General features: G+C 57.2%; 54 protein-coding genes and 3 pseudogenes (1 of these 57 only partly in view). 32 read left to right on the top strand and 25 right to left on the bottom strand.

What is annotated here, in order from left to right; all coding sequences use genetic code 11:
- Positions 1 to 191: the 3' portion of a hypothetical protein gene (locus IDH44_RS16210; protein WP_190919411.1), read on the top strand. It extends 4 nt beyond the left edge of the window; 191 of the gene's 195 nt are visible here — the last part of the coding sequence; the start codon falls outside the window, past its left edge; it ends in the stop codon at positions 189 to 191.
- 96 nt (positions 192 to 287) lie between these two features.
- Here IDH44_RS16210 and IDH44_RS16205 read toward each other — a convergent pair whose 3' ends face one another.
- Positions 288 to 770 (bottom strand): glutathione peroxidase, encoded by a 483-nt coding sequence (locus tag IDH44_RS16205; protein ID WP_190919409.1) that lies wholly within the window; start codon positions 768 to 770, stop codon positions 288 to 290.
- Between the two features lie 280 nt (positions 771 to 1,050).
- Here IDH44_RS16205 and IDH44_RS16200 point away from each other — a divergent pair, with 280 nt between their 5' ends.
- The gene (locus tag IDH44_RS16200) at positions 1,051 to 1,578 is read left to right on the top strand and encodes a MarR family winged helix-turn-helix transcriptional regulator (RefSeq protein WP_190919407.1); all 528 of its coding nucleotides are present in this window, start codon (positions 1,051 to 1,053) and stop codon (positions 1,576 to 1,578) included.
- A gap of 209 nt (positions 1,579 to 1,787) precedes the next feature.
- Here IDH44_RS16200 and IDH44_RS16195 read toward each other — a convergent pair whose 3' ends face one another.
- The 3 genes from IDH44_RS16195 to IDH44_RS16185 are packed head-to-tail and all read right to left on the bottom strand — an operon-like array spanning position 1,788 to position 3,795.
- Positions 1,788 to 2,003 carry a hypothetical protein gene (locus IDH44_RS16195; RefSeq protein WP_190919405.1) on the bottom strand — a complete coding sequence of 72 codons (216 nt, stop codon included), beginning with the start codon at positions 2,001 to 2,003 and terminating at the stop codon, positions 1,788 to 1,790.
- Between the two features lie 18 nt (positions 2,004 to 2,021).
- Positions 2,022 to 2,963 carry a hypothetical protein gene (locus IDH44_RS16190; RefSeq protein ID WP_190919403.1) on the bottom strand — a complete coding sequence of 314 codons (942 nt, stop codon included), beginning with the start codon at positions 2,961 to 2,963 and terminating at the stop codon, positions 2,022 to 2,024.
- Positions 2,964 to 2,991: 28 nt separating this feature from the next.
- Positions 2,992 to 3,795 (bottom strand): polysaccharide deacetylase family protein, encoded by an 804-nt coding sequence (locus IDH44_RS16185; protein ID WP_190919401.1) that lies wholly within the window; start codon positions 3,793 to 3,795, stop codon positions 2,992 to 2,994.
- A gap of 185 nt (positions 3,796 to 3,980) precedes the next feature.
- On the opposite strand from IDH44_RS16185, the gene IDH44_RS16180 reads away from it, so the two are divergent.
- Positions 3,981 to 4,328: a YxeA family protein gene (locus tag IDH44_RS16180; RefSeq protein ID WP_190919399.1), complete on the top strand. Its 348-nt coding sequence runs from the start codon at positions 3,981 to 3,983 to the stop codon at positions 4,326 to 4,328.
- Here IDH44_RS16180 and IDH44_RS16175 read toward each other — a convergent pair.
- Positions 4,325 to 5,416, bottom strand: a complete 1,092-nt coding sequence (locus tag IDH44_RS16175; RefSeq protein ID WP_190919397.1) for a glycosyltransferase family 4 protein — start codon at positions 5,414 to 5,416, stop codon at positions 4,325 to 4,327. The two genes, IDH44_RS16180 and IDH44_RS16175, sit on opposite strands and share 4 nt — an antisense overlap.
- Entirely contained in the window at positions 5,417 to 6,625 is a 1,209-nt protein-coding gene (locus tag IDH44_RS16170; RefSeq protein WP_190919395.1) for a glycosyltransferase family 2 protein, read from the bottom strand.
- A gap of 160 nt (positions 6,626 to 6,785) precedes the next feature.
- Here IDH44_RS16170 and IDH44_RS16165 point away from each other — a divergent pair, with 160 nt between their 5' ends.
- Positions 6,786 to 7,502 (top strand): sialidase family protein, encoded by a 717-nt coding sequence (locus IDH44_RS16165; RefSeq protein ID WP_190919393.1) that lies wholly within the window; start codon positions 6,786 to 6,788, stop codon positions 7,500 to 7,502.
- A gap of 417 nt (positions 7,503 to 7,919) precedes the next feature.
- Here IDH44_RS16165 and IDH44_RS16160 read toward each other — a convergent pair whose 3' ends face one another.
- Together IDH44_RS16160 and IDH44_RS16155 are read right to left on the bottom strand one after the other, a co-directional pair.
- On the bottom strand, positions 7,920 to 8,354 hold the full coding sequence (locus IDH44_RS16160) for a hypothetical protein (RefSeq protein ID WP_190919391.1): 435 nt from the start codon (positions 8,352 to 8,354) through the stop codon (positions 7,920 to 7,922).
- 215 nt (positions 8,355 to 8,569) lie between these two features.
- Complete coding sequence (locus tag IDH44_RS16155) at positions 8,570 to 8,752, bottom strand: hypothetical protein (RefSeq protein ID WP_190919389.1); 183 nt, start codon at positions 8,750 to 8,752, stop codon at positions 8,570 to 8,572.
- A 258-nt stretch (positions 8,753 to 9,010) separates the two neighbouring features.
- On the opposite strand from IDH44_RS16155, the gene IDH44_RS16150 reads away from it, so the two are divergent.
- The 4 genes from IDH44_RS16150 to IDH44_RS16135 all read left to right on the top strand — a co-directional run bounded on the left by IDH44_RS16150 (position 9,011) and on the right by IDH44_RS16135 (position 11,390).
- Entirely contained in the window at positions 9,011 to 9,931 is a 921-nt protein-coding gene (locus tag IDH44_RS16150) for a MarR family transcriptional regulator (RefSeq protein ID WP_190919387.1), read from the top strand.
- 104 nt (positions 9,932 to 10,035) lie between these two features.
- Positions 10,036 to 10,653, top strand: a complete 618-nt coding sequence (locus IDH44_RS16145) for a pyridoxamine 5'-phosphate oxidase family protein (protein ID WP_190919385.1) — start codon at positions 10,036 to 10,038, stop codon at positions 10,651 to 10,653.
- Complete coding sequence (locus IDH44_RS16140) at positions 10,650 to 11,003, top strand: thioredoxin family protein (RefSeq protein WP_190919383.1); 354 nt, start codon at positions 10,650 to 10,652, stop codon at positions 11,001 to 11,003. Before IDH44_RS16145 ends, IDH44_RS16140 begins: the two co-directional genes overlap by 4 nt.
- Positions 11,004 to 11,030: 27 nt before the next feature.
- The gene (locus IDH44_RS16135; RefSeq protein WP_190919381.1) at positions 11,031 to 11,390 is read left to right on the top strand and encodes a Lin0512 family protein; all 360 of its coding nucleotides are present in this window, start codon (positions 11,031 to 11,033) and stop codon (positions 11,388 to 11,390) included.
- Positions 11,391 to 11,413: 23 nt separating this feature from the next.
- Here IDH44_RS16135 and IDH44_RS16130 read toward each other — a convergent pair whose 3' ends face one another.
- Entirely contained in the window at positions 11,414 to 12,145 is a 732-nt protein-coding gene (locus IDH44_RS16130) for a YqaA family protein (protein ID WP_190919379.1), read from the bottom strand.
- A 433-nt stretch (positions 12,146 to 12,578) separates the two neighbouring features.
- Between IDH44_RS16130 and IDH44_RS16125 the strand changes: the two genes are divergently transcribed.
- The 15 genes from IDH44_RS16125 to IDH44_RS16055 all read left to right on the top strand — a co-directional run bounded on the left by IDH44_RS16125 (position 12,579) and on the right by IDH44_RS16055 (position 29,594).
- A complete protein-coding gene (locus IDH44_RS16125; RefSeq protein WP_190919377.1) occupies positions 12,579 to 14,423 on the top strand; it encodes an FAD-dependent oxidoreductase in 1,845 nt (614 codons plus the stop codon).
- Between the two features lie 108 nt (positions 14,424 to 14,531).
- Complete coding sequence (locus IDH44_RS16120; RefSeq protein ID WP_190919375.1) at positions 14,532 to 15,464, top strand: manganese-dependent inorganic pyrophosphatase; 933 nt, start codon at positions 14,532 to 14,534, stop codon at positions 15,462 to 15,464.
- A 184-nt stretch (positions 15,465 to 15,648) separates the two neighbouring features.
- On the top strand, positions 15,649 to 16,806 hold the full coding sequence (locus IDH44_RS16115; protein WP_190919373.1) for a mannitol-1-phosphate 5-dehydrogenase: 1,158 nt from the start codon (positions 15,649 to 15,651) through the stop codon (positions 16,804 to 16,806).
- A 39-nt stretch (positions 16,807 to 16,845) separates the two neighbouring features.
- A complete protein-coding gene (locus tag IDH44_RS16110; protein ID WP_190919371.1) occupies positions 16,846 to 17,547 on the top strand; it encodes a response regulator transcription factor in 702 nt (233 codons plus the stop codon).
- Positions 17,544 to 18,524, top strand: a complete 981-nt coding sequence (locus IDH44_RS16105) for a sensor histidine kinase (RefSeq protein WP_190919369.1) — start codon at positions 17,544 to 17,546, stop codon at positions 18,522 to 18,524. The genes IDH44_RS16110 and IDH44_RS16105 overlap by 4 nt, the downstream gene beginning before the upstream one ends.
- 91 nt (positions 18,525 to 18,615) lie before the next feature.
- On the top strand, positions 18,616 to 19,392 hold the full coding sequence (locus tag IDH44_RS16100; protein WP_190919368.1) for an ABC transporter ATP-binding protein: 777 nt from the start codon (positions 18,616 to 18,618) through the stop codon (positions 19,390 to 19,392).
- Positions 19,367 to 21,370 (top strand): ABC transporter permease, encoded by a 2,004-nt coding sequence (locus IDH44_RS16095; protein WP_190919366.1) that lies wholly within the window; start codon positions 19,367 to 19,369, stop codon positions 21,368 to 21,370. Before IDH44_RS16100 ends, IDH44_RS16095 begins: the two co-directional genes overlap by 26 nt.
- 74 nt (positions 21,371 to 21,444) lie before the next feature.
- Positions 21,445 to 21,627 (top strand): hypothetical protein, encoded by a 183-nt coding sequence (locus IDH44_RS16090; protein WP_190919364.1) that lies wholly within the window; start codon positions 21,445 to 21,447, stop codon positions 21,625 to 21,627.
- Between the two features lie 83 nt (positions 21,628 to 21,710).
- The gene (locus IDH44_RS16085; protein ID WP_190919363.1) at positions 21,711 to 22,541 is read left to right on the top strand and encodes an undecaprenyl-diphosphate phosphatase; all 831 of its coding nucleotides are present in this window, start codon (positions 21,711 to 21,713) and stop codon (positions 22,539 to 22,541) included.
- Positions 22,542 to 22,854: 313 nt separating this feature from the next.
- Positions 22,855 to 23,790: an AEC family transporter gene (locus IDH44_RS16080; protein WP_190919361.1), complete on the top strand. Its 936-nt coding sequence runs from the start codon at positions 22,855 to 22,857 to the stop codon at positions 23,788 to 23,790.
- A gap of 31 nt (positions 23,791 to 23,821) precedes the next feature.
- Entirely contained in the window at positions 23,822 to 25,546 is a 1,725-nt protein-coding gene (locus IDH44_RS16075) for an ABC transporter ATP-binding protein (protein WP_190919360.1), read from the top strand.
- Positions 25,547 to 26,013: 467 nt separating this feature from the next.
- Positions 26,014 to 26,616, top strand: coding sequence for a nitroreductase family protein (locus IDH44_RS16070; protein ID WP_190919359.1), 603 nt, complete (start codon positions 26,014 to 26,016; stop codon positions 26,614 to 26,616).
- A 135-nt stretch (positions 26,617 to 26,751) separates the two neighbouring features.
- On the top strand, positions 26,752 to 27,354 hold the full coding sequence (locus IDH44_RS16065; protein WP_317890197.1) for an MSMEG_1061 family FMN-dependent PPOX-type flavoprotein: 603 nt from the start codon (positions 26,752 to 26,754) through the stop codon (positions 27,352 to 27,354).
- A gap of 150 nt (positions 27,355 to 27,504) precedes the next feature.
- Positions 27,505 to 28,560 (top strand): FecCD family ABC transporter permease, encoded by a 1,056-nt coding sequence (locus IDH44_RS16060; RefSeq protein WP_190919356.1) that lies wholly within the window; start codon positions 27,505 to 27,507, stop codon positions 28,558 to 28,560.
- Positions 28,560 to 29,594, top strand: a complete 1,035-nt coding sequence (locus tag IDH44_RS16055; protein WP_190919354.1) for a FecCD family ABC transporter permease — start codon at positions 28,560 to 28,562, stop codon at positions 29,592 to 29,594. Before IDH44_RS16060 ends, IDH44_RS16055 begins: the two co-directional genes overlap by 1 nt.
- Before the next feature lie 91 nt (positions 29,595 to 29,685).
- On the opposite strand, the gene IDH44_RS16050 is transcribed toward IDH44_RS16055, so the two are convergent.
- Entirely contained in the window at positions 29,686 to 30,660 is a 975-nt protein-coding gene (locus tag IDH44_RS16050; protein WP_223869740.1) for a cation diffusion facilitator family transporter, read from the bottom strand.
- Positions 30,661 to 31,059: 399 nt separating this feature from the next.
- On the opposite strand from IDH44_RS16050, the gene IDH44_RS16045 reads away from it, so the two are divergent.
- From IDH44_RS16045 to secD, 6 genes are all read left to right on the top strand, one after another.
- Positions 31,060 to 32,448, top strand: coding sequence for a hemolysin family protein (locus IDH44_RS16045; protein ID WP_223869739.1), 1,389 nt, complete (start codon positions 31,060 to 31,062; stop codon positions 32,446 to 32,448).
- A gap of 168 nt (positions 32,449 to 32,616) precedes the next feature.
- Complete coding sequence (locus IDH44_RS16040; RefSeq protein WP_190919350.1) at positions 32,617 to 34,086, top strand: spore germination protein; 1,470 nt, start codon at positions 32,617 to 32,619, stop codon at positions 34,084 to 34,086.
- Positions 34,083 to 35,162: a GerAB/ArcD/ProY family transporter gene (locus tag IDH44_RS16035; protein WP_190919348.1), complete on the top strand. Its 1,080-nt coding sequence runs from the start codon at positions 34,083 to 34,085 to the stop codon at positions 35,160 to 35,162. Before IDH44_RS16040 ends, IDH44_RS16035 begins: the two co-directional genes overlap by 4 nt.
- A complete protein-coding gene (locus IDH44_RS16030) occupies positions 35,159 to 36,265 on the top strand; it encodes a Ger(x)C family spore germination protein (protein ID WP_190919346.1) in 1,107 nt (368 codons plus the stop codon). The genes IDH44_RS16035 and IDH44_RS16030 overlap by 4 nt, the downstream gene beginning before the upstream one ends.
- A 190-nt stretch (positions 36,266 to 36,455) precedes the next feature.
- Positions 36,456 to 36,857: a hypothetical protein gene (locus tag IDH44_RS16025; protein ID WP_190919344.1), complete on the top strand. Its 402-nt coding sequence runs from the start codon at positions 36,456 to 36,458 to the stop codon at positions 36,855 to 36,857.
- A gap of 18 nt (positions 36,858 to 36,875) precedes the next feature.
- A complete protein-coding gene (secD, locus tag IDH44_RS16020; protein WP_190919342.1) occupies positions 36,876 to 39,098 on the top strand; it encodes a protein translocase subunit SecD in 2,223 nt (740 codons plus the stop codon).
- A gap of 141 nt (positions 39,099 to 39,239) precedes the next feature.
- Here secD and IDH44_RS16015 read toward each other — a convergent pair whose 3' ends face one another.
- The 3 genes from IDH44_RS16015 to IDH44_RS16005 form a co-directional block, all read right to left on the bottom strand.
- Positions 39,240 to 42,533, bottom strand: a complete 3,294-nt coding sequence (locus tag IDH44_RS16015; protein ID WP_190919340.1) for a DEAD/DEAH box helicase — start codon at positions 42,531 to 42,533, stop codon at positions 39,240 to 39,242.
- Between the two features lie 145 nt (positions 42,534 to 42,678).
- Positions 42,679 to 43,689 (bottom strand): NADPH dehydrogenase NamA, encoded by a 1,011-nt coding sequence (gene namA, locus IDH44_RS16010; protein ID WP_190919338.1) that lies wholly within the window; start codon positions 43,687 to 43,689, stop codon positions 42,679 to 42,681.
- A gap of 151 nt (positions 43,690 to 43,840) precedes the next feature.
- On the bottom strand, positions 43,841 to 45,391 hold the full coding sequence (locus IDH44_RS16005; protein WP_190919336.1) for an FAD-dependent oxidoreductase: 1,551 nt from the start codon (positions 45,389 to 45,391) through the stop codon (positions 43,841 to 43,843).
- Positions 45,392 to 45,627: 236 nt separating this feature from the next.
- On the opposite strand from IDH44_RS16005, the gene IDH44_RS16000 reads away from it, so the two are divergent.
- The 3 genes and pseudogenes from IDH44_RS16000 (at position 45,628) to IDH44_RS15995 (ending at position 47,535) form a co-directional block, all read left to right on the top strand.
- Positions 45,628 to 46,053, top strand: a complete 426-nt coding sequence (locus tag IDH44_RS16000; protein ID WP_190919334.1) for a DUF2203 domain-containing protein — start codon at positions 45,628 to 45,630, stop codon at positions 46,051 to 46,053.
- Positions 46,054 to 46,296: 243 nt separating this feature from the next.
- Positions 46,297 to 46,653 (top strand): annotated as a pseudogene (locus IDH44_RS26650) (rhamnogalacturonan lyase family protein); the annotation flags it as partial.
- A gap of 69 nt (positions 46,654 to 46,722) precedes the next feature.
- Positions 46,723 to 47,535, top strand: coding sequence for a PPK2 family polyphosphate kinase (locus tag IDH44_RS15995; RefSeq protein ID WP_190919332.1), 813 nt, complete (start codon positions 46,723 to 46,725; stop codon positions 47,533 to 47,535).
- Between the two features lie 574 nt (positions 47,536 to 48,109).
- Here IDH44_RS15995 and IDH44_RS15990 read toward each other — a convergent pair.
- The 12 genes and pseudogenes from IDH44_RS15990 to IDH44_RS27440 form a co-directional block, all read right to left on the bottom strand.
- Positions 48,110 to 48,832: a restriction endonuclease PLD domain-containing protein gene (locus tag IDH44_RS15990; RefSeq protein ID WP_190919331.1), complete on the bottom strand. Its 723-nt coding sequence runs from the start codon at positions 48,830 to 48,832 to the stop codon at positions 48,110 to 48,112.
- A 38-nt stretch (positions 48,833 to 48,870) separates the two neighbouring features.
- Complete coding sequence (locus IDH44_RS27215) at positions 48,871 to 49,728, bottom strand: PIN domain-containing protein (protein ID WP_190919329.1); 858 nt, start codon at positions 49,726 to 49,728, stop codon at positions 48,871 to 48,873.
- Positions 49,721 to 50,602, bottom strand: a complete 882-nt coding sequence (locus IDH44_RS15980) for a hypothetical protein (protein ID WP_190919328.1) — start codon at positions 50,600 to 50,602, stop codon at positions 49,721 to 49,723. The genes IDH44_RS27215 and IDH44_RS15980 overlap by 8 nt, the downstream gene beginning before the upstream one ends.
- A gap of 89 nt (positions 50,603 to 50,691) precedes the next feature.
- The gene (locus IDH44_RS15975) at positions 50,692 to 51,510 is read right to left on the bottom strand and encodes a hypothetical protein (RefSeq protein ID WP_190919326.1); all 819 of its coding nucleotides are present in this window, start codon (positions 51,508 to 51,510) and stop codon (positions 50,692 to 50,694) included.
- 164 nt (positions 51,511 to 51,674) lie between these two features.
- Positions 51,675 to 52,295: a GNAT family N-acetyltransferase gene (locus IDH44_RS15970; protein ID WP_190919324.1), complete on the bottom strand. Its 621-nt coding sequence runs from the start codon at positions 52,293 to 52,295 to the stop codon at positions 51,675 to 51,677.
- 367 nt (positions 52,296 to 52,662) lie between these two features.
- The gene (locus IDH44_RS15965; protein WP_190919322.1) at positions 52,663 to 53,271 is read right to left on the bottom strand and encodes an ExeA family protein; all 609 of its coding nucleotides are present in this window, start codon (positions 53,269 to 53,271) and stop codon (positions 52,663 to 52,665) included.
- Entirely contained in the window at positions 53,268 to 53,804 is a 537-nt protein-coding gene (locus IDH44_RS26640) for a Mu transposase C-terminal domain-containing protein (RefSeq protein WP_317890196.1), read from the bottom strand. The genes IDH44_RS15965 and IDH44_RS26640 overlap by 4 nt, the downstream gene beginning before the upstream one ends.
- 27 nt (positions 53,805 to 53,831) lie before the next feature.
- The gene (locus IDH44_RS26635) at positions 53,832 to 54,425 is read right to left on the bottom strand and encodes a DDE-type integrase/transposase/recombinase (protein WP_223869738.1); all 594 of its coding nucleotides are present in this window, start codon (positions 54,423 to 54,425) and stop codon (positions 53,832 to 53,834) included.
- Positions 54,426 to 54,526: 101 nt separating this feature from the next.
- Positions 54,527 to 54,661: pseudogene (locus tag IDH44_RS15955) on the bottom strand (ATP-binding protein); the annotation flags it as partial.
- Positions 54,662 to 55,318: 657 nt separating this feature from the next.
- Complete coding sequence (locus tag IDH44_RS15950) at positions 55,319 to 55,516, bottom strand: hypothetical protein (RefSeq protein ID WP_190919321.1); 198 nt, start codon at positions 55,514 to 55,516, stop codon at positions 55,319 to 55,321.
- A 108-nt stretch (positions 55,517 to 55,624) separates the two neighbouring features.
- Positions 55,625 to 56,590, bottom strand: coding sequence for an ATP-dependent helicase (locus IDH44_RS15945; protein ID WP_190919319.1), 966 nt, complete (start codon positions 56,588 to 56,590; stop codon positions 55,625 to 55,627).
- Positions 56,591 to 56,668: 78 nt separating this feature from the next.
- Positions 56,669 to 56,920, bottom strand: a pseudogene (locus IDH44_RS27440) (UvrD-helicase domain-containing protein); the annotation flags it as partial.
- Between the last annotated feature and the right edge of the window lie 86 nt (positions 56,921 to 57,006).

The following is a 57,006-nucleotide window of genomic DNA, read 5'->3' as shown; positions in this document are numbered from 1 at the left end:
CCAAAGCCAAGGCCGGCAATCGCTGTGCGGTGATGCGCAGCGCCATTGTCAAAGAGCTTGACGGCGCCCAAGCCGTCCTTTTGGTCGGGGAGCGCGGGCTGCAGGTCCCGATCGGCAAGCTTGCGCCCGGTCTGGAACGAGGCGATGCAGTGTTTTGGGACGGTTCCCAGTGGACCAAACGCTCATCCTAAGCCTTGCAAAACGGATTCGAATCCGAATCCGGCTCGATGAAGAAACCGGCCGCGCCGCGAGACGGCGGCAGCCGGTTTCTTTGCGCTCGAGCACGATCAATATTCCAGAAGCTTGCGCACATGCGGCTCGATGGAAGCGGGCGTGTCCTTCGGGCCAAAACGCTTGACGACACGGCCGTCTCGATCCACAAGAAATTTGGTGAAATTCCACTTAATCGATTTGGAGCCGAGGATGCCCGGCGCTTCTTGCGTCAAATGCTGAAACAGCGGATCCGCATTCGCTCCGTTCACATCGATTTTTCCGAATAACGGAAAGGTAACGCCGTGATTCAGCTCGCAAGCCTGTGCAATTTCGTCGTTGTCGCCCGGCTCCTGATTGGCGAACTGATTGCTGGGAAAACCAAGCACAGCGAGTCCTTTATCCTTGTAACTCCGATGCAGTTCCTCCAACCCCTTGAATTGCGGCGCAAAGCCGCATTTGGTCGCCGTGTTGACGATGAGCATCACGTGCCCCTCGTAGTCCGTCAAGCGTTTGCTCTCGCCGCGAATCGTTTTGACCTCGTAATCATATACCGACATTCGGAACGCCTCCTTAGGGTACACTGAATCGCAAATGGACTGAATACACAATGTATTTTTGCGTGAAGGCTGCTTGAAATAACAGCGGTATCTCCATAAAATTTATTACAATTTAATTGTATACAATTAATATTTCGTTGTCAAGCACGCTTGCAGACGATTTTGGCGTGATCATCGTGAGGTCCGACGACTGATGACTTGTGGAATGGGAATGGGTTTGCTATAATAGCGATTATTTAATTGCGCGCAATTTAATTGGGCGAGAAGAAGGAGGCACAGCATGCAACCCGATCCACACACACCCTCTTGCAACAGTCGCGATGCGCATGCGTATCACGAAGAAGCGCATGCTGAAACCGTGCTGCTCGAGCAGCAGCTTTGTTTTACGGTATACGCCGTTTCGCGCGAAATTACAAAGCTGTATCAGCCGTTGCTAAAAGCGTTGAATCTGACGTACACCCAGTATATCACCATGCTCGTGCTCTGGGAGCTGAGAGAAACGACCATGAAAGCGCTTGGAGAGCGGCTGCTGCTTGATTCGGGCACGCTGACGCCGCTGCTGAAAAAGCTGGAGACGCAAGGGCTGGTTACGCGGAGGCGGGATCGACGGGACGAGCGCAGCCTGCAGGTAGTCGTAACGGAGGCCGGTCTGGCCTTGCAGGAAAAAGCCCGGCATATCCCCGAATGTCTGCTTCAAATGGTCGGTGGAACACCTGAGGCGGCGGATGATCTGCGTCTGCGATTAAGCGCGGCTCTGGATATTCTTCGTAATCGCGAGCCTATAATTAACAACGTTAACGATGTATAATTAATGTCATTAATAAATACGGCAAATGGACTCAATAGCGCGAAGAGCGCGTCGTTCAATTAATTAATGACGTCAATGATTAATGAGAGAAAACAAGGCGAAACGGCTGACGCCGTCCTTTGCGGCGCAGTGCGTTTCGTTCCGCGAAAGTTAGACAAGGGGGATACGCGAAATCATATACTTTCTGTACTTTTAAAAACAGGCCCCGCTTAGCGGGGCCTCATCTCGAAAAATGCGCAGCGTTCGCGCGCGCGGTAGGCCAGGTCGCTCACACTGCTCTGGACCACTACCGTGGTGTCGTCAAAGCGCACGACAATCGCGCCGGCGTCGACCATCTGATCGTCCTCAAACACCCGAATCCGTATCTGCCTGGCGATCGCGGATTCGAAGTCCCGATCGGTCGACAATTGCTGGTTGTATGCCATGACGCATTGGCCTCCTTGTCATTCGGCTCGTGCAATGTACTCTTGCATGCTGCGCGATGTGCGCTGCAGTTCCGTTTCCGCCGTGCGCTGCTCGCTCTGCAGCTCGGCAGTGACGCTTCGGATCTGCGACAGCTTGGCCTCGACCTCGTCGCGCGCGTCCGAGATACGACCCTGTACGATCCAATCGGTAATGATGCCGTCGAAAAAAAAGTCGGCGAAGGTCAGCAAGCCGCCAATCTCAATCTGGACCGAGACATCCCGCTGCACGTCCAGCAGCTCGCGCTCAAAGCGGCGCAGGCTGTGCTGCGCGCTTCGCACGCAATCCCGCGCATCGTTGATCCGGCTGTGCTTGACGGCTGTCGTGATCGCGCCGCCGCCAAACATATCCCACGTTCCCCAATTGCTCGCCGATTCCAGACGTTCCGCAGCCTCGCCGAGTTTCTCCAGCACTACCTGGCCGGCTTGAACGGCTTCGCTCAGCTCTTTGAGATTGGCGCGGATCTCGATCTCGTGGTCGGACAGCTCATTCAGGCGTGCGGCCAGCTCGGGATGGTGCGTATCGATGAGCTTGCGTTTTTGTTGCATTAACCGGGTGATCTCGCCCTGAGCCCCGCGCACGCCGGCTAATCGATCCCGCAGCTCGACCTCCTCCTGGCGCAGCGACAGCAGCGCATCCTCGGCTTCCTCGAATGCGAGCTTCGCTTGCAGCGCTTCCTCCATCTCGCGCTCGAGCTTCTCTTCCTTACGACCGATCACACTGTAGAAGAGCGTGGCGAATGACATGCCGTTCAATCGTTCGACATCCTGCTGCTCCTCGTTCATCTGACGACGCAGCCGTTCGTTCTCCAGCTCCTGGAGACGAATTTGTTCTCCCAGGCTCTGCAAGCGTTCGTTCCAGTTGTGCGCTTGACGCGCTTCCAGCTTGCGCGCGGCGAGCTCTTCATTCAATTCGGCAAACATGCACTCATCCTTTCTCCGGCATAACCCCTCAACCCGACAAAGCGGTCACGGCGCCGCCTTTGGCCTCGACCGTACGGTCGCCTGCGGCGAGCCAAACGGACGCATGGGACGGATTGTACACGAAATCCATTGCAGCGGCAAATTCCAGCCGTTCGAAGGCATGGAAATACGACACGATCTCCCGGTTGGTGGCGTACCAGATCTCGTCGTGCCCGCCGATCCGGGCGCAAAATTGCTCGATCATCTCCCAATTGTCATCGCGGTCGAATTCATAGCTGTGCCCCCACACATACAGCATATAGAGATGCTGCCGCTTGTCGAGCGCCAAAAACTGCTCCGTGCGTTCGGCGAGGCGATCATTGTGATGACAGGTCGGGTGCCACGCCATCCACTCGTCCGGAATGGCAAAGGTGCCGTGACTCATCGTCGTTCGCGCGTAATCCACGCCGAGATACGGTAGCGTCTCCCGAATCCGGGCGTTGTGCGAGCCGTTGGGATAGGACAAGCCGCGGACAGGCTGCCCGGTAAGCGATTCCAGCGCTTTGCGGTCGGCCACGATCTCCTCCACCAGCTGTTCCTGCGGGCAGCGCGCGATGGTCGGATGGGTCAACGTATGAGCCGCGATTTCGTGCCCGCGATACGCCCCGACCAGCTCTTCCGTGCGCAGCCGCTTTCCCTTACCGCACAGCCCGGCGTTGATATGGAAGGTGCCCTTGAGACCGCCGGCATTCAGCAGCTCGAGCAGCCTGCGGTCGGCTGCGACGCCGTCGTCGTAGCTCAAGGTAACGACCTTGTGCCTGCCCTCCGGAAAAGTCAACAATACATTTGCCATGATGGCGCTCATCTCCTTTAGTGGCATTATACCTCAATCGGACGCGTCGCTTAAAGAGCCGGGGCGCTTGGCATAAGCATTTGCTTACACAATCGTAAGAAAATTTTAAGGAAAATCGAAGGCGCCGGTAAATGTGTGCCGGTACACTGAGAGTAGCGAAGGACGCGAAAGAAAGGATGAACATCATGCGCAAGGGATTCGGATTCATGATGACGCTTGTCATTGCCGCCATGGTGATGATGGCGCTGCCCAAAACCTTGTCCGACCGGATCAATCCGCTCGTACAAGTACAGGAAATATACGCGATGGTCGATCAGCTCGGCATGGAAGCGGACGGAGGCGGGTACCTGTACCGGTTGAACGGTTACACGCCTTCGGGGGACAAAGCTACGGTCGTCCTCGAGGTGCAGGGTCAGCTCGACCGACGCGCGCTCGTCCGAATGGAGGCAAAGGGCGCCTATGTCGCGTCATGGACCGTAGTGGACGTCGAAGAGCTGCCTGCATCCGCGCGTACCCGTTTGCATCAAGGTTAAAAGCGGTTTTTTTGCTTTTGTCCTTTTTCCAAACGCTTGATCATCGCGCAAAAGTGACTGGCGTATTTTTCAGCGGAAAAACGAGCCTTGATATACATTTCGGCTTCATTCACGATGCGGCTTCTTAAGGCCTCGTTCTTCATTAGTGTTGTTGCGAGTTCTGCTGCTTGGTCAATGTCTCCAATTTCATAAAACATTCCGGTGGTTTCGGGAATAACAAACGCTTTTACGCCGTCCGAATTCGTCGACAGTACGGGACATCTGCAAAGCATAGCTTCTGCAACAGCGTAACCGAACCCCTCGGTTATGGAGGTCGAACATAAACAACCGCCGGAATCCCCAATCAAGGATAAGTAGTCTGCCATTAATTCGTGTGGAACATTGGATTGACGAATGAGGCAGTCCGATAATCCAAGCTCAGCAGCTAAAACATAAAAATCTTCAAGTTCACTTTTTTCAAACAACTCGGCATCGTCAAATAACCACAAATACAATGATGGAAAACGTTCCCGTAATTTTGAACCGATTCTTAAAAATTCACGCCAATTTTTATTTTTCTCTATTCTTCCGATCCAAGCTACAATTGGAAATGATTTTTTGGGATAGGTGGTATAGCCAAATGCGAGCGTATCGACCGGATCATCAAAGCAAAAATGAAGTTTATTCGGAAATGCGGCGGTCAGCATTTGGACCAAATGAGCGGTTTTCGGATACAGTAAACCATCGGCTGAGGATAAAATGGCAGCCTTCATTTGCTCCAAGATAAGCCGCGCATGTTCATATGTGCCCAATCCTTGAATTTCAAAAACGATATAGCCGCCATAATTCATTCTTTTTATTTGTTGAAGGAGGGCGATATCCGAGCAAACGATGATTGCATCGTAGTTTTCTCGCGCAATAAGGGCATTAATTTTGTCTTCGTCTTTAAAAATAAAAGTAGGAATTGCACGAATATTTTTTTTTCCGTCGCCGTCGTTTGTATACAAGAGATGACATTCAATTCCCACTCTGGACAGCGCTTCACACCTCGTCCGATTTAAGGTTTCCATTCCTCCGCTGGGATTAAAAAAAGTGAAAAGTATTTTCATTTAAGAACGCCCTTTCTGTTTCAGGTAAGCCGCAAGATGACTTGTTCGAAACAATACGTTTTGCCGATTTAATGATACAGCATTGGGAATTTCATGATAATAACAAACATCGGAATGTGTCTCGGTATAAGAGTTGGCTGCGGCAGAATCGTTCTTTTTCAACTGTGTGACAAGCACGTCCAGGTCGGTTTCCAATTTGAACAAAGGCGCATCTAGCATCATGACGTAGGGTGTGCGTAGTGTCGATATATAGTTGTAATTTTCAATCAATCGCGGCAACACAGCATGCTTTCGAAAACTGGTTCTTGGATGTGGGATGGACGAAAGCAGACGAGTAGCCTGTCGGTTCAGACTAGCGTCAATAATGACAAGATTGTAATTGCTGAACGTTTGTTCATACACATTCTCAATTCGTTTAACCGCCTCTTCGTCCGCTCGAGTGACCGAAACAATCAATGTAATTTCAGGGAATATATTTCTTCTAATGCGCGCCTCGTGTCTGGCAAGGTGATACTTGTAACGCCAGCGCCGATAGTTGGTCGCTGTCTTAAGCGTTGACGACACACTAAACGTGGAATCGACCCGGTACTTCATCAATTCGACGGGAATGTATTGAATGTCGCATCGCTCGGTCAGACGCAGCCAATATTCGTAATCTTCCACCGGCACCATATGGTAGCCTTCAATTTGCTTGGCAAACTTTGATTTGTACATAAACGAAACGCCGATAATGCAAGAATCGAGAAGGCTTTCCTTGGGTTGAGCTTGATATTTTCGCAAAGCGGCCAGTTCAAACTCATCGCTTAACAAAACCCCGGAATTGGACAGGGTATGGAAGGAACTATATACCAATCCAAGCCGATCCGGGCCTTTTTCAAGTTTTTCCCGCATGATCTCGAGAAAGGATGGCTCGTACACATTGTCACTTGAGACCCAGGTCAAATATTTAATTGTTTCCTGTCGATAGAGTGTGCTGAACCCCGTATTCAGCGCTTGCGCGACGCCGAGATTTTTTGTGTGTCGCAGGACGATAAAACGGGAATCGGTATGAATCAAAGCGTGGACAAGTGGTTCCATTTCAGGCGCGCCGTCTACGACAATGTAGGCGATAAATTCCTTGAAGGTCTGGGATTGAATGGACTGAATGGCTTCCTTTAAAAATCTGAAATCCTGCTTGTATAGCGGCATGACTATGCCCAGGTCAACCATCGTCGCCACCTCGCTAACGTTTATACACCTATCATATGTAAAAGCTTGACGCTTGAATGTGCGGGAATCCAAGAAAACGATGCGATAAAAAAAAGGGCAACGATTTAGACCTCGCACAGCCGCAGGCACAGGCAGTCCGAGAACCGGCGTCTATTGTTCGTTGGATGGCGGGGCAAACTGGAGCAACGCGATTCTTTCTTTGCCCGCGGGCTTTACCGGAGCTGAAGCGGCAGTCGTCACGTACGCCTTTCCTAACTTGTTTTATATTACGGCGCACGCGTTCCCGGGTGAAACCGATGGCACGACACTCCTCTATGTCAGCGCGGATAATGGGGCTACCTTTGGAGCGCCAATTGTTGTCATGCCCGGCTTCGGCACCTACATCAACAACGATGAGACCCATGTATTGGCGGATACCGGACAATCCAGTCCATACCCGGGCAATCTTTACGTGCTGTCCAATCATCAGTTCAATGTCGATAACAGCGCTGGTTCCACAGCTTTTTTTCGCCGCTCCACCGACGGCGGTCAGACCTGGAATCAGCCTGTCTTGCTTTCGAATCCGGACGATCAGGTCGAGCGACCGGACGCTGCAGTTGATTTAACCGGGAATCTATACACGGCATGGATTACAACGGAGGCCAACGCTCAGTTCTTTGTACGCCCATCTGCGGATGGCGGCGCTTCGTTTCAATCGCCGATCCAGGTCGCTTCGGTTGTCCTGGTCCGGACCTTTTTGCCAGTGGCAGGGTATGCCTTTCGTGTATTGACATTTGCCAACATTTCCGCGGACCGCTCCAATGGTCCCAATAACGGGGCTGCACAATGTGATTTATTAATTCCCAGACCATATTTTCCGGTTATTCCAACATTGTGATTACGTAAAAGCTTAAAGCGCATTCTGGAGCATAAAAAAACAGCCGGGGCTCCAAAAGGGAGCCCCGGCTGTTCGCAACTTGTGTCGCCACCAAAGGACGGCTGGCTCGTTTCGCCTTGAAAGTATAGAAATTATATGATCTGGCCCATACTTGTCTAACTTTCTCGGAACGAAACGTGCTGCGCCGTAAAAAACGGCTGGCTCGTTTCGCCTTGAAAGTATAGAAATTATATGATCTGGCCTATACTTGTCTAACTTTCTCGGAACGAAACGCGCTGCGCCGTAAAAAACGGCTGGCTCGTTTCGCCTTGAAAGTATAGAAATTATATGATCTGGCCTATACTTGTCTAACTTTCTCGGAACGAAACGCGCTGCGCCGTAAAAAACGGCTGGCTCGTTTCGCCTTGCCATTCCATTTTAATTTGTGACCCCGATAAAATTAAAGCTTTCCGGTCCTACGCGTATCGTCCCGAGCGCCGATACTCGGACAAACACCGTATATACCGCATTCAAGATGTTCGGAGCATTAAAATCCGAACCGGAAAAGGCAATGAGCTGGGGGCCTAACAACGACAGGTCCAAGTTCTCGGCTGCTGAAAATACGATGACGTCGGAAATCGTCGCTCCGCGTACAACTTGTACCGTAACAGTCGTCGCCACGGGCAAGAGCGGAAGCTGTACGGCCAATACACCTGAAAAATCCACTCGCGTTAAGTTTGCAGTACCGCCGGACAAATCCAGTGTTTGCTGCGCGATCAACTGCGGTGCGTTAATAACAGAGATCGGGATTGCAATCGAGTTTGCATAACTGGCGTTCTGCGACGTCTTTAGATCCAAAAATGTGGAAGCCATTCTATCATCTCCATTCTTCTATGGTAAGCTACTATATGAAAATGATTACGCAATGGCTTGGACATCTCTGAAAACGGGCATTGCTTTCAGCATGCTTTGGAGGTGCGCCAAGGCGAATCGGGCAAGCCGTTTCACCGGAAAAAGCCCTGCCGGCCGGCAGGGCTTTAGGCAAATAATGAAACCGCGTAACGTTTAAAAACAAAAAACTTTACAGCTCAGGAACCCAGCTTTTCTTTCCATTTGGAATAGCGGACGATCCCCGTTACACCCAAGACGAGGCCAGCGAATAGCAGCGCGCCGCCAAGCAATTTGTTGACGTACATGACATCGACGACGCCGAAAATGACGATCAAAAGACCAATCACTGACAAAAAGAGCGGATTTTTACGCGACTCCAACGCAGCTCCTCCTTTCCTTGTTATTCATTTTACCATAGATCGTTAATTTATTTTCATCTCATGCGCAACGTTCGATTCGGCGCCGGGAGCGAGGCGGAGGCTTCCGTCCGATCCAGACCTTTCCAAATGCCCGAAGGGATGCAGCCGGCGGTGAGAAAATCTTAATGGCCTCGCTTGCTTCGCATTCGGTACAATCTCGGTTGGTCGCATATTGAATTGCCGAGCTGCGTACCTTACTGCTGAGGGGGATACGAACGGATGGAAAAAAAACGATGCCCGTTTTGTCACGAAACGGTTCAAGTACAAGCAAACGCCGAAGGCGTACGTTACCATGGTTGCCGCTGCGCACCGGAGCAAGCCTATCTGCTCTGCACAAGCGCGGAACAAGCGCTCCGCGACGCATCGCCGCAAGACCGGGGCGAGCTGCTGCCGCTTGTCTCGGGCGCGCTGCGCGAACGAAGCGAGCAGGGCGAGCAGCCCGAGCTGGACGCCGCCGCCCTGGCCCGGATCGCCGCATTGGAGGATGTGCCGCAGTCGATCGAGGACAAGGGCAAGCGTTTGCTTTGCTACGTGCGGCGGCACAGCCGCGATCGGCGCGCAGGCGTCGTATTGCGCGAGCTGCAGCGGCAGGTCAATCTGACCTATTCGCCGAATCTGCAGGAGCTGGTCTATATCATGACCCAACTGGTCGACGCAGGTCTGCTGGAGCGCGAGGGCTACACACTGCGTCTCACCGAAGCCGGGTGGGAGACGGCCGGTGCGGAGGCGGCCGCGCGAGCGGACGAGCACTGTGTCGTCTTGCTGGCCGATCCCGGGCGCATGGGGCCGGAGTGGGCGGAGAACGTGCTGCCCGTGCTGGCGCAATGCGGCTACAAGCCCGTGCTGCTGGAAGCGGAACCCGGCGGCGAGGAGCCCGAGCTGCGCATATCCCGCAGCACGCTCGTGCTGGCCGATCTGGCGGAGCATGCCCAGGACGTGTACTTTCGAGCGGGACTGGCGCTGGGCATGAACAAGCCGGTCATCTGGACCCAGCCGTATTCGGCGGGCCGAAGGGCGGCGAGCGTGTCCGAATGGATTCAACCGCTCATGTGGGAGACGACCGCAGAGCTGGCGCAGGCGCTGCATCGCCGGCTGGGCGGGGGCGCTCGTCCAGGCAGTCCGCGCGAGCCCGCTACCTGAGCGCGTATTCGATTGCAAGAGGAGGCAATGGCGATAGAAGGCGTGAGTCGAAGCGCGCAATCTGATACAATGGATGCACGAACTGCAATCAGGAGGTGCTATCCATGGGGAAACGCTGGGATGCGCTGCAGCCGCGGCATGAAGCTTTTATTCGCGAGCAGCATTTGTTCTTTGTCGCTTCCGCGCCGCTCGATGCCAGCGGTCATGTCAATCTGTCGCCCAAGGGGCACGATACACTGCGCATTTTGTCGCCGCACCGGGTTGCTTATCTCGATCTGACCGGGAGCGGCAACGAGACAAGCGCCCATCTGAGCGAGAACGGCCGGCTGACGATGATGTTCTGCGCCTTCGAGGGCGCGCCGAATATTTTGCGCTTGTACGGCACAGGTACGGTCGTGCTTCCGGGCTCGGCCGAATGGGAGGAGTTGGCCCCGTCCTTCACGCTGCTGCCCGGCGCGCGGCAGATCATCGCGATGGACATCTCGCTCGTGCAGACCTCGTGCGGCTACTCGATCCCGTTCATGGCCTACGAGGGGGAGCGCGAGACGCTGCAGCGCTGGGCGGCGCAGCAGGGCGAGCGCGGTCTGCAGCAGTATCGCAAAACCCGCAACAGCCGCAGCCTGGATGATCTTCCGACCCCGCTCGGCCGCGCGGCAGAGCAGTCGGACGCGGGCGAGCGCGACGATACGCGAGGTCCGGGCGAGACGGCGGCGGGGCGATGAAGGAGACGACGGAAGCGCAGCTGTTGGCGCTAGGACCAGCGCCCGACTCGCCGCGCACGCGGCAGGCGATCTTCGTGTATACGCCGCTCTGCGGCACATGCAAGATGGGGGCGCGGATGCTCGAGGTGGCGGCGGCGATGGGCGCGCCGCTGCCGCTTGCCCGCTTGAATGTCAACTACGCGCCGCTGCTGCGCGAGCGCTGGCGCATCGCCAGCGTGCCTGCGCTCGTGCTGCTCGACGGCGAGGACGCGGTGCATATCGAATATGCGATGCGCTCGGTCCAGCATCTGCAGCGGCTGCTTGCCGCGCATGCCGCGGCAGACGTCCGGCGCACGTCAGATACCGAATAATAGGGATAGCTTACGAGGGGGATGAGCATGGAGCACTGCGTTTTCATTGAGCTGGGCATGGGCACCGATCTGCATGGCCAGGACATCACCAAGGCCGCGGTAAGAGCCGTGGAGCAGGCGATCCACCGCAACTCGATGCCCGGCTTGCGCGCCCTCCTGCCGGAGGGCAAGCTGGACAACATGAAGGTGCATGTCCGCCTGGCCGTACCGTGCGATCGCGAGCGGCTCGATCTGGAGCGGATCAAGGCGGTGCTGCCCTACGGCGAGGTCACCGTGGAATTGACGGACGGCGGCATGCTGACGAGCAGCGGCGTCGTCCTGCCGGACAAGGCCGACAAAAACGATCTGATCTATGTCGTCGTGGCGGCCGTCGAGGTCGGTTACTAAGGCTAAAGCAAAAAGCGTATCGCCTATTGCTCGGGCGGTACGCTTTTTTCTTGGCTGGCGTGCATGCCGTGTCGGGTAACTCGCGGCTGCTGCTCCAGGACGAGGCCGGGCTGAGCCGACTCCAGATCCGGCGCTTGCTCCGTCTGCGAATCGCCATCCTCGGCCTGCGCCAGCTTCGATTGCCGCAAGGCCTCGCGCTTCAGGCGGCGCCTCCGGCGCAGCCACAGATAGAGGCCGATGAGCGGCAGCGAGCCGATGAAGATGTACAGCGAGACATCCTTGACCATGCCTTCGGCGGCGCGTCCGTAAAAGTAAAACATCGCCCCGACGACATAGAATTTGACCGCACGCCCGAGAGCGGCATAGCCGAGCAGACGCCAGAGCGGGAAATTCATGCAGCCGGACATAATGGTGAACACTTTAAACGGAATCGGCGTGAACGAGCCGACGAGAATGGCCGTTTCGCCGTTCTTTTGGAACATGGCTGTCGCGCGGTCGATCCATTCCTTTTTGAGCAGCTTGTAGAGCAGCGCATTCCCGAGCAGCTTGCCGATCAGGTAGCCGATCGGGGTGCCGAGCAGACAAGCGATGTAGCCGACAGTCGCCAGCCAGAGCGCAGAGGAAGGATCGAGCAGACTCAGCGACACCTGCAGGAAAAAAGCCGGAATCGGAAATATAATGGCATCGAGAAACGAATGGATGAACAGCCCCAAGGCGCCAAATTCCTTCAGCCACTCAATCAGTTCATATAACAACCGTAAACTCCTTTCTAGGCTGGCAAAGCACGGCCTCTTGAGGGCCGCGCCCTTTTCGTTCCGAAGTGCGATCTTCAAAGTATACCATTTTGTTGCAGTTCCGTCTTCTTCTTCTTACATACGAATCAGAACGTGCCAAAGTAACGCAATTCGGTTTAAATTCAGTTTACCGTCTATGACAATTGTGTGACAGCGGCGCAAGGGGGAGCTTACGCCTGGACGAAAGTCGAGCTTAAGGACCCGGGTAGCCGCCGATAAGGCGCTTGCCGGGTTTGCCGTCATTTGGGTATACTGGAAACCGTACAACACGGTAAAGGCGGAATGTGAATTGGTACTGGCACGAAACAGGAAAAGCACCCTCACCCGGCTCATAACGGTGCTTGCATGCATCGTCGCGCTCGCTGCGGCGGCTTATTGGTACTGGAGCTCGCAAATGAAATACGTCAACCACGCGCAGCCGCAGCTGCTGCTGCCGGTCGAGTCGGTCGCGGGGCCGGCAGAGCGCTACGACGTCATCGTCGCGGGTACCGATCCCGAAGGCGTAGTCGCGGCCATTTCCGCCGCCCGCAACGGGCTGACGGTTCTCTTGGTCGAGCAGGGGCGGCGCGACCGGCTCGGCGGCCTGATGACGGTCGGTTGGCTCAATACGCTCGATTTCAACTACGCGCCCGAGCAGCAGCGGCTCCTCAGTTTGCTGCGCGGACCGCGCCTGCTCAACGGCGGCATTTTCGAGGAATGGTACGCCAAAGTTGAAGGCAGCTCCTTCGACACCATCAGCGCGGCCAATGCCTTCTACGAAATGGTGCAAAACGAGCCGAACATCGATCTGCTGATGCACGTGCGCAGCATGGAGCCGCTGACCGAAGCCGGCCGAGACGGCCGCAGTCGCGTGCGCGGCATGCGTCTCGCGCTCGCGGACGGTACGACGGCGCAGCCGCAAGCGCGCACCGTCATCGACGCGACCCAGGACGGCGATATTGCGGCTGCGGCAGGCGCGCCCTATACAGTCGGACGCGAGGACATCGGCGATCCGGAGGCGCGCATGGTCGCTACGCTCGTCTTCCGGATGAGCGGCGTGACTCAGGATGTGTGGGAGCAGCTGGGCGACTATCCGGATACGGAGATGGACCGCATGAGCATCTGGGGATACAACGAAGCGAGCGCCTACCCGTCCAGCGACCCCGAGCGCGTCAAGATCAGAGGCCTCAACATCGGGCGGCAAAACGACGGTACGATCCTGATCAACGCCATGCACCTGTACGGCATCGATCCGCTCGATCCGGCGTCGGTAGCGCAAGGACTGGAGCGCGGGCACCGCGAAGCGCCGCGCATCGCGGCCTACCTGCGCGAGCGCTTCCCGGCGTTCGCCACGCTCGAGTATGCCGGCACCGCGGACGAGCTCTATATTCGGGAATCCCGGCACATCCGGGGCGAGTACCGGCTGCGGCTCTCCGATCTGCTGGCCAATCGGGACTTCGACGATGCGATCGCTTACGGTTCGTATCCGGTCGACATCCAGAGCTCGAGCGACGGCTCGGGCGGGACGATCCTGATGAATCCGGAGCAATACGGCGTGCCGCTGCGCTGCCTGATCCCGCTCGCGGTAGACGACCTGCTCGTCGTCGGACGCGCGGCGAGCTTCGACTCGGTGCCGCACGGCAGCGCACGCGTCATCCCGCTCGGGATGGCGACCGGCGAAGCGGCCGGCGCGGCTGCAGAGCTGGCGATGGAACGCGGCCTCGGCTATCGCGAGCTGGCCGCCGACCCCGAGGCGGTGCGCGAGCTGAGGAGGCGGCTGACCGCCCAAGGCATGAAGCTGGAGGCGGAGCAGCTGGATCCCCCGGGCTATACGCAGCACAAGGCGTATCCCGGACTCGTCGCGGCCGCAAGCCTGGCCCTGACCTCCGGCAGCTATACCAACGACGCCTGGCAGCTCGACGAGCCGTCCAATGTGCAGCGCTTCATCAACGCGCTGCGCCGCGTCGGCTCCGTGCATCAGGAGGCGTTCGCCGGGGATGTGACGTCCGGCGTGATCAGCACCGATCCGGCGCAGTGGCCCAAGCTGGCGCTTACCCTCGATCAAGCGGCGCGGCTCGTGCTCGCCGCCACCGGCCACGAGCTGCAAGACGAGGGCGCAGCCGCGCAGACGGTCGAGCTCGGCCTGATCGCGGCGGAGACGCTGGCGCATGTCGCCGATCCCGAGCAGCTGACCAACGGCGATGTATTCCTGCTCATTCGCGATCTGGCCGCCGGACAGTTGGGCATGACGTTTGAATGATATTCTATACTTTTTCTATCGGAGAAATATGTGTATAATGAAAGCGAGCGAAGCGGCGGTACCGCGCCGTTTAATATTATTATACGAAACAAAAGGAGTTTTGCTGCTATGGGGAAAACGTTGATTTTTGGTCATAAGAATCCGGATACGGACACGATCTGCTCGGCAATCGCCTATGCCGATCTGAAAAACAAGCTCGGCCTGGAAGCCGAAGCCGTGCGGCTGGGCGAGGTCGGCGGCGAGACGCAATTCGCGCTGGACCGGTTCGGCGTAGCGGCGCCGCGCCTGATCGGCAGCGTGGCGGGCGAGGCGGAGGAGGTCATCCTCGTCGATCACAACGAACGCCAACAAAGCGCGGACGGCATCGAATCGGTGCGCGTGACCGAGGTCATCGACCATCACCGCATCGCCAATTTCGAGACGAGCCAGCCGCTCTATTACCGGGCGGAGCCGGTGGGCTGCACGGCCACGATCCTGAACAAGCTCTACAAGGAGCACGGCATCGCCATCGACAAGCCGATCGCCGGCCTCATGCTCTCTGCCATCATCTCCGATTCGCTCCTGTTCAAGTCGCCCACCTGCACCGGGCAGGATGTCGCCGCTGCGCGCGAGCTGGCCGAGCTGGCCGGCGTCGACGCCGATAGCTACGGGCTCGACATGCTCAAGGCAGGCGCAGACCTGAGCGACAAAACGATCGACCAATTGCTCTCGCTTGACGCCAAGGACTTCACGATGGGCGAGCGCAAGGTGCGCATCGCCCAGGTCAACTGCGTCGACACCAACGACGTCATCGGCCGTCAAGGCGAGCTGGAGTCGAAAATGCAGGGCGTGATCGCCGAGCAGGGTCTCGATCTGTTCGTCTTCGTCGTCACCGACATCCTGAACAACGATTCCGTCACGGTCGCGCTGGGCGGCTCCGCGGCAGCGGTCGAGCAGGCCTTCGGCGTTAACCTCGCCAACAACCAGGCGCTGCTCAAAGGCGTGGTCTCGCGCAAATCGCAGATCGTGCCGGTGCTGACCGAGGCGCTGGCGGCCAAGTAATTGAACGACACGTTTTGCATATCAAACAGGCAAGGGCTCAGACGCTCTTGCCTGTTTGTTTGTTTAGTTGGTTTGATTTCCTATCCAGGGGCCTGCATTTGCCCTTAGTGGAGCACTTACGCTACAATAATTCCATGCTGCAAACGGCTGCGCGCAAGGCCGGAGCGAAAGGGGAGCTGCAAAAATGAAAGCATTGCATTTCGGAGCCGGCAACATCGGGAGGGGGCTCGTCGGGCTGCTGCTCACGCAGTCCGGATACGACGTCACCTTCGTCGCGCGCAATGAAAAGCAAGTGGCGCTGATCGAGCGGGAGCAACGCTATACCGTTGTCATGGCGGGCGAACAAGAACAAACGCTGGAGGTAGAAGGCGTTCGAGCCATTCATACCCGCAAGCAAAAGGAAATCGAAGCGGCGATCGTCGAGGCTGATCTGATCACGACGGCCGTCGGCACATCCGCGCTCAAGCATATCGCCGAATCGATTGCCGCAGGCATTACCCAGCGGTTATTGGAGCATCCCCGCCCGTTACATATTATCGCATGCGAAAACGCCAAAAAAGGCAGCTCGCTGCTGAAGAAATGGGTATATAGCTATTTTCACGACGATCTGCAGGAGCTGGCGGACCGGTACATCGCCTTTCCGAATGCGGCGATCGACCGCATCGTGCCGAACCAGCGCCACAAGGGCGACCCGCTGAAGGTGCGCGTGGAGCTGTTCTACGAATGGATCGTCGATCGTTCGATGATGTTCGAGGATTACCCGCAGATTAAGGGCGTCAAGTATGTCGATGCGCTCAAGCCCTATATCGAGCGCAAGCTGTTCACGGTCAATACCGGTCATGCCTGCGCCGCTTACTTCGGCTACCTGGAGGGCTACGAGACGATCCAGCAGGCGCTCGCCGATTCGGGCGTGATGGCGCGCGTCCGCGGCGTGCTGCGCGAGACCGGCGCGATGCTGATCGAGAAGCACGGCTTTGAGAAGCGCGATAACGAGGCGTATGCCGAGCGTACGCTGGAGCGCTTCGCCAATCCGGGCCTGATCGACAAGGTCGTGCGCGTCGGGCGCTCGCCGATCCGCAAGCTCGGACCGGGGGACCGGCTCGTCAAGCCGGCGCTGCAGGCCCATCAATACGGCTTGTCCTGCGACCGGCTGGCCGAGGCGATGGCGGCGGCGCTGCTGTTCGACTACGCCGAGGATCCCGAGGCGGTCAAGCTCCAGCAGGCACTGGCGGACAAGGGGCTGGACGGGGTCCTCTCGGACTTGCTCGGCATCGCCGCGGAGCATCCGCTGCATGCCAAGATCGCAATGGCCTATGAAGAGCTGCGCGCGCACAAGGCTTGACGAAGGACGACGAAAGCTGTCGCGTGGGAGGGATGGGAAATGTTTCACGTATTGCTCATCGAGGACGACCTCGGACTGGTCGGACTGCTGGAGGCGCATTTGGCGAAGTTCGGCTATATGACGCGGCATGTACGCGATTTTGAACGGGTGCTGGAGGAGTTCGAAGCGTTCGCGCCGCATCTGGTGCTGCTCGACGTCAATCTGCCCAAATTCGACGGCTATTATTGGTGCCGCCAGATTCGCTCCCGTTCCAACTGTCCGATCCTGTTCATCTCCGCCCGCGACGGCAAGATGGATCAAGTCATGGCGCTGGATAACGGCGCCGACGATTATATCACCAAGCCGTTCGATTACGAACTGGCAATGGCCAAGATCAAAAGCCAGCTGCGCCGCGCTTACGGGCCGTACGCGACTCCGCTCGGCGAACGGACGGTCGAGGCCGGCGGCCTGACGCTTGAGGTGGACCGGCTCGCGCTTAGCTGCGGCGAGGCGAGGGTCGAGCTCAGTCCGACCGAGATCAAGATTCTCGACGAGCTGATGGGCAGGCCCGAGCAGCTCGTCAGCCGCGATCGGCTGCTGGAGCGCATATGGGACGATCAGGCCTTCGTCGACGACAATACGCTCAATGTGTACATCGCCAGAGTGCGCAAAAAGCTGGCGTTGCTCGGCAAGGACGAAGCGCTGCAGACGATCCGCGGGCAAGGCTATCGCCTCGGCTTGTCCCGGCAGGTGCAGCCATGAGGCTGTTCGTACGCGAGCAAGCGCCGCTCGCGGCCGTCTATGCCGCCCAGCTCGCGCTGACGGCGCTCGTCTACTGGCTGGACGGCTATCGCAACGTCGAGAACGCGCTATATGCGGCGCTCCTGAGCGGCGCGCTCTTCGCCGGCTACCTGACCTACCGCTATGTGACGCACCGGCGCTTCTACCAACTGCTGGAGAGCGGGGGAGAGCGGGAGGCAGAGCTCGGCGACCCGTCTTCCTCGCCGCTGCCGGAGCACTTGCAGCGTCTGCTACGGCTGCAGCTGCGTCGGAGCCGAACCGAGCTGCAGCAGGTCCGTCAGACGATCGACGCCCATATCCAGTTCATCAACCAGTGGGTGCATCAGATGAAAACACCGCTGGCGATCGTGCATTTGATCGTCCAGCGCGAGGACGACGCCCGCTTCCAAGCGATCGGCGACGAGACGGATCGGCTTCAGAAAGGGCTGGATATGGTGCTCTACACCGCCAGGCTCGACGCCTTCGAGCAGGACATGCACGTGGAGACGCTGGAGCTGGCGGAGCTGGCGCGCGCCGCCGCCTCGCAGCAAAAGCGGCTGTTTATTCGCAATCGGGTGTTTCCCTCGATTGACGTCCCGGCGGGCATTCGCGTAGCCACCGATGAGAAATGGCTGATATTTGCGCTGACGCAGCTGCTCACCAACGCGGTTAAATATACGCCCAAGACAAAGGAGCCGGCTCGCCGGGTCGTGTATGTCCGCGGCGCAATGGAGGACGGCGGAGCGATGCTGGAGGTGCGCGATCGCGGGATCGGCATCCCCGACAGCGACCTGCCGCGCGTGTTCAACCCGTATTTTACCGGAGAGAACGGCCGGACGGTGCAGGAGGCGACCGGCATGGGGCTGTATCTGGTCAAGCAGATCTGCGACAAGCTGGGCCATCGCATAGAGATTGAGTCCGAAGTCGGGACGGGCACCGTCGTGCGCATTCGCTTTTGAGTCAACTTACATTTGTGTAAGCAAGTGTAAGCCGGAGCGATGGCGTCCAGTACCCCATCTCTGCTAAGCTATGGACGAGGCTGGAAGGAGGATGGCCGTGCCTGCACTGGAGGTCCGGTATGTGAGCAAGGTTTACGAGGGCAAGGTGCCGCACCGCGCGCTCGACAATGTCGCATTTGACGCGGAGGACGGAGAATTCACCGGCGTCATGGGCCCTTCGGGCAGCGGCAAGACGAGTCTGCTCAACCTCATCGCGGCCATCGACGAGCCGACCTCGGGAGAGATCCGCATCGCAGGCACCGCCCTGCACAGTCTGGGCTCGCACGAAGCCGCGCTGCTGCGGCGCCGCACGCTCGGCTTCGTGTTCCAGCATTTCCACCTGCTCGATACGCTGACGGTCGAGGAGAATATCGCGGTGCCGCTGACGCTGGAAGGGATATCCCCCGGCCGGATCGGCGCCCGCGTGCGGGAGGTGCTGGAGCGGCTCGGGATCGCCGACATCGCCGAGCGGCGCATCGACGCGATCTCCGGCGGCCAGATGCAGCGGACGGCCATTGCCCGTGCGATCGTCCACCGCCCGGCGCTCATCCTGGCCGACGAGCCGACCGGCAATCTCGACTCGCGCACGTCCGGCGAGGTGATGAGGCTGCTCGAAGCGGTGAACCGAGAGGATCGCGCCAACCTATTGATGGTGACGCACGACGCGCTGGCCGCCAGCTTTTGTCATCGCGTGCTGTTCATCAAGGACGGGCGGCTTTGCAACGAGATTGTGCGGGGCAGTCATCGCCAGACCTTCTACCAACGCATTCTCGACATGCAGTCGCTGCTAGGAGGCGAACGGCGTGACCTTCCGACGACTCGCGGTTAACAACGTGCTGCGCAACAAGCGAATTTACGCCGGGTATTTCGCAAGCAGCGCGTTTTCGGTGTTGATTTTTTTCGTCTGCGCGCTTTTCGTGTACCATCCGGATGTGCGCTCGGGCAGCGTGCCCGGCGTGTCGGTCGCGGCGATGCTCGTTGCCGAGGGGATCGTATTTTTGTTTTCGTTTTTGTTCGTGCTCTACTCGATCGGTTCCTTCCTGCAGCTGCGCAGACGCGAATTTGGCATCCTGATGCTGCACGGCATGACGAGCCGCCAGCTCAGCCGAATGCTCTTCCTCGAGCAGATGCTGATCGGCGGCGCGGCGACCTGCGCCGGACTCGGCTGCGGCATCCTTACGGCCAAGCTATTCCTCATGGCCGGCGCGCAGCTGCTCGGCATCGCGCCGCTGCGCTTCGCGATTCCCGGCGCGGCGCTCGGGCTGGCGGTGGGCGCGTACCTGCTGCTCTTCGGCCTGCTCGCGCTGTTGACGCCGCTGCTGGTGCGACGGGCGCGCCTGCTCGCAGGGCTGGGCCCCGGCCACGCGCCGCGCCGCGAGATTCGGGCATCGCGCCTGCTGGCACTGCTGGCGATCGTGCTGCTCAGCACGGGCTATACGCTGGCAGCCACGGCGACTGTCGAGACCGTCTACGTCCGCATGCTGCCGGTGACCGCGATGACGATTGCCGGGACGTATCTCTTCTACACCCAGCTCGGCGTCTACCTGATCCGGCTGCTGCGGCGCAGCCGCAGCTTGTATTGGCGAGGGACGAATCTGCTGATGCTCTCCGCGCTCGCGTATCGCCTGAAGGGGCAGGCCCGGATGTTTTTTATCGTGACGATCCTCTCGGCGGTGACCTTCTGCTCGGTCGGCATGTTCGCGTCGATCACGACGCTGGTCCGCCAGTTCGATCGGGATTACCCGGCAGCGATCGGTTACGTCGCCAAGGATGCCCGGCAGCCGGACGAGGAGCGCCGTCAGCTGACGCAGATCCGCGGGGAGCTGAGCCGCGCGAATCTCGCATACGAGGAGCTGACGGTGTCCGTGAAGCGCGTCCTGCTGCGCGATCCCGGCGGGGAAGGACGAGCGGACGAGCGCAGGTCGATCGGAGTGATGGCCTATCGCGATTATGTGCGTATCGTGGAGGCGTCGGATGAGCGAACGAACCTGGCCGAGCCTGGGGAGGGAGAGGCATGGGTCATGCTCGGCTCGCAGCGGGATCAGGCCTTGATCGGCGTTCGCTCCCTGCGGAGCCACCCGCTCGGGGCCGCGGCGGCGGCGGTCGGCACGGACGCGCTGCGCGAGCGCGGCTATACCGACCATGTGGCGCTGCCCGATTATCTCGCGGCCAACATCGAGCAGCGCGACAATCAGGGCGAATTCACCGGGCTGGTCGTACGCAACGAGGTGTACGATGCGCTGCCGGCGGCGGAGACGGAGCGCTATACCGGCTTTTATGTGGAGGATTTTCGTCAGACGGCGGGGCTGGCGAAGACGCTCGCCCCGGACGGCGTCGTGCGCTACGAGTTGGATCGGCCGTATGCCATGACCGTGAGCGGCACGCTGTACGAGCTGCAGCGGGGGCTGTATCGCACGATGCTGCTCGCGGCGCTGCTGGCGGGGGCGGTGTTTTTCATTGCCGCAGGCAGCTTCCTGTACTTCCGGCTCTATGCCGATCTGGACGAAGACCGCCGCCACTATGCCGCGATCGCCAAGATCGGGCTGACCGAGCGTGAATTGCGGCGCATCGTCACCCGGCAGCTGCTGCTTTTGTTTTTTGTGCCGATTGCCTTTGCCATGCTGCACAGCTTGTTTGCATTCATGGCGCTGCAGCGGTTTTTCTACGTCTCGCTCGCGGAAGAGTTAGGCGTCGTGCTGATCGGATTTTTCAGCGCGCAGACGCTGTACTTTGCATTCATCCGGCATCGCTATCTGCGCAAGCTGAACCGCCAGGTCCAGCCGCTGCTCAAGGGCGCGATGCAGTAGACAGCCGATTGGATCGCTTGGCGTGCATTCGATCCAAATCGGCCTGCTGGTCGACGTCGAGGTAGTCGAGCGCATTGTCGACCGCCGGCACGCTGATCTGGAATACGACGCTGGTGCTGATCGGCGCCGCGGTGGGGGCGTCATGGGCGGATATCGTGCACGTGATGGATCTGTACGCCAATGTCGTGTATGTCGCGCTCGTGCTCGTCGTCGACGCGGCAGCGGCGCTGTATATTCGTCGTCGACGCAAGGCATAGACGGCCTGCCTGCCGCGTACCTATTAGAGCAGGGCCTGTACAGGCTGCGAGCTACGCACCGGAAAAAGGAGTCGAGCGCATCCATGGATATCCCGTCCATTATCAAAGCCATCCTACTCGGCTTGGTCGAAGGCCTGACCGAATTCGCTCCGGTCTCCTCGACCGGTCATATGATTATCGTCGACGACATGTGGCTTCATTCCAAGGCTTTCTTGACGCAATATGTGGCCAATACCTTCAAGGTTGTCATTCAGCTCGGCTCGATCCTCGCCGTCGTGGTCGTCTTCCGGCATCGCTTCGCGGACCTGCTCGGCATCAGCCGCAGGGTGACGTCCGCGCGCGGCGGCGGCCGACTCAAGCTGACGCAGGTCATCGTCGGTCTGATCCCGGCGGGTATCCTCGGGCTGTTGCTCGAGGATACGATCGACGAGCGTCTGTTCTCCACTGCGACAGTGCTGATCGGGCTCGTGCTCGGGGCGCTGCTCATGATCGCGGCCGACCGCTTCGCGCCCAAGATGCCGCGCATCACCTCGGTCGATCAGATCACCTATCGCCACGCGCTGCTGGTCGGGCTGATTCAATGTCTGTCGCTATGGCCCGGCTTCTCGCGGTCGGGCTCGACGATCTCCGGCGGCGTGCTGCTCGGCATGAATCATCGGACGGCGGCCGATTTCACGTTCATTATGGCCGTGCCGATCATGGCAGGAGCGAGCGGCTTGTCGCTGCTCAAGAACTGGCAGTATTTCACGCTCGACGCGCTGCCGTTTTTTATCGCCGGCTTTATCAGCGCGTTCGTGTTCGCCTTGCTAGCGATTCGCTTTTTTCTCAAGCTGATCGACCGCGTCAAGCTGGTGCCGTTTGCCGTGTATCGCATCGTATTGGCGGCGGTGATTGCGGTGATCTATTTCGGTTAAAGATGCCGGGCCCGAGACTCGCGCGACCGTGAAGGCTTTCGCCAGCGCACCGACTAGACCGTCAGTAGACGGCGGGCCGGTGCTTTTTTATGTGGAGCGCCGCTGGAGGAGATAAGCGTACATTCTGAGGTCGCACAGGGCGTGCGCTGGCGATAGCCTTCACTAAGGAAAGGGTGCATTAGGCGGCACGCTTTATAAGCTTGATATACAAGCTTGGTTATGGCTATAAGCAACGCCTATTAAGATATTGCCGATTGCTCTTGGACAAATCGCGGCGACAGGGGTAAAGTGGAACACAAAGGATGGATGCCCGATGATTCAGGACATACTGACCACGTTGCTGGAGGTCATCGTGCCGCTGGCGATACCGGTCGTCGTCGGCGCGCTGCTTGCCCGCTACCGGAACCTTGACACGAAGCCGCTCATTACGCTTTACTTTTATATGCTGAGCCCCGCTCTCATTTTTGACGCGCTGCTGAATGCGGAGCTGACTTGGGACGATGTCTACAAGACCGTTGCCTTCAGCCTGCTGAACTTGGTGCTGCTCTGGGCTGTGGCAAGGGGAATCGGCAGGCTGCTGCGGCTGCCGACGACGGACACCGCCGGTCTGACGCTCATCTCCACGTTCACCAACAGTGTCAATTACGGGCTGCCGCTCGTACTGCTCGCGTTTGGCCAGCTCGGACTGGACAAGGCTTCCATCTACGTCATTTCGCAGATGGTGATCGTTAACACGATCGGGATCTATTTCGCCGCCCGCTCTCATTTTTCCGTCCGCCAAGCCATACGCTCGGTCTTCGCGCTGCCTGCGATCTATGCCGGCATGGCCGCCGCCCTGGTGCTGCTCCTCGACGTGCAGCTGCCGGAGCCGCTTCTCACCGGCATCTCGATGGTAGCCGCCGCCTATTCGCCGATCGTGATGGCGGTGCTCGGGGTGCAGATGATGAATGTGCGTACCGAACGGCTGGAGCCGCGCATGCGGCGTGCGCTTGGCGCCGGGCTGGTCATCCGGCTCGCGCTGGCGCCGGCGATCGCCTGGCTCGTGCTGCTGGCGCTCAATGTGGACGGCATGCTGCGGGCGGTGCTGTTCATTCTGGCGAGCATGCCGGTGGCGGTCAATGCGGTTATGCTTTCGACCCGCTTCGATGCCTCGCCGCGTCTTGTCGCCAAGTGCATTTTGTGGACGACGCTGGCGTCGTTTTTGCTGCTGCCCGTGCTGATCACACTCGTCGCGACCGGCACGCAGTAGCCATTCCTACACAGGTAAAGGATGATCCGTCATGCAAACGATGCGCCGCTTTTTTGCGTATTATCGCCCGTACAAAAAGTTGTTCTTTCTCGACTTCGGCTGCGCCGTCGTGGCCGGTCTGCTCGAGTTGGCCTTCCCGCTCATCGTCAGCCGCTTTATCGACGATCTGCTCCCGACCGGCAATTGGCCGATCATCGTACTCGTCAGCTTCGGCCTGCTCGCGGTCTACGCGCTCAATACGGCGCTCATGTACATCGTCACCTATTGGGGGCACAAGCTGGGCATCAACATCGAGACGGACATGCGGCGCAAGCTGTTCGAGCATTTGCAGAAGCTGTCGTTCCGCTTCTTCGACAACAACAAGACCGGCCATCTCGTCGGCCGCGTCACCAACGATCTCAACGACATCGGCGAGGTCGCGCATCATGGACCCGAGGACGTGTTCATCGCCGTCATGACGCTGATCGGCTCGTTCTCGCTGATGGCCTATATCAATCTGGAGCTGGCGCTGCTCACCTTCATCATCATCCCGGTCATGGCCTGGCTGATCATCGTGTTCGGCGGCCGCATGACCAAGACGTACCGCCGCTTGTTCGGCGACGTCGGCAACTTCAACGCCCGCATCGAGGACAACGTCGGCGGCATGCGCGTCGTACAATCGTTCGCCAACGAGGCGCATGAGCAGAAGCTGTTCGCCGTCGACAACGCCCGCTTCCGCGCGACCAAGCTGCTCGCCTACAAGACGATGGCCAAAAGCATCTCGATCAACTACATGATGATGCGGCTGATCACGGTGTTCGTGATGATCTGCGGGGCTTGGTTCTTCATCGACGGGCGCATCGAGCTCGGTGAATTCATGGCCTTCGTGCTGCTCTCGAATATTTTCTTCCGGCCGATCGAGAAGATCAACGCGGTCATCGAGAGCTATCCGAAGGGGATCGCCGGCTTCAAGCGCTACACCGAGATTCTCGATACCGCGCCGGATATCGCGGACCGGCCGGGGGCGAGCGAGCTGCGCAAGCCGCGCGGCGACATTCGCTTCGAGGACGTGACCTTCGGCTACGAGAACGGACGCAACGTGCTGGAGAACGTCAATCTGACGATCGGCGCCGGCGAGACGGTCGCCTTCGTCGGCCCGTCGGGGGCCGGCAAGACGACGATCTGCAGCCTGCTGCCGCGCTTCTACGAGGCGACGGGCGGCCGCATCACGGTCGACGGCACCGATATCCGCGAATTCACACTGCAATCGCTGCGGCGTCAGATCGGCATCGTGCAGCAGGATGTCTTCCTGTTCACCGGCACGATCCGCGAGAACATCGCCTACGGCAAGCTGGACGCCCCCGAGGACGAGATCTGGGAGGCGGCGCGGCGGGCCTCGATGGCCGATTTCGTGCGCGGTCTGCCGGACGGCATGGATACGGTGATCGGGGAGCGCGGCGTGAAGCTGTCCGGCGGACAGAAGCAGCGGCTCTCGATCGCGCGAATGTTCCTGAAGAACCCGCCGATCCTGATCCTGGATGAAGCGACGTCGGCGCTCGATACCGAGACCGAGGCGATGATCCAGCAGGCGCTGGCCGAGCTGGCCGTCGGCCGCACGACGCTGGTGATCGCGCATCGGCTGAGCACGATTCGCAATGCCGACCGGATCGTCGTCGTCAGCGAGCGCGGCATCACCGAGCAGGGCAGTCACGAGGAGCTGGTCGCCGCGGGCGGCATTTACAGCCGCCTGCATGTGGTGCAGAGCCGGGCGCAGTAAACCAACTGGAAGAAAAAAGCAATGGATCGTAAAGAAAAAAGCAATGGACGTGCCGCATCTGCGGTGTCGTCCTTTTTTTTGTGCCGCAGAGAGCGGCGCACTGACAGACAAAAGGGACGTACTGCCTGCGCGCGCTCGCCGCGCGAGGAAACAACCTATGTAAATGCTATGCTTGCGTCTCGCAGAGCTGGCGGCGGGTCCGTTAGACTGGTGCGAACGGAAAGGCACGTGATAGCTAGGGGCACGACAGGTGGGGACGGCGACTGCTGATGATCTCCGACAGCGGCAACGCCGCCAAGCCGTGCGTATTTTTCGCGAGCAATCGGGAAAACATAGAAGGTGCGGCTTGCATCTTGCCTGTGCCGCTTTCTCTTCTCGGAGCAAACGTGTAAAACAACGGTTACTTTTTTATTGTTAGTGTGTTACAATACAAAAGTAAGTCAATAATGAGAGCAAGGGAGTGGCCCATGATGTCGAAATCGTTTTTGGAAGCCGTCAAAGCCCGCCGTACGTATTATGGCATTACCAACGAAGCGGTAACCTCGAAGAAAGAAATTTCCGAGCTCGTGGAATTTGCCGTCAAGCATACGCCGTCGGCCTTCAATTCGCAGAGCGCCCGCGCGGTGGTGCTATTGGAAGAGCAGCATAACAAGTTCTGGGATTTGACGCTGGACATCCTGCGCGGCATTGTCTCCGGCGATCAACTGCAAGCGACGGAACAACGCATTGCGGGCTTCCGCGGCGGCTACGGCACGATCTTGTTTTTTGAAGACAGCGCAGTGATCGAAGGCTTGCAGCAGGCGATGCCTACATACGCGGCCAAGTTCCCGATCTGGTCGGGCAATTCCTCGGGCATGCTGCAATATGTCATCTGGACGGCCCTCGAGGACGCCGGCTACGGCGCATCGCTCCAGCATTACGATCCGCTGGTCGACGAAGCGGTTCAGAAGGAATGGGACGTCCCGGCCAACTGGAAGCTGCAAGCGCAGCTCGTATTCGGCAAGCCGGTAGCCGAGCCCGGCGAAAAAGAATTTCAACCGATTGACGCCCGGGTCAAAGTGTACGAATAATAAAAGCCTTTGCGCCGCGCTGCCCAGCAGCGCGGTTTTTCTATGCGCAACGGGGCAATGTATGGTATACTACATTTTGTTGATAATTGTTCTCATTTGTTGGGTGCGAAATTTTTCGCTTTGGAGGGTTCAACTGTGACTGTGACAACGGATAGGAAGTACTCGAATGATGCGCGCATCACGAGCAAGGACGAGCTGCGCGAGCTGATCGGCATGCCGCACGAAGCGGTCGTCAAAAAAACGATTGATCGCATCGACGCGCATGTTCGGCATTATTTGACGTTATGCCCGTTATTTTTGCTGGCCACCTCGGACAGTCAGGGGCGGTGCGACGTTTCTCCGCGCGGCGACGGCCCCGGCTTTGTCCGCGTCCTGGACGAGCGCACGCTCTTTTATCCGGAGCGTACGGGCAACCGCCGGGTCGATTCGCTCATGAATATGCTCGACAATCCGCAGGTCGGCATGCTGCTCCTGATCCCCGGGCTGCAAGAGGTCGTACGCATCAACGGCCGGGCCGAATTGACCAAGAGCGAAGAGCTGCTGCAGGGCAGCGCGGGCAAGCATAGCGGGATCGGCGTCGTTGTGCGGGTGGAGGAGGTTTTTGTCCATTGTCCGCGTGCGCTCAAGTTCTCCGGAATCTGGAATGCCGGCAGCTGGCCGGACAAGGAGGCGCTGCCTTCTATTGCGGATATGTTTCGCGCCCATCTGCAGATCAGCGGCTACGTCCACGAAGAATAGCTTGAATGCTGCCTTAGCGAGTAGCGATTCATTTGATGGATTGCATTCTTTTTTCATCTGATGATAATCATTATCAATAAAAGTCTTTTCGATACATAAGATCGTTTTCGAGGCACACATTTATTTAAACAAAAAGGAGCTTCAGATCACATGGCATCATCAGTTCAACATTCCGGCACCGACGCCGGAGCGGGCGGTTCGCAGCTCCAATCCAGACCGCTTGCGGCCAGCGCAATTTTGATCGGCGGCACGGCGCTGCTGGCGTTTGGCATCGCGCTTTCCATTTCCTTCGGCGCGGCCAGCATCGGCCTAAAAGAAGTATGGGGGGCGATGTTCGCCTTTAATCCCGAGCTGACGAATCATCAGATCATTCAGGAGCTGCGGATGCCGCGTGCCGTGGCGGCCGCGCTGGTCGGCGCGGCGCTTGCCGTGGCGGGCACGCTAATGCAGGGGATGACTCGCAATCCGCTTGCCGACTCGGGGCTGCTCGGCATCAATGCCGGCGCCGGATTCGTGCTGGCGGTCTGCTTTGCGTTTTTTCCCGGCTTGTCGTTCGGAACCTTGATTCTGTTCTCCTTCGTCGGCGCGGGATTGGGCGCCGGGCTCGTATTCGGCGTCGGCTCGCTCGCTCAGGGCGGGCTGTCTCCGGTGCGGCTGGCGATTGCGGGCGCGGCGGTGACGGCGTTGCTGACGGCGCTTAGCGAAGGCATTGCGCTTCATTTTCAGATCGGACAGGACCTGGCCTTCTGGTATGCGGGCGGGGTGCAGGGTGTGCAGTGGAAGGAGATCATGCGAATCGGACCGTGGATCGTAGCCGCGCTCGCCGGCAGCATGCTGCTGTCCCGATCGATCACGGTGCTCAGTCTCGGCGAGGAGGTCGCCGCGAGCCTGGGCCAGCGCAATCGGCTCGTCAAGGCGCTTGCCTCGCTGGCGGTGCTCGTGCTGGCCGGTGCCGCCGTCGCGGTAGCGGGCATGATTGGCTTCGTCGGGTTGATGATTCCGCATCTGACGCGTTATCTGGTCGGCCGTGATTATCGGTGGATCATTTCATGCTCGGCGGTATTGGGCGCTCTGCTCCTCGTTCTCGGCGATCTGGCTGCGCGCATGATCAATCCGCCCGAGGAGACGCCGGTCGCAGCGCTGATCGCGCTGATCGGCGTGCCATTCTTTCTCTACCTGGCTCGCAATGAAAGGAGGGAGCTGTAATGGCAAGCTTGCGCACCAACATGCCGCCGCAGCGACGCCGCTCGACCGCCGTCACGGTCATGATCGTGCTGGGCATTTTGATCGTCGCCGCTTTTGTCGTCAGCATGAATACCGGATTCATCCGGCTCTCCCCGCTCGATGTGCTGCGGACGCTGTTCGGCGGGGGAACGGACAAGGAAAACCTGATTTTGTTCGATTTTCGACTGCCGCGCATCGTCATCTCGGTGCTCGTCGGCGCCGGCCTGGCCGTCTCCGGCTGTATCCTGCAGGGCATCTCGCGCAATGCGCTGGCCGACCCCGGCATTCTCGGCATCAATGCCGGGGCGGGCCTGGTCGTGCTGCTCTTCATCTCCTTCTATCCGACGACGTCGGCCGCGCCGCCGTTCCTGCTGCCGGTGCTGGCGCTGGTCGGGGCGGGGCTGACGTCGGCCTTGATCTACGCGCTGGCATTCAAGCGTCACGAGGGTCTCTCGCCGACGCGCCTCGTGCTGACCGGCATCGCGGTCGCGGCCGGCATCAGCGCGGCGACGATCGTATTGACGCTGCGGCTTAGCCCTGAAAAATATCAGTTCGTCCAGACCTGGATGGCCGGCAGCATCTGGGGGACGAACTGGAAGTTCGTATTGGCGCTGCTGCCCTGGATCGTCGTGCTGCTGCCGCTGGCGATGTACAAGGCTCGCGTGCTCAATGTGCTCAACCTTGGCGAGCAGACGGCTACCGGACTCGGCACGCCGGTCGAACGGGAGCGGCTCGGGCTGCTCGGGGCGGCAGCCGCGCTTGCCGCCTCGTGCGTCGCGGTCAGCGGCGGCATCGGCTTCATCGGACTGATCGGCCCGCATCTGGCACGGCGCCTCGTCGGTCCGCAGCATCAGCTGCTGCTGCCGGCGTCGGCGTTGGCCGGCGCACTTCTGCTGATCGTCGCCGATACGATCGGCCGCTCGCTGCTCGGCAAGGCGGAGGTGCCTGCGGGCATCGTCGTGGCGGTCATCGGGGCGCCGTATTTTCTGTATTTGCTGTCGCGTTCGCGGGCTTGACGCCGCCAGTTGCCAAAAAGCCCTCATCCGCTGCATGGCGGGGTGGGGGCTTTTAACCGAATGGATCATCTGGCACTTACCATAATAAATATTATGTCACCTTATCGTTGCGCATCTGCCACGTGTCGATGCCATTGTCCTCGAGGATGCCGATCGCCACATCGGAGATATCGGGATCGGTATACAGCTTGTCCCGCAGCCGCAGCCGAATCGTGCTGGCTTCGGTGAGCGTGAGCCCGCCGCGTAGCTCGACGAAGGCGTCGACATGATAGTTGCGGCCCTCCTGGATGATCCGGAGCTGGTTGATATCCGTGACATCGGGATCGCTTGTGATCGCTTGCACGATGCGATCCTCGACGTCGCGCGGCGCAGCGACGCCGATCAGCCCGACCATGTTGTCGTAGCCGACCTTGAACGCCACGAACACCATGAGCAGTCCGATCAGGATGGTGGCGATGCCGTCGACGATCAGCAGCCCGAGGAATTGGGCGCAGACAATTGCAACGAGTGCGAACAGCGCCCCCAGCGTGGCGACGATGTCCTCGTAGAAGACGAGCCGGGTCGGCGGCGCGGCGCGTCCCGCATTGCGAAACGCGACCGGGAATTTCATCAGTCCGCGCGCGCTCGTCCGCGTTTCCTTCAAAATTTCCTTGGTCGCCTTGAGCAGGATGCTGCCGTCAATCGCCACGGCGGCCAGCAGAACTGCGAAATTCAGCCAGAATCGGCTGGATTCCTCGGGGTGCTCGAGCAGCTTGATGCCCTTGTGTACCGTCTCGTAGGCCATCACGGTGACGACGATGACTGCGATCATGCAGAAAATGTTGATGACTCGACCGAAGCCGTCGGGAAATCGCCGCGTCGGCCGTCTTTCCGCCAACACGCTGCCGACGAAGACGAAGCCCTGGTTGACGGCGTCGGCGACCGAATGCATCGCGGAAGCGAACATGGTGCCGCTGCCGCTGACTGAGGCGGCAAACGCCTTGATGACCGCCAGACCGGTATTGCCCAGCGCCGCGGTCGCGGATGAGGTGTTGCCTTTTTTAAGTAAGGAGAGCCAGTTCGCCAATGCTTGTTTCCTCCGCTTCTTTGTTGCGTGCTGTGCCTTCCTACCTGCCCTGCCGTTGACGTATCCTATTACCATGTCCAAAAACTGGCCGATTGACTCGTTGTCCAGCGCCGCGCGCAAGTCTCCGATGCTCGCAAGGACGCGAGGTCGGCGCTTGACCCGGTTCTGAATCGAGCTAGCCGCAAATAGGGTATACTCGTTCCATGGGGCAGATCTTATATTAGAAGGTATACGCGTGCTTGTCAAAGCGCAAGAAAGAACGAATCAAGTCGGTTCTGCCGTGAAATTCGTTCAAATTCGTCCAATTTCGACCAAAATGGTCATGGCGATGGATTGAATTGGCATTCGATTGCCACTACAATTAAGTTCTGAAGACGAATGAACAGAAGGAAGGTCGTTATGGGTCTAACGCTCAATTTGGTCCTGTTTGTCTTTTTGCTCCTGCTATCCGCATTTTTTGTGGCTACGGAATTTGCGATCGTCAGAGTGCGCTCCTCGCGCGTCGATCAGCTGGTGCTGGAGGGCGGCAAAAATGCGCTGGCCATTCAGCGCGTCACCACCAACCTGGACGGCTATTTGGCGGCATGCCAATTGGGCATCACCATTACGGCGGTCGGCCTTGGTTTCCTCGGCGAGCCGACCGTGGAAAAGCTCCTGTTCCCGCTGTTCGAGCAATTCCAGCTCAGCGACAGCCTCAGCCACGCGCTGGCGCTGGCCATCGCCTTCGTAATGGTGACGTTCCTCCATGTCGTGCTGGGGGAGCTCGCGCCCAAGACCATTGCCATTCAAAAGGCGGAGGGCGTATCGCAGCTGCTGTCGCCCCTGATTATCTGGTTCCACCGCGTCTTGTATCCGTTCATCTGGATCATGAACGGCTCGGCGAACGCGCTGGTTCGCGTCTTCGGCATCAGGCCGGCGAGCGAGCACGAGGATGCGCATTCCGAGGAAGAGATCCGGCTCATCCTCTCCGAAAGCTATCAGAGCGGCAAAATCAATCAGACCGAGTTCGGCTACGTCAACAAAATCTTCACCTTCGACGAATTGCTCGCCCGGGAGATCATGGTGCCGCGCACCGATATGAGCTGCCTGTACGCCAACAAATCGCTGCCGGAAAACTTGAAGATCATACGCCGCGAGCAATATACGCGCTTCCCGGTTGCGATGGAGAACAAGGACAACATCATCGGGACAATCAATACAAAGCAATTTTTTCTGCGCTACGACAACAACCCCGATTTTGACCTGCAGTCGCTGCTGCAGCCGGTCATGACAGTACCCGAGGTGATGCCGGTCAAGTCGCTGCTGCGCAAGATGCAGCGGGAGCAGGTACATATTGCGGTGCTGCTCGACGAGTATGGCGGCACATCCGGTCTGATCACGATCGAGGATATTCTGGAGGAGATCGTCGGCGAGATCCGCGACGAATTCGACAAGGACGAGACGCGAGAGATCGAGCAGATCGGCGAGGGGCGCTTCTTCGTACAGGGCGTGTACCTGATCGACCAGCTGAATGACCGGCTGGGGGTGGAGCTTGAGCACGAGGACATCGATTCGATCGGGGGCTGGCTGTATGCCAAGCAGCCGGAGCTTCGCAAGGGCGAGCAGTGGACGTTCGAGGGCCTGACCTTCATCGTCCGCGAGCGCGACAAGAACCGAATCCGCAAAATCGAAATCATTCAGCACGACCCGCCAGCGACGAGCGGCGAACGCCGCGACGAAGAAGACGACCGCGACTGCGATCGCGAACGCGATCGGGATCGTGAAGGAAGCAAGCCCGAATCGGAATGATTCCCCGCTCGACAGACATGACCGCATACATCCCGATCGGCTGCTTGCCCCTTGGCAAAAGGGGGCAGGCAGCCGTTTTGATTTCACCTCACGGGTATTCTTGCATAAAATGACAAGCCGACGACGATACTACCCCTCAAAACGGCCTGTTGCGAGGGAGGAATTGCCATGAGCGTCACCGGATCACATCAGACTGGATTGCCGCTGGCGCAGCACCCGACTTCCATCGCCGCGCAGCTCAAAGCCCGGCTGCCGGCGGACGATTTAACGATTTTGCCGATTGATGACGAACGCGTGCAATGTCTTTTTTTTACGACATTGATTGATCAAAAGCGGTATCATCGCGAAATTGTGCCTCATCTCCAGGCTTGGGCGAGGGAGCCGGAACAATGGCGCGCTCTGTTCCCCCAGAGCAAGCGGCTGGACCAACTTGAAGCCGCGGTGGACGAGCTGCTGCACGGCTCGGTGCTGCTGCTCGGCGCAGGCGACCCTGGACATGCGCTGGCAATTCCGCTGCGCAATATTCAGCATCGCAGCATCCAGGAGCCGTCGGTCGAGAAGAACGTGATCGGCGCGAAGGAATCATTCACCGAAGACTTCGAAATCAACATCGGCCTGCTTCGCCGCTGGGTGAAAGACCCTCAACTCGATGTTCGCTGCTACGAGGTCGGGAGGCGCTCGCGCTCCAAGGTCGGCGTCGTCTATCAGGCGGATATTGCGCGTCCGGACTATGTCGATAAAATCGTGGAACGTATCGAAGCCATTGACATCGATGCGCTGCATGCGCATCGCGAATTGATGGATATGCTGATCGACCGCAGGGTCACGCCGTTCCCGTTGTACGAAATGACCGAAATTCCCTCCAAAGCTGCGGCTGGACTAGCGAAAGGCCGCATTGCCGTGTTTTTTGAAGGCTCGCCTTTCGCTGTAATGTTGCCTACTGTGATGATGACGATGATCGACGGCCCCGAAAATATGCTGCAGGGCATTTTGGTGCCGGGATTTGTCAAGGCGATTCGCATTGTTGCGCAATTGCTGGCGCTGTATGCGGCTCCGCTTTATTTGGCCATTGTGACGGTGGATTCGTTTATTCTGCCGACCGAATTCGGTCTTACGATCGCCTCCGATCAGTCAGGGCTGCCGTACGCGCCGGTGGTCGAGGTGGTATTGTTTATGATTATTCTTGATATTTTTATTGAAGGAACCTCTTATGTAGCGGGTAATATCGGACCGGCCATTAACGTTTTCGGCAGCCTTGTCATCGGCGAAGCGGCGACCCAGACCGGACTGATGAGCCGCATGATGATGATCATTACCGCGATTACGGTCATCGGCACGTATCTGGCTTCTTATCAACTGTCGTATGCCGTGCGGGTCTGGAAGTATCCGCTAATTGCGGCCGCGTCAATTATGGGGTTGTACGGCATCATGCTCTTGAGCGTCGGTTTGCTCTCGCATCTGTGCAGCCTGCAATCGCTGGGCGTGCCTTATATGAGCCCCCTTGCGCCGCTGCGGCTGAGCGATCTGTTCGGACGCGAGGTGATCATGAGCAGCACGAGAGATGCGTCGTTGCGTACCGGTATTTACGCACCGCAGGATCGAGGCAGACAACCGGGAGGGGGAGGAGGCGCGCAATGAATGAAACGATAACGCGGTTTCAGTTCTTTTCGATTCTGTTGCTCTCGGGGCTCGGCATGCTGCCCGTTGCGCTAACCGGGTGGCTCGGCCATTTGGAGGGGGATGCCTGGGTGCCCGTTGCAGCTTCGGCAGCGGCAGGCGTACTGGGCCTGCTTGTCGCTCATGGTGCCAGCGTCGCGACCGGCTCGCTGACATTGGCGGAATGGGCAGTCGCGCGCCTGGGCAAGCTGTTCGGCGGATGCTATGTCCTTCTGCTTGCCGCAGCGCTCTACTTGTGGGGGTGCATCACCTTTTTGGAGCATTGGTACATGATGGCTTATATGCAATTCAGCAATACGCCGTTCTGGCTGCCGGGGCTGTTCGTTCTTCTCGTTATTGGCTATATGCTTTCGAACGGTGTTGCGTCCTGGGCGCGGGTGTTCCAGCTCCTGCTTGTCCCCGTTATGACGGTATTATTCGTGCTGCTCGCCGCGCAGCTATGGCGAGCGGACTTTGGACGCCTACTGCCGCTAGGAGCAGGCATCTCGCGCGTAGGCGCCGCGGACTATGCAGTCTCGGCGTTTTTGCTTCACGGGTACGTGGGCTATTATTTTTTTCGCGCCCGTACTGCGCCGCGTGAAGGGTTGTTCGGCGCCGGCCTGTTGGCGATGAGCCTCAGCCTGATCGTTCTGCTGCTCCTGGTGCTGCTGCCGATCGCCGTGTTCGACGGCCGTACGTCAGCGCTGTTCGCTTATCCGTTTCTGGAATCGCTCCGTACGGTCAATGTGACTGCGCTGCCGCTCGAACGAGTCGGGTTCTTGTTGCCGCTGTTGTTGCTGGTTACCTCGTTATGCGCAATGGCGGTCGCCTTGCACGCGACCATGACGAGCGTATGCGCGCTGTTCACAAGGCTGAATCGGCGCTGGACACTGATCGCGCTGCTAGCGCTATTCGTCCCGCTCCTGATTCTCGAGCCCTCGCGCAGTGCGCTGCGAATCGCCACGCTGTGGTGGCTGCCGGCCCCGCTGCTGTTAGTTTTGGCGGTGCCGCTTGCCATGTGGCCGTTTGCGGCGCGGAGCAGGGGGGCGGCCCGATGAGCGGCGCCGGTCTTTTGCGCATCGGCAAGGGCTGGGCACTGGGCTTGCTCGCCTCCGCGCTCGTGCTGACGATCGGCGGCTGCATCGATATGGTGCATCTGAGCGCCGAGTCCTTCGTCGTCGGAATCGGAATCGAGCAGGGGGCCGACGGGCAGATGGCGGTGACGGTGGTCGACATTCCGATCGTCAGATCGGATGGCGGCGGTCGCGACAGCGCCTCCGTCAGCGAGCAGCAGGAGCAGTTGGTGCTGGTGACGAGCCGCGGTCCGAGCATCGCCTATTGCTTGCGCGATATCCAGTCCCGTTTTCACAATCGCTTTACTCTGAGCAAGCTGCAGTATGTCGTTTTTGGCCAACGGGCCGCCAGCGCCGGCATCAAGCCGTACCTCGACTATTTCAATCGCTCCAGCGAGGTGGATCAGAGCGTGCATCTCTTTACGACGCGCACCGAGCCTGCGCTTTTTTTGGATCAGACCGCGGCCAAGCTGCAGCAGTTTGTAATGAATACGTATTCGGTGGATCGGACCTACAGCGCCTCTATGCTGTGGCAGATGGCGCGGCTCGCGGACAATCCGCTGGAGAGCGGCGTGCTCAATGAGATCGGCATCGACCCGCGCGGCCATCTCGAGCTGGTCGGCGAGCGCTTGCTGCAGCGCGACCAGCTGCGGATGGCAGTGCCCAAGGACGATAGCAAGCTATACAACCTGCTGCGCGGCGAAGACGGAAACTCGCTGATTGTATTCGCCGACGATCAGCGAAAGCTGGCTTTCGAGGTGCATGAATCCAGGCGGCGGATCGAATATCGTCCGGATGAAGTCCGTCTCCACTTTCGGCTCAAGCTCTGGCAGCTGGAGCGGCCCGAATCCGCGGCGCATTCCGCGCACGCCGATCTGGAGCGGCAGTTGGCCGAGCGCCTGGCGGCCAAGCTGGAGGAGATGCTTCGCGAGGGGCAGCGGCTGGGCGTCGATATCGTTGGCGTCGGCGAAGGCTTTCGCCGACGCGGCTGGGATGTCTCGGATTGGAGTCAGCGGCTCAGACGGCTCGATCTGTCGGTCGAGGTCAAGGCGAAGGTGCTGTCCGGTCAGGGACGCACGGACCGATGAACGGTCCTTCGTTAGGGGACACGAGCTGCCGCTGTGCGCACTGCGAGCGTTAGGCGGGTTGTCCGATGTCTGGAAATGGTGTATTCTAAAGGCTGAACCGATCTCCAATGATTAGGGACGGGCGCGATTCCCTTGTCCTTAATACGGGTGGAGATTTTTTCATGTCGACTTTGAGAGGAGGGAGCGTGTCTTGCACAGCCGCAACCTGCGCCCCGTGCGCCAAAAGAAAGGCTTGTTTTTTGTGCTGGCGCTGCTGGCTTGCTCGGCGCTGCTCCCTTTTGCGCAGCCGCAGGCGGGCGGCGACGGCTCGGCTACCCCGGCCTTCGCTTCCGACCCCGGCAACGCGCTGCTCAAGGCCAGCCGTCCGTTCGGCGGATCGAAGTTCGTTTTTGCCGGCGGCATGACACTGGTGGCCGCGCTGCTCGGCGTGCGGCGCGAACGCCTTTTGCTGGCTTCGCCGCTGCGATCGCAGCCTGCGATTGCGCTGCGGATGCGCCAGCTTCTGCTGCGTCCGCTCAAATTTGCGAGCAATTACGTACGGTACAGGGTCGCTTGTCCCCGTCTGCATCGCATCGTCTATTATTCTTCGTAGAAGGGAAATCAACGACCCATGAATAAAGGAAGATTTTTAGGTTTTGTTTTTTCCATTGTGCTGGCTTTTGCCGTTGTATTGACGACCATGCCGACCGTGCTGAACGGGCTCAAGCTCGGGCTCGACCTCAAGGGCGGCTTCGAGATCCTGTATGAGGCCCAGACCGTAGACGGAGAGGGCACCGTCACGCGAGAAGCGCTGCGAGAAACCGCCAAAAGCTTGCAAAAACGCGCTGATGCGTACGGCGTGGCCGAGCCTGAGGTTACGCCGGAGGGCTCTGACCGCATTCGCGCCCGGATCGCCGGCGTCTCGGACGAGGAGACGGTGCGCGAAATCATGAAAAAGCCGGCCGAGCTGACGTTCCGCAGCATGCGGGGCTGCGAGGCCGACGCGGGCTTTTGCAAGGTCGAGCTGACCGGAACCGATTTCAAAGAAGGCGGCGCGGATATTTACCAGGATCAGATCGGCCAGTGGACGATCACGATCTCGCTCAAAGATGCCGCCAAATTCGCCGAGGTGACGCGCGAGATTGCGAAGCTGCCGCAGCCGACGAATGCGCTGGCCATCTACCTCGACGACGAGCAGCTGTCGGCGCCGTCGGTGCGGGCCGAGATTAACAGCGATCAAGCGATCATCGAAGGCAATTACAGCCGCGAGGAAGCGCGCCAGATCGCCGACGTCATCAACCTGGGCGCGCTGCCGCTCAAGCTGACGGAGAAATACACGCAATCGGTGGGCGCGACGCTCGGCCAGCAATCGCTGCAGCAGACTGTTACGGCAGGCGGGGTTGCCTCGGTGCTCATTCTGCTGTTCATGCTCGTGATGTACCGGATGCCGGGGTTAATTGCGAGTGTTACGCTCATCGTATACAGCTGGGGCATCCTGCTGCTGTTCTATTGGATGAATGCGACCTTGACCTTGCCCGGCATCGCCGCTTTCGTGCTCGGGATCGGAATGGCCGTCGACGCCAATATCATCACGGCCGAGCGGATACGAGACGAGCTGCGCAGCGGCAAGAGTCTGCTCTCGTCGCTCAAGTCCGGCTCCAAAAACTCGTTCCGCACGATTCTCGACGCCAACGTGACGACCATTGTCGCCGCCGCCGTGTTGTATTACGTCGGCACCGGCGCGATTCAAGGCTTTGCGCTGACACTGATTTTGAGCAATGTGCTGAGCATGATCACCAACGTCTTTTTCTCGCGGCTGCTGCTGCAATTGCTCGTGCGCAGCGGCATGTTCACCCGGCCGGGATTCTACGGCGTCAAGGAAGCGGATATTCAGTCGCTCTCCAAGCACAAGAACGGGGCGAACGCTTACTATAAAATTTATGATTTCATCAAGCACAGCCGATTGTTTTTTGGTCTCTCGTCGGTCTTGACTGCCGTCGGCATCGTCGTGCTGCTGATCGCCAATTTGAATTACGGCGTTGATTTCAAGGCCGGGACGAGCCTGGATATTTCTTTGGGGCAATCGATCACCCACGACGAGGCGGAACAGATCTTCAGCGAGGCGGGATTCGAACCGGCGGTCATCACCGTCGGCGGCGCCGACGACAGCCGGGTATCGGCGCGCTTCGATCAAGTGCTGAGCTCGGACTCCGGAGAAGTGTCGGCCATCATGGATGCCTTCCGCGCCCAGTACGGCGACGATGTCTCCTCCGAGGAGAACACCGTCGATCCTGGCATTGCCCAGGAGCTTGGCATCAAGGCGATTATTGCTGTCGCGCTCGCCAGTGTCGGGATCATCATTTTGGTCAGTCTGCGTTTCGAGTGGCGGTTTGCGCTGGCTGCGGTTATTGCCCTGTTTCACGATGCCTTTATGGTCATCACCGTGTTCGCCGTCTTCCGGCTGGAGGTCAATCTGCCGTTCGTGGCCGCAGTGCTGACCATCATCGGGTATTCAATCAACGATACGATTGTCATCTTCGACCGGATTCGCGAGAATTTGCGGTTTGCCAAGTTGAAAACCTACGAGGATCTCAAGCAGGTGGTCAACATGAGCATTTCCCAGACGCTCGCGCGTTCGATCAACACCGGCATCACTGTGCTGGCGGCTTCGCTCATTCTGTTTATTATGGGCGGGGAGACCATCAAGCTGTTCTCGCTGGCGATGACGCTGGGCATGGTATTCGGCATCTACTCGTCGATCTACATCGCGGCGCAGCTGTATGTGCTGTTCAAGAAAAACGCGATCGGCAAGGTGAGCAAAAAAACCGATACGACGCCGGTCGAGCAGCCTTAACGTTTCGCGCCATGCGACAGACTTGCCTGTCTTTTTACGACAACGCCCCGGTGCCTTTTGGCATCGGGGCGTTTTTGATAGACTAGCAAGGACAGGGTTGCGTCTTGGCGCAACTGAACGTGAAGCTGCAGGAAGGGAAGCTCAGTCATTGCGGAACAGGGCGCGAATGTCTTGCTTGCTCCAGGCGCCGGCCGCTTCCGCCTCGGACTCGAGCAGACTGCCGAGCAGCTTCCTTTTGCTTTGCTGCATCGCCAGCATTTTTTCCTCGATCGTGCCGCGTGCCACGAGCCGGATCACCTGCACGGCGCGGGTCTGCCCGATGCGATGGGCGCGGTCCTCCGCCTGCTGCTCGACCGCCGGGTTCCACCACAGATCGTAGAGCACGACCGTGTCGGCGCCGGTCAGGTTGAGCCCTGTGCCGCCGGCTTTCAGGGAGATGAGGAAGACGTCGCGCTCGCCGTTGTTGAAGCGGCTGCACAGCGCGAGGCGCCGCGCCGCCGGCGTCTCCCCGTCGAGCGCAAAAAACGGGACGCCGCGCCGCCCGAGCTCGCGAGCGATCAGCTCCAGCATGCTCGTAAACTGCGAGAAGACGAGCAGGCGCCGCCCGCCGGCCCGGCAATCGTCGATGAGCGCGAGCAGCTGCTCGAACTTGGCGGAGCTGCCGCTGTAGCCTTCGACGAACAGCGCCGGATGACAGCACAATTGCCTGAGCCGCGTCAGACCGGCCAGGAAGCGAATGCGGCTGCGCCCGAAGTCGTCCTCCTCCAGATGCTTGAGCGTCTCGTAGCGCAGGCGCGCCAGATACGCGGCATACAGCTTCTTTTGCGCCGGCAGCAGCTCGGCGGACAAGGTCGTCTCGCGCTTGTCCGGCAGTTCCTGCAGCACGTCGCGCTTGAGGCGGCGCAGCAGGAACGGGCGCGCGCGCCGCCTGACCTTGTCCGCGGAGAGCTCGGCGAAGATCCGCCGCTCGGGGAAGAGACCCGGGAAGACAGCCTCGAAGATCGAGCGCAGCTCGTCCAGCCGGTTCTCCAGCGGCGTGCCGGTCAGCGCGAAGCGGTGCTCGGCGCGGAGCCGCTTGACGGCGCGCGCGGTCTGGGTCGAATCGTTCTTGATCATCTGTGCCTCGTCGAGGATCAGGGCATGATAAGGCTGCTCGGCATGCTGCCGGATATCCTGGCGCAGCAGCGGATACGAGGTGATCAGGATCTCGTACTCGGCCGCCCCGCGCAGGAGGGCGCGGCGCGGCGCCGCAGGACCGTCGACGATGGCCGTGCGCGCCTCCGGCGCGAAGCGCTGCAGCTCGCTGCGCCAATTGTAGAGCAGCGAGGCCGGACAGACGATCAGCGCCGGAGCGCGCCGCGCGCGGATGTCCTCCAGCAGAGAGGCGAGGAAGGCGATGCTCTGCACCGTCTTGCCCAGCCCCATCTCATCGGCCAGGATGCCGCCGAATCCATATTGCGCCAGCGTCTTCATCCATTGGTACCCGCGGATCTGATAGGGCCGCAATTGGCCGCTCAGCCCCGGCGGGAGCGGATGCTCAATCGCCTGCGGCTCGTCCAGTCGCTGCAGCAGCTCCTGCATGGACGGCGCGAGCCGCATGAGCCGCTCGTGATCCTCCACGGCGGAGAGGCCCTGCGCCAGCGGCAAGCGCAAGCGCGGCGCGGGCTCCTCGGGCGCAGGCAGGCCGACGTCGTTGAGGAAGCGGACCAGCTCAGCGAAGGCCTCGCTCTCGAGCGGCAGCAGCGCGCCGCTCGAGAGCCGGTGGTAGCTGCGCTTCTCCGCGAGCGAGTCGAGCACACGCTTCACGTCGTCGTCGGAGATGCCCTCCAGCTCGAAGCGCAGCTCCAGCCAGTTGGTGCGTTCGTCCCGCGTCACGGCAATCCGGGGAGGCGGATGCTTGGCGATGACGCGCACCTTGACCGCGGACGTCGCGTACAGCTTGGCCAGCTCCTCCAGATGCGGCACGACATGGTACAAGAAGTGGAATTCGCGCGGCTCGTCCTGCATGACGTAGCCGCTCTCGGTGCGGGTGAAGCCCGCGCCCTCCATCAGCTCGAGGATGCGCGCCTCGCGCTCGCCATCGCGCATGAACATGCGGCGGCGCTCACCGTCGCGCGTCTGCTCGGCCTCGAGCGGATTCATGACGAGGTCGCCATACTGAAATTCGACGGCGGCGAGCAAGCGCTCGCGCACTCGGTCGAGGTAGATGCGCGCCTCCAGCGGCAGCGTCTCGATGCGCTGCGCGATCGCGCGTGCAATCTGCACATCCCCGAGCCGCATCAAGGCGGGCACGACGTGCTCGACATAGGCGCCTACCTGCGCATACGGAATCGGGAGCGCCTCGTGCTCGGCCTGGCGCAGCAGCGTCTGCAGCTCCTCCAGCTGCCGGAGGGTCCCCGGCGCGAGGCGGATGAAGCGATTGTCCGCCAGCGCCATGTCGTAGGCCTCCAGCAGCAGCAGCGCACGCAGGCCGTGCATGTGCAGTACGCAGCTCTCGCGCTCGTCGCCCGCCGCGAATGCGAAGCGGACGGGGAGCGGGCCATTGTCGATGGCGAGCGTGTCAAATTCACGGTCCGCACTGTATAGCCTGACATGCGGCAGCGCGGCCAGCAGCGGCGCTGCCGTCTCCCAGGCATAGGGCGGCAAGCGAAGCAGGGACGGCTGCGCCACCTCGCCGCTGTACAGCGCTCCGGCGGCCTCGCGCTGCAGTCGCTCATTGCGGGAGACGCCGCACAACTGCTGGATCAGGCGATCCTCGTCCGGTCCGAAGCAGTGCTGCGCGGGCAGGTAGGTGAAGTGCCGCGAGCAGGCATACGGCTCGCCGCGCGCATAGGCGGTCAGGAAGGCGCGCAGCTCGGGGACGGCGTAGCGCTTGTCCGGTCCGATGCGCAGCTCCACGCCGATCAGTCTGCGTCCGGGTCCGAGCGGATCGACGCGCAGGGCGAATTCTGCCTGAAGCGGAGCGCGCAGCTCCATCTGCGAGCGGCCGCCGCCGCTGCGGCCCTTGGCGCGGAAGAGCTCCAGCATACGCGCGGCCAGCGTCTCGGGCTCGCCGCCGATCAGCGGCTGCGCCTGCTGCGTTCCGGTACGCGCGTCCGCGTCTGCCGGGACCGTCGAATCCGCCGCCTGCGTCTCGTGCCGCTGCACGAGCATGATTTGCCGCAGCGCGGCGGCGACATGCTTGCAGGCCTGCGCGAAGGCAAATTCCGTCGAGCAGCTGCAGGTTGTCGTCACGCGCGAACCGGGCTGCAGCCTGATCTGCACGCGATGGACAGCGCCGCGCTCCCGGATCGCGGCCGCGTAGATGCTCTCGCCCTCGGCGGCGCGCGGCGGCTGCAGCTCGACCTTGCCCGCCCGGCAGGCCGCCTCGCCCTTGCGCCAGGCGGTCTGATCGCAGAGCGAGCGAATGAGGGAATCGTTCAGTAAAAAGGTCATACCGCACTCCTTGGCAGTCAGAATGAATCGAAATAAGTCCTCGCAGTATACCTCATGGACTCGCTCGAAAGCCGGGCGGCCGGCCGGCCCGCTATGCACCAGCCCGCTATGCACCAGCCCGCTGCGCTGCGGGCTGGTCTGCGTGCTACCAGGCCCGGCCGTATTGGCGCGGCGGCTCGGGCTCGACACCCAGCTCGCGCGCCGCGCTGCGCGGCCAGTACGGATCGCGCAGCAGCGCGCGGGCAAGGAAGATCAGGTCGGCGCGCCCATTGCGCAGAATTTCTTCGGCCTGAAGACCGCTGGTGATCAGGCCGACCGCGCCGGTCGCAATGCCCGCCTCGGCCCGGATGCGCTCGGCATAAGGCACCTGGTAGCCCGGATACACGTCGGGCGGAGCCGGCACGACGCCCCCCGAGCTGACGTCGATCAGATCGACGTCCTGCTCCTTGAGCCAGCGTGCAATCCGGACATAGTCCTGCGGCTGCATCCCGTCCGGATGGTAATCGTTGGCGGAGATCCGCACGAGCAGCGGGCCGTTCCAGACGCGCCGAATGCCGTCCACTGTCTCGCGCAGCATCCGGTAGCGCCCGGCCGCGTCGCCGCCGTATGCGTCCTCGCGCCGGTTGGCGAGGGGAGAGAGGAAGGCATTAAGCAGATAGCCGTGCGCGGCATGAATCTCCAGCACGTCGAAGCCCGCCCGGATCGCCCGCTTGGCGGCCGCGACGAACGCCGCCACCGTCTCTGCGATCTGCGCCACCGTCATCGCTTCGGGCGTCTGCGACTGTTCGTCAAAAGCTACAGTCGAGGGGCCCAGGATCGGTCCCTCGACCTTGGCCTTGCGCCCGGCATGGGCGAGCTGGATGGCCGCCTTGGCGCCGGAGCCGTGGATGAGCCGCACCAGCTCGGACAGTCCGGGCAGCTGATCGTCCGTCCATATGCCGAGATCCTGGTCGGAGATCCGGCCTTGCGGCGTGACGGCGCTCGCCTCGAGCATGACGAGCCCGACGCCGCCGACAGCTCGGGAGGGGTAGTGCACCCGATGCCAGTCGGTAGCCTGACCGTCCTTGGCGGCACAGGAGTACATGCACATCGGCGACATCACGATCCGATTCTTCAGCGTCGTGTCGCGCAGGGTATACGGGGAGAACAACAGCATGGCTCCACATCCTTTATCTGCATTGATAATCGAGCTTGTCCTCCATTATACCCCAGGTAGCCGGCGCCGACAAAAGCCACGCTGCTCAGACGGCTGCAGTCGAATGCGGTATCAAAACGTAATGCCATGCCCGTGTCAACCAACCATAAGGTCAAGTGAATGTGACGGGCGTCGCGTCGGCCGGCTCGCCGCCGGGCAGCAGGCGGCGCAGCGGCTTGACGGCCGGTCCGGACAATACCTGCCCGTCCGCATCGAAGCGCGAGCCGTGGCACGGACAGTCCCATGTGCGCGCGCCGTCGTTCCACGCGCATTCGCAGCCCATATGCGTGCAGGTCGTATCGACGAGGTGGAGCTGGCCGCCCGCATCGCGGTAGGCTCCGGCTCGCTTGCCAGCCAGCACGACGGCTGCGCCTTCCTGGCGGCGCAGATGCCCAGGATCGCGGTCGGGAAAGGTGAGCTTGCCGGCGAGCAGATGCTTGGCGACATCGGCGTTTTCCTTGACGAGCGCTTTTAGATCGGGATCGATGCCGAAGCGGGCCGGGGTGACGAGCGTCGCATACCGATTCTCGACGCCGAGCAGCAGATCCCGCAGTAGCAGCGCGGCCGCCGTGCCGCCGGTCATGCCCCATTTGCGCAGGCCGGTGGCGACCCATACGTCAGGGTGGCCGGGCGAGAGCGGCCCGATGTACGGCAGCTTGTCGAGCGTCTGCCAATCCTGAGCCGACCAGCGATACGGAATCTGCCGCACGCCCAGCGTCTGCGTCGCAAAGCGCTCGAGATTGGCGAAATGAACGCTGGCGGGATCGCCCTGACCGGTCTGGTGGCTTTCGCCGGCGACGAGCACCATCGGCTGGCCGTCGATCGTGACGGCGCGCAGCGAGCGCTTGGGCTCGTCTACGCTGAGGTACATGCCGCCCGGGAACGGCTGCTCGGGCTGCACGGCCATGATGTACGAATGCGCCGGATGCATCCGCGCAAAATAAAAGCCGCCGCCGTCATAAAACGGATACTGCGAGCAGGCGATGACCTGGCGGGCGGTGATCTCGGGTCCGTGCAGCGCGCGAATCAGCGGCCGCCCGCCGCGATGCTCGAGCTTGGCGTCAATGCGCGTCTGCTCATAGATGCGCCCGCCGGCCTGCACGATGCGCGCAATCAGCCCGTTGAGGTAGCGTACCGGGTGAAATTGCGCCTGTCCGGGCAGCTTGAGCGCGCTGGCCGCCAGGCCGGGGAGGGGGACCTCCTCCAGCCACTGGCCTGGCATGCCAAGCTGCTGGTACGTCTCGAACTCCTTCATCAGCTTGGTCGTCGCGGAGGCGGAGGAGGCATACAGATACGCATCCTCGTCGGACCATTCGCAGCCGCCAGGCATCGCGGCTGCGGTGCGGCGCATGAATTGCAGCGCTGCGTCCTGCGTCTCATAATACAGGCGGGCGTTCTCGATGTTGAAGTGGGCCGCGAGCTCGCTGTAGATCAGATCATGCTGCACCGTGACCTTGGCGGTGGAATGACCGGTCGTGCCATGCAGCACCCGATTGCCTTCGAGTACGACGACCTGCTGCCCCTGCTCGGCCAGCAGGCAAGCCAGCGTCAAGCCGACAATACCTCCCCCGACGATCGCATAATCGGCATCCTCGTGTTGGCGCAACTGCGGGAATTCCGGCGGCGGCGCAGATGCCGTCCAATACGTCATTTGATCAGACATGATGCATCCCTCCTTTTGGCCTAATATGAGTAAAATTGCCCTTTTTTAGTCATCCATTTACCGAATGAACGAACTTTGTCGCGTCCTCCTTTCAGGCCGGCCTATTTGTGCGTCCCTATTTTTTGTGTTCCTATTTTAATGAACCGAAATAACGGGTAAATCGTATTGGACAAGACGATATCAATTCGCATCAATCGAGTCGCTGAAAAAGGAAGCCAACGAGAGGGGACGCGTACATGACGAAGCATTTTACATTGACGGAAGCCAATCGGCTGCTGCCTGAGCTGCAGCGCGACCTGAAGGAGCTGCAGGAGCTGGCGCGGGAGATGGAGCGGCAGATGAGAGAGTTGAAGCTGCGCAAAGCCAAGCAGCAGCCCTCTGTCAGCGGCCAGAGCGCAGACCTGGAGCCGGACTCCTTTTTTGAACAGGAGGGTCGCATTGAATTCATGCAGTTGGAAGCGGAGATGAAGGTTGCCAATTTTGCGCGCAAGGGGGTCATGCTGAAAATGCTCGACCCGGGCTTGATCGACTTCCCATCGGAGCTGAATGGTCAGGAGGTGCTCATCTGCTGGAAGGAAGGCGAGGAAGCGGCGACGCATTATCATAGCTGGCGTGACGGGTATGCGGGGCGTCAGCGCCATCCCGAGGCGGGCGAGGACTGAAGCGGGCTGCCGTGCGCCGGCTGCAAGATCGGACCAGTCCGGAAAAAATGTCCAATTTCCCGGCAGCTGGTATGAAGCGGAGTGGCGTGGCCCGGAATTGCAAAGACGTAAATTTCCCTATCTGCTCTGCGCTGGATTGGCGCTGTTGCTGCTCGTCCCGCAAGCTGGCTGGGCGACAGCAGCGGAGGCGTCGGAGGATGGAACAGCATCGGAAGCGGCGCCTCAGTTACTTTCGCCGGCGTCGTCAGCAACAACGGGACCAAGGCGACGCCTTCGCTGCAAGCGGACATTCTGGGCGACTGGCGGGAGGAGGTGCTCCTACCGACGACGGACAGCAACGAGCTGCGCATCTACAGCACCACGATTTCGACCGAGTACCGGATCTATACGCTGATGCACGATCCGGTCTATCGGATGGGCATCGCTTGGCAGAATACGGCCTACAACCAGCCGCCGCATCTTGGTTTCTTGGTTATTACTTGGGCGAGGATATCCGTGGGCCGCCACATTCGCATGGGCGCCCCGACAAGCCGGATAAACCGATCGACAAGCGTTGATCGAGGACCCTGGCGCAGGCTTAACCGCTGCTGCCAGAGGTAAAATAGAAGCAATCCACTTCAACCATAATCGAAATCGAATTTTATTTTCTCTCCAAAGGAGCGATGTACGATGGGGAATTGGCAGCTGCCCAGCCTGGGAAAAGTAAATCTCGCCTCGATTGATCCGCAGGACAAGGGGAAATTCAAAACCAAACGCGACACCGGCAAGGAAATGAATCGCATGCGGGCCGAGTTGCAAGACCTGCAAGAAAAGCTGGCGGCTCGGCGGGAACGGGCTCTGCTCATCGTGGTGCAAGGGATGGATTGCAGCGGCAAGGACGGCGTCATTCGAGAGGTTTTTTCGGGCGTCAACCCGCAGGGCATCTCGTCGTACAGCTTCAAAAAACCGACCGCGCTTGAAAACAGCCATGATTTTTTGTGGCGGGTGCATCGTCATGTGCCGGAGCTCGGCCAGATCGCGACCTTTAATCGCTCGCATTATGAGGAGGTGCTGATCAACCGGGTGCACGGACGGGTGTCGGACGAGGAAGCCTGCCGCAAGTTCGAGCAAATCAATCAATTTGAATCGCTGCTCGTCGATAACGGGGTAGAGCTCGTCAAAATCTTTTTGCACATTTCGCCGGAGTTCCAGCTCAAGAAGCTGCGCAAGCGAATCGAAAACCCGCACAAGCACTGGAAGTTCGACCCGAGCGACATTGAGGAAAGGCAGCATTGGGGCCGGTACCAGGCCTACTATGAAGAGGCGATGGCCGCATGCAGCACCGCCAAGCCCTGGCATGTCGTGCCCGCAGATCACCGGTGGTATCGGGACTATGCCGCGCTCAGCATTACTGTTGAGACGATGCGGCGCATGGAGCTCAAGGCGCCCGATCCGATACCGGGAATGGAGAAATACTTGGAGCAGCTCAAGCCGCTCATTTGATCGATCCGAGCGGCAATCGCTTCGAATGCACGCTTCAACTGCACTCTAAGGACTGCACGCGCCTTGCCGACTCGCTTTTATGAACTGGAGCGATCGCGGTGGGCGGACAAGTAGCCGGATTGTAGCCGGCTTGCATTTGCGAGGTAAAATTTGCTGAACGGATGCGATCCCAAAAATTGTGTTCTGCTGAAATCCTAGTACTTCTTCACAAAACCCGTATTTTGTACATATGTCGCTAAAACTGATTAAAGCCTTTATATATATATATGTTCATATGGATTGTGTCACAATCATAAGATTCATTTTTGTCGACTATTTTGTCACTGCCCATGTCTTCACCTAAAAAAATTATTGCTTTAACCTTGTTACAGATAATGTTACGTTGATTCTAAAGGATTTGATGACCTGATTGTTACAGAAAAAATGGAGTTGTCAAAAAAAGTGCAGTTTGAAAACACCCCATACAGAAATCCCGATACTAAGCTGCTTGACAGCATTCTTTTGTGATAAATATCTGGGGCCATCCCCCTCTGGATTAGAGGTGTAGATCCGCTGTCTGTTGTAGTAGACCTGTCTATGGAGTTGATGCTGCAATAACTGTAGGTCTCCGAGAGAAGTGCATCTTTTCAAAGTCACTGTTCAGTTTTCTTGTAGTTGCGAACGGACGCTCAGAAGAACCAACAGGCTTTATGAAATAGCGAACATCTGATTTAGGCTCAACTGTTTTCTTCTTAAATAGATGACCTACCTCAAGTTCAAACTTTGGTACTTTATGTACTTCGGCATTTTTAGCATAACTGTCAATATTTTCAATGACTCCCTGAAGCTCTTTACGCGTTAGTGCATGACTACTTACTTTTCCGATATCGGCAATAACCTTCTTCAAAGCTTCTTGATCTTCAACTAACACGCCCCACTCATGATTCTGGTTTAGCCCGCTGTCTGTGAAGTTCGCTGAAGTGATTATGCCCCTGATCGGGACTCCATTCATATGTGCGATATAAATCTTTCCATGCAACTGGTCATCTACATGAACACGAAAAGCAACAGAGTTTGTAACACAATTGATAAGGAACGAGTGCAGAGAATTTTCCTTTTTCAGTAAGTCAGGGTCATTATCCTTTAATTTTGTTACCAGAACAACCCGTTTAACTTCTGAGTTAGCAATAATTTCGTCAAAGAAAACATCAAAAGATTCCATTAGAAAAGGACTGACAATATGCAACTCATCTGCTCCAGCAACAAGTCCCTTTAACTCATTAAAGTGTCTGGAATCAATGTTATTCAGTATCCTCATTTACCCTCTCCCTATCTGCACTAATGTTCTAACCTATATTAAGTACTTGGTGGTTCGATAAATGGAAACCCTGCAAACTCACATTTATTCTGCATATTCATATCACTTGTTACTAACAGAACATTTGACTTTGGATGTATTCTTACAACTTCAACAAATGAAGCTAATATCCTGTCATCTTTTACTTCTCTATCGAGCCAACTTAAATTCTTATCAAAGTTCGGTTCCATTGCCATAGTTCTTAACGTACTGATACCTCTAGATAAGGTCACCCCTTCAATTAAGCTACCTCTGTTTCTATAACCTTTTATTCTGCGGAGAATACCTAGAGCTTTCTCTCTAACATCCTGATTCCTGTGAGTTACCTTTAGATCTTCAAGCTCTGCTAATACTGTTGGTAAAAGTAAGATTTCAAATTGTTCAAGCCCATCTATTCTCCATGAATCAAGTTCAGGGTTGGTTAAGAGTCCATTAGTATCGACTACTAAAATCGAAGAGCCTGATTTTGCATCATATGTTTCAGTTAGCAGTCTTGAGATTTCTTTAAAGTTTTTTTGAACTTCAAAATACGCTTTACTCGTCTGGCTTAGATATGTCCTCTTCTGATTAATTACCTCAAGCAGTGATTTTGTGTAGTTCGATAATTCTTTCAGGGTTTTTGAAGGTTGATTAATCAGAATAATCTCAACCTTTTCTATTAAGGTATTATATTTAGAATTTATTTTGGACTGTAACTCCTTACCATCATCACTTAACTCACTCCAGACATGGCTCGGTCCAACTACTGCTATATAACTATTTCGGTATCTCGTATCAATTAAACCGCAATGTTCAATTAAGAAGACCCGAAATAAGCTCAGTAAGTCTTCAATCTCAACATTTATACTTTCAATCACTGTTTTCAGAAAGAGTCCCCCTATCTGCTTTTAGTCTCTCCAAATACGTCACAACAAGCTGTGATATTCCTAGCATTAATTCTGCTTCGTATTGATCAAGTGGCACAGTTGCGAGATTACCGTTTTCTTTCAGTTTTGAATTTCTGTGATGCCCGACCTTATTGAGGTATGTCGATACACCTGCCAATAACCCTGCAATACCAGCTTTTTTCTGAGGTGTGATATCTAGGAGTAGTTCTTCCCATACTTTATCGCTGTATGGTCCACCACGCTCTTTACCGAAATCCATATATGATTCAATGGTCGAAAGACATTGACGTAAAGCATCGTAAGTCTTACCTCTTTGCATATGTTTCCTAGCATCGTTAAGAAATTCAAAAGCTTGGAGCCAACTCTTGTCGTCCAATAACGATGGCGGTAACGACAAGCCATATTTAGTCGAATACCCAAAATGCTTGATGAAAGAGATCCAATCCGTTCCAGAGAAGCGAACACGTTCTCTTCCTATGATCGGGACCATCTTGTTACCATTTTCCGATATCTCAACAATGGCTTTCACTTCGATGTCAAATTCAAGATCACCATTCCTTACCCTCTCTAGGGTGGATATATCGTTGGAGTCAAATACCCAATCCCAACTGTAGTGACTAGGGTTCTGATTAAATACCCAAAGTGATGTTAGTATTTGTCCGACAGTCTTTTTGATAGCACTATAACTCGACTTTGCACTTACCTGAATATCAAATACATCCTGAAGGCGACTAAATTGGTCAGTCAACGAAATATTAACAAACTGGATAGTATCTTCATATATACGCAAGTCAAATCCAAGCTTAATCCGAGAGTTGTTGTTGTTCAGATGATTACTGTGCATCGATGACTCGACCAAATTTATTGTATACATAGGCTAACACACTCGCTCCTTCCGCGTTATCAACTCAATAAAGATAAAATCTATTTCCACTATGATCTCAGTGAATTGTATATGATTCCAAATAACTTCATGTTCAACTTTACCGAAAGGAATATAAATATTATGCTTGTTACTATAACGAAGGGCAATACCTTCCAAGATATAATTAGCAGTAGGGATACCAAAAAGATAGCTATAAATGCAAGAAAATTAAATCCTCCTAAGGCACAGAAAAACAAATAGTTACTTTTGGAGAAAACATCACTCACCTGGGTCGGAACAGTTGCTTCTGGAATCTCAAAGGGCGGTACCTCAATTACATTATCTTTTGATTCCTTTTTATTCAGCATGCATACTATTGATATCTCAGTTCCATAGGAGATTTCGTTATTTCCTAGTGGTTGCTTTACAGATATAATGTGCGTGATATCCTCATCTTCTAAAGGGAGTATTTCAGCATTTAGTTTGCGACCATAAATTTTAATTGATGCGCCTGTTTTATTAATTCTTGGCGGCTTTTGGTCATGACTTCCCTCTATTTTACACATCAGAGTTAGCTGCCGATCTTTGTGAATTAACTTTTTTACACTAAACGAATAGTTTTCCGTTTCTACCTTAACACCTTCAAGTTCAACACTCTGCAGGTCTCCCCAATAAGAAGAATATTTATCAGATAAAATAAAGCTAAAGCCGCAACTCTTTAAAAAATCTCTGAACGATACCTTTTGGCATCCTTCGTCTCGGCTGATTTCTTCCTCCCATTTTTCTAGTCCCTCTGGAATCCAACGTTCATTCCATGTCAGTATTCGATCATACAACTCTTTGATAAAATTAAGTGTCTCTTCGATGTTCCTTCTATGCTTAATCATGAAGAATATAATCAACGCTAGTATGACTACTATTAAGAGAACTAGCAACGCTAAATTATAGAGTAAAATATCAATGACAGTCCGTATTACATTCAGTATTAAAGTCAGATCTTCTCAACTCCCTTATTCGTAGAACGTGCCATTACTTTGATAGATCACTATTGTTAATCTTGAGTAGATTCAAGTTCTCGGTTAACCCAAACAATCGCACCTCGCTTGTTTTCGTGATCGAGTTGGCAGTCAAAACCATGTTTTCTGTAGAAATGCTCTGATCTGTCGATGTGATCCCAGTCTACTGATGAAATCCATCCGGTGATGCCCCTGATCTGCATCTGTTGGACAAGTTTCATTAAACCTGCCATCATGATCGAGCCATAACCCCTGTTAACCCGATCTCCTTCAATTTTGATATCTGCGATTTCCATATGTTTGTTGTCTACATGGATATGGACGTTCGAGTCCGGCACTCTTACCCCATCCTTAGAGATGACCTTCACCCTTAAAGTAATGATCTCATCATCCTGACCATCATCATACATTAGACGATAAATCATGACGGTCTCCCCAAATCGGTTCTGATCAATATGAACGACTTTATGTCCATCCCTTTCTAGATTGGTCGTGTGCCACCTGACTTCATACTCAACATCGCCCTTTTTCTTCAATGGGATAGGTTTGTGTTCCATCTTCAACATAGTCAACGGTTCGCTACCTCCAAACAAATCCTGCAGTACCTCGGAGATCTTAAAGGTTTTATCATCAATAGGGTTGTATTTCTTCTCCACATTATCACTCTCTTCTGCATAGCTATTCGTTGAATCTATAATAGTAAATATTCTCCACTTCCGGTTTGAATACCTCCCTCATTTCGACCAAATTCTACATAGAATACAAAAGGCAAGTGACTTACGGCTTATTATAAAACTGCCTTCATGATTTTATAAAACGGACTTCGGTGCAGCTAAGCGGGTTGCAACTTTTGTAAATAGAATTTGATTTTTATATCCTACTCAATATTCGGCATAAGTGTCAACGCTCACGCATTATGTCGGTGAAAGAATCACCGTCAATGACGTGAGCGTTTGTGCGTCAGGCACGACAGCGGCCTGAGAAGCCTAACGCCAATCCTACGTGGGGGCGGAAAACGGCAGGTTACCCTGCCGTCCCCCGTTGCCGCTCCATATCGGTGAGCACGCGGCTAATCTGCATCTCTTCTACCACTTCCGTCTCGTTTCCTTCAGCCTCAAATAGAATCTGGCTGCAGATCTGGTTCACCACACGCGGCAGACCCTGGCTCGCCGCATAGAGCATCTGGATGGCGCTTTCGGAGAAGACCGGACGCTGCAGTTTGGCGACTTCCAGATGGTGCCGGATATAGGCAGCCGTCTCCTCCCGGCTCATGCCGCCCAAGTGGTACTGGATGCCAATGCGCTGGCTAATCGCCTCATATTTCTTGAGGCGCAGCCGCTTGCGTAGCTCCGGCTGTCCGGCGAGCAGCACCGGAAACAGCGAGCGAGCATCCATCTGGTGACTCATCACAAAGCGCAGCTCTAGCAGCATCGCTTCGCTCATCTCATTGCGCATCGGATCCAGCGAACGGAACAAACGCCTGAGCAGCGCAGACTTGCCGCTGCCCACCTCACCGGTCAGCACGCCGAGCAGTCGGTTTTCCACGGCCAGCAGCATTCGGGCATACGCCTCGCGGTGTCCCTGGAATTCGTAACAGGCATCCAGCTCACGGGTGAAGGGGCGAATCGTCATGCTCGCTCACCCCCTTTGCGCCGCGCATACTGTACGGTGTCTTCCTGCCAGGCGGCCTGTCGCTTTTTCTCCGCCAGTTCCAAAAACGACAGGGATTCTTCCGGCGCTTCGGCCATCTCCGTCGGCAGCTGCTCCTGCTTCGTCCGACTTCGCCGCCGCGTCATCTCGAGCGGCACGGCATCGGCATACCGCTTGTCTTCGTACCACACCTGCAGCTTGGTTAAATCAAAGGGGTCGTAGCGCAAGGAAATCCGTTTGCCGGCAAGCGCCGAATCCACTTCGTAGATGTTGCGACTGAGCTGGATGCAGCCGGTCTTGTCCACCGAGCGCGCCTCCTCCCAGAGGAATAGCTCGCTGAGTTCCTCGAGCGGCTTGCGCTTGCGCGGCCGTTCACTGGCTTCAAACCGTGCTTTCGGCGACTGCTTCGTGCTGCTATGCTCGCGCGCATGGTAATAGCCGTCCAGCCAAATGCGCAGCGCGGCATTCAGCTCCTCAAGCGTCGTCACTTCGCCTCGGTCAATGAGCGCCTGCACTTCCGGGCGGAAGCTCGAGTCGACGAATTAGAACAGGTGTTCGACCTTGCCGCGTCCCTGGGGCCGGTACGGGCGACTGTGGCTAAGCCGGATGCCAAGTCGCCCGCAGATGCGCGCCAGATGGTGGGCGGAGAAGGCAGAGCCGTTGTCACAGTAAAAGGTCTCGGGGATGCCATGCTTCAGAATGGCCTTCTTGAGGCTGTCCTCCAGCCGCGGCAACTGCTCATCCCAGTAGATCTGCGCGTGCAGCACATAGCGGCTGTAATCGTCGAGGATCGCCAGCAGGATCGTCTTGCGCTTCTTCTTTGGCTGCTTGGGATCGGGCAGGTAGACGAAATGCTTGAAGTCGGCCTGCAAGAGCTCCAGAATGTCGCGGGCTTCGAACCGGCGGAACGTGCCGGACGGCGAGGCGTCCATGACCTGTCCTCGGCTGGCGCCGGCGCGGCGTAAATGCCGGGCGAGGGTGCTAGGGGCGACTTGGCCGGGCGCAGCCAGGCCGCCTTCGACAAGCAGAAAGATCAGTTGCTCCACGCTTCGCGCCGGGCGCTCCAACCGGAGCCGAATCGCCTGCTGGAGCACGGCGGCGTCCAGCTTGCTGAATATTTCGGTACGGGAGAGCATTTGTGTTAATGAACGAGAGCCACTGTGTTAGTGAGATAGAGCCACCATGTTAATGGAGAGAGCCACCCCGATGTGGGATGGCTCTGTGGGGCGGGAGGCCGTCAGGCGTGAAGGCCTTTGCGCTTGCGCATGGAATCCTCGCCATCGATCATGATCTCGTAGGAGTTATGCACGATCCGATCCAGGATGGCGTCGGCGATGGTGTTTTCATGGATCTTCTCGTGCCAGCCAGCAGGGGGAATTGCGTGTACATAAGCGGTATCTCCTGGTTGCGCCGGCACGTCTCGCAGTACTCGTTCCAGAGCAGGCTAAGCGTGACGCCGCTTTTGGCCAGCTCCCGGTGAATGTACTCACAATCTGGTACTTTCCGAGACTGCGCCTCGCGTTGTGCCTTCTCCGGGAACAGCAGGAGCTGCAGATCCGCATCTGCGATGTCCTCCGGCAGCGGCCATGCCACCTCCTTTTCTGCGGCCCGACTGAGAACGTCGGATACCGTGTTGCGTGAGCATTGGCAGCTTGATGCAATGCTCCGCTGGCTTAAGCCCATGCCGCTAAGCCGAATGATCTCTCGATACTTGGTCAATGAGGTAATCTCCCTTGATGGATTTGTGCGCTGCTTCGAGCGGCACATTCCTCCATTTTACCGAATATTCCGGCAGGTGGCTCTCCCCATTAACAACGTGGCTCTATTCGATTAACAAGGTGGCTCTCACTCATTAACTTGGTGGCTCAATTAGCGTTAACTTATTCATGTTGCCTGTGGAAAACTCGAAAAACCCGCTAAAATATAAGGATTTCACTTATCCACAGGTGCCTACAATTGGGATGCAACTGTCGAAGCCGGGCCTAACCTGTTCCGTCAATGGATATGAAAAATCGCCGCTTTGCTTCCGTCAACGGAAGTAAGCGGCGACATCCAGCGGGATCAGGCGACTAATCTGAAGGTTGCTCATCCCTTGTTCCGATTCCAAAAGGACGCGGGCCCGTTTTACAAGGTATTGCGGCGTCAGCCTCCGTCTTGCAAGGCGTTGAAGAATTTCACGCTGTTTGTCTGTGAGCTCAAGCGGTCGTTTTTTAGGTCCTGTATTCATCTGACACCCCTCCTGATGGGTCGGAAGTAAGCTCTTACTTCCCCTTACCCTGTTTTCATCAGTTGGGAACTGTTGGATATTTTCAGCTTTTCAGTACTAGTACATCACTTAACGGAATATTTCAGCCAAATGATAGTTCGCAGAATATGGTCTTCCTTTTTGTGTCCTTCTCCCAGTCTCAGCAACAAAAAATAAATTGCTTTTAGCTCTTGATGACAACACATAAAGTAGTTTTTTTGAAATTTCATTTTCATCTATTTCCCGAGAATAAATGTTATTCCAATGAGGTATAACTCCCCATAAGAGGCTTATCCCTATTACCGTATCATATTCGAGCCCCTTACATTTGTGTGCGGTAATAAAAGTTACACCTCCTGCCTTAGCAAACCCATTTTTGTATACAGAGATGGAATCCCCTAATCCATTCTTACTTTGCTTTCTCAGACACTTATTCTCAAAGTCCGCGTGTTCTTCAATTATTTCTGGATATTCGCTAATATCAATGTTCAACTTGTTAAAGAAGTATCCGAATCCTTCTTTTAAATATTCAATTCCTAACACAGAAGTAGAAGTAAAGGAATTAGTAATCTTCAAAATTCTTTGCAAGCTGAGATTCAAATTAGATATATGAGGTATTTTTTCAATTAGTATTTCAAGAAGATTATTAGCCCACCTCATTCGTTGTACAACTTTATCAGGTGCTGGGGTTGACAAAATTAGTTTTGAAAGATGATAAAATAAATTATTGTCATCCCTGCAGAGTGGTGATAAGCCTGCAGCATCCAACGGTAGTTCTGGAGCTATTCGTTTTACAGATCTGGCCAAACTTATTAACGGTTGTCGTTGAGGTGCAATTACAGCTATTTCTCTATATGGAATACCATGATTATTGTGTAGATCTAATATCAAATCTTTTATATGTTGAGCTAAGTTGTCAAGGCTGACATCCCGATTAAAAGATATAAATGAAGCTGTATCTTTATTAGGTCCTTTAGCCTCAATTGGTTCTCCATAAATTTGAAAATTTCTATAAACATCAATGATTTGTTGGGATGATCTATAGTTACCATTCAAACTCTTCTCCTCAACAGGAAAGCCACCAATGCATTCTTGTATTTCTTGTCGAGTTTTCGAGATCCCTCCAAGTGTTTGATAGATCCCTTGATTGGGATCTCCAACTATTAGTAATTTCGTTTGATCCCCACTTGCTTTTATTATTTCACCTATGATTAAATATTGTAATTCCTGAGTATCTTGATACTCATCAATAAGTATCCATTTAAAAATTGTCGATAAGTTTCTTGCTATTGAAGGGTTATCTCTTAATATTGTATATGAATAATAAAGAACTAAATCAAAGTCTACGAGGTGATCATTCTTAATTGTGCGATCATATTCTATTAGAGCCTGTTCAAAAAGCCCTTAGATTCAGATAAAAAAACAAAAATGCACCGAAGCATTAAATGGTAAAATGGAGGTATCCCGACCAC

It is taken from the genome of Paenibacillus sabuli (genome assembly GCF_014705605.1).
Lineage (GTDB): Bacteria > Bacillota > Bacilli > Paenibacillales > Paenibacillaceae > Paenibacillus_D > Paenibacillus_D sabuli.
The sequence above is the reverse complement of the archived record's forward strand: the minus strand, read 5'-3'. Positions and strand labels throughout refer to the sequence as shown.

What these genes read in the sequence shown, in the direction of transcription:
- IDH44_RS16205 (WP_190919409.1), bottom strand. Translation starts at nt 770, where the DNA reads ATGTCGGTATATGATTACGAGGTCAAAACGATTCGCGGCGAGAGCAAA.
- IDH44_RS16200 (WP_190919407.1), top strand. Translation starts at nt 1,051, where the DNA reads ATGCAACCCGATCCACACACACCCTCTTGCAACAGTCGCGATGCGCAT.
- IDH44_RS16195 (WP_190919405.1), bottom strand. Translation starts at nt 2,003, where the DNA reads ATGGCATACAACCAGCAATTGTCGACCGATCGGGACTTCGAATCCGCG.
- IDH44_RS16190 (WP_190919403.1), bottom strand. Translation starts at nt 2,963, where the DNA reads ATGTTTGCCGAATTGAATGAAGAGCTCGCCGCGCGCAAGCTGGAAGCG.
- IDH44_RS16185 (WP_190919401.1), bottom strand. Translation starts at nt 3,795, where the DNA reads ATGGCAAATGTATTGTTGACTTTTCCGGAGGGCAGGCACAAGGTCGTT.
- IDH44_RS16180 (WP_190919399.1), top strand. Translation starts at nt 3,981, where the DNA reads ATGCGCAAGGGATTCGGATTCATGATGACGCTTGTCATTGCCGCCATG.
- IDH44_RS16175 (WP_190919397.1), bottom strand. Translation starts at nt 5,416, where the DNA reads ATGAAAATACTTTTCACTTTTTTTAATCCCAGCGGAGGAATGGAAACC.
- IDH44_RS16170 (WP_190919395.1), bottom strand. Translation starts at nt 6,625, where the DNA reads ATGGTTGACCTGGGCATAGTCATGCCGCTATACAAGCAGGATTTCAGA.
- IDH44_RS16160 (WP_190919391.1), bottom strand. Translation starts at nt 8,354, where the DNA reads ATGGCTTCCACATTTTTGGATCTAAAGACGTCGCAGAACGCCAGTTAT.
- IDH44_RS16150 (WP_190919387.1), top strand. Translation starts at nt 9,011, where the DNA reads ATGGAAAAAAAACGATGCCCGTTTTGTCACGAAACGGTTCAAGTACAA.
- IDH44_RS16145 (WP_190919385.1), top strand. Translation starts at nt 10,036, where the DNA reads ATGGGGAAACGCTGGGATGCGCTGCAGCCGCGGCATGAAGCTTTTATT.
- IDH44_RS16140 (WP_190919383.1), top strand. Translation starts at nt 10,650, where the DNA reads ATGAAGGAGACGACGGAAGCGCAGCTGTTGGCGCTAGGACCAGCGCCC.
- IDH44_RS16135 (WP_190919381.1), top strand. Translation starts at nt 11,031, where the DNA reads ATGGAGCACTGCGTTTTCATTGAGCTGGGCATGGGCACCGATCTGCAT.
- IDH44_RS16125 (WP_190919377.1), top strand. Translation starts at nt 12,579, where the DNA reads ATGAAATACGTCAACCACGCGCAGCCGCAGCTGCTGCTGCCGGTCGAG.
- IDH44_RS16120 (WP_190919375.1), top strand. Translation starts at nt 14,532, where the DNA reads ATGGGGAAAACGTTGATTTTTGGTCATAAGAATCCGGATACGGACACG.
- IDH44_RS16115 (WP_190919373.1), top strand. Translation starts at nt 15,649, where the DNA reads ATGAAAGCATTGCATTTCGGAGCCGGCAACATCGGGAGGGGGCTCGTC.
- IDH44_RS16110 (WP_190919371.1), top strand. Translation starts at nt 16,846, where the DNA reads ATGTTTCACGTATTGCTCATCGAGGACGACCTCGGACTGGTCGGACTG.
- IDH44_RS16105 (WP_190919369.1), top strand. Translation starts at nt 17,544, where the DNA reads ATGAGGCTGTTCGTACGCGAGCAAGCGCCGCTCGCGGCCGTCTATGCC.
- IDH44_RS16100 (WP_190919368.1), top strand. Translation starts at nt 18,616, where the DNA reads ATGGCCGTGCCTGCACTGGAGGTCCGGTATGTGAGCAAGGTTTACGAG.
- IDH44_RS16085 (WP_190919363.1), top strand. Translation starts at nt 21,711, where the DNA reads ATGGATATCCCGTCCATTATCAAAGCCATCCTACTCGGCTTGGTCGAA.
- IDH44_RS16080 (WP_190919361.1), top strand. Translation starts at nt 22,855, where the DNA reads ATGATTCAGGACATACTGACCACGTTGCTGGAGGTCATCGTGCCGCTG.
- IDH44_RS16075 (WP_190919360.1), top strand. Translation starts at nt 23,822, where the DNA reads ATGCAAACGATGCGCCGCTTTTTTGCGTATTATCGCCCGTACAAAAAG.
- IDH44_RS16070 (WP_190919359.1), top strand. Translation starts at nt 26,014, where the DNA reads ATGATGTCGAAATCGTTTTTGGAAGCCGTCAAAGCCCGCCGTACGTAT.
- IDH44_RS16060 (WP_190919356.1), top strand. Translation starts at nt 27,505, where the DNA reads ATGGCATCATCAGTTCAACATTCCGGCACCGACGCCGGAGCGGGCGGT.
- IDH44_RS16055 (WP_190919354.1), top strand. Translation starts at nt 28,560, where the DNA reads ATGGCAAGCTTGCGCACCAACATGCCGCCGCAGCGACGCCGCTCGACC.
- IDH44_RS16045 (WP_223869739.1), top strand. Translation starts at nt 31,060, where the DNA reads ATGGGTCTAACGCTCAATTTGGTCCTGTTTGTCTTTTTGCTCCTGCTA.
- IDH44_RS16040 (WP_190919350.1), top strand. Translation starts at nt 32,617, where the DNA reads ATGAGCGTCACCGGATCACATCAGACTGGATTGCCGCTGGCGCAGCAC.
- IDH44_RS16035 (WP_190919348.1), top strand. Translation starts at nt 34,083, where the DNA reads ATGAATGAAACGATAACGCGGTTTCAGTTCTTTTCGATTCTGTTGCTC.
- IDH44_RS16030 (WP_190919346.1), top strand. Translation starts at nt 35,159, where the DNA reads ATGAGCGGCGCCGGTCTTTTGCGCATCGGCAAGGGCTGGGCACTGGGC.
- secD (WP_190919342.1), top strand. Translation starts at nt 36,876, where the DNA reads ATGAATAAAGGAAGATTTTTAGGTTTTGTTTTTTCCATTGTGCTGGCT.
- IDH44_RS16015 (WP_190919340.1), bottom strand. Translation starts at nt 42,533, where the DNA reads ATGACCTTTTTACTGAACGATTCCCTCATTCGCTCGCTCTGCGATCAG.
- namA (WP_190919338.1), bottom strand. Translation starts at nt 43,689, where the DNA reads ATGCTGTTGTTCTCCCCGTATACCCTGCGCGACACGACGCTGAAGAAT.
- IDH44_RS16005 (WP_190919336.1), bottom strand. Translation starts at nt 45,391, where the DNA reads ATGTCTGATCAAATGACGTATTGGACGGCATCTGCGCCGCCGCCGGAA.
- IDH44_RS16000 (WP_190919334.1), top strand. Translation starts at nt 45,628, where the DNA reads ATGACGAAGCATTTTACATTGACGGAAGCCAATCGGCTGCTGCCTGAG.
- IDH44_RS15995 (WP_190919332.1), top strand. Translation starts at nt 46,723, where the DNA reads ATGGGGAATTGGCAGCTGCCCAGCCTGGGAAAAGTAAATCTCGCCTCG.
- IDH44_RS15990 (WP_190919331.1), bottom strand. Translation starts at nt 48,832, where the DNA reads ATGAGGATACTGAATAACATTGATTCCAGACACTTTAATGAGTTAAAG.
- IDH44_RS15980 (WP_190919328.1), bottom strand. Translation starts at nt 50,602, where the DNA reads ATGCACAGTAATCATCTGAACAACAACAACTCTCGGATTAAGCTTGGA.
- IDH44_RS15975 (WP_190919326.1), bottom strand. Translation starts at nt 51,510, where the DNA reads ATGATTAAGCATAGAAGGAACATCGAAGAGACACTTAATTTTATCAAA.
- IDH44_RS15965 (WP_190919322.1), bottom strand. Translation starts at nt 53,271, where the DNA reads ATGACGATTCGCCCCTTCACCCGTGAGCTGGATGCCTGTTACGAATTC.
- IDH44_RS26635 (WP_223869738.1), bottom strand. Translation starts at nt 54,425, where the DNA reads ATGCTCTCCCGTACCGAAATATTCAGCAAGCTGGACGCCGCCGTGCTC.
- IDH44_RS15950 (WP_190919321.1), bottom strand. Translation starts at nt 55,516, where the DNA reads ATGAATACAGGACCTAAAAAACGACCGCTTGAGCTCACAGACAAACAG.